This window comes from Gallibacterium genomosp. 1 (assembly GCF_000771875.1).
Classification (GTDB): Bacteria; Pseudomonadota; Gammaproteobacteria; order Enterobacterales; family Pasteurellaceae; genus Gallibacterium.
Genome location: NZ_JPXX01000017.1, coordinates 1 through 55,304 on the forward strand (window position 1 = coordinate 1; position 55,304 = coordinate 55,304).

Sequence of the window (55,304 nt, forward strand, 5' to 3'; positions counted from 1 at the left end):
TACTACTACTACTACTTTTCTATTTTGACAACCTTGTATTTATTAGATAGTATTCGCGCTATTGTGGATAGTTTAATCTATTTTCATTGTAGATAACTATAACGAATAGGGATCATCTTCAATTTTTATAGATTAGATGGCACAAGAAAAACGTTAAATAAATTTATCATCAGCCAAAAAAGGCAAATATGTTGAATTAGCTGTTGCTGGAGAAGAGTATCACGTTATAGACAGTGAAACGGGGAAAACTCCAGAAGATTTACAAGTTTCCCGTTCAGGCAGTGATCTCATCATAAAAAGCAAAAAAGACAAGATTGAAGTTATCATAGATGAATTTTGGGGCGAATGCAGCGCAGAACAGCAATGCTTTGCGGTGTTTGACAGTGCGGCACAAGGCACAGAGCAAGGCAAAGTAATCGTTACCCAAGTTGAAGCGGAAATGAGTGGTTTTAGTAGCAATGACATTGCCAGTGGAACGTTAACTACCAGCTTAGAAAATGGACAAAGTTTTAGCCCTTGGGCATATGCAGCCGGTGCAGCAGCATTGCTCGGTGGTATTGCATTAGCCGCAGGCGGTGGAAGCAGTGGCGGCAAGGGATCATCCCATACTGGGGGGGGGTAGAAAGCACTCAGATTACCGCCGCCAAAGACGCAGTTAAAGCCGCCGAAGAAGCCTACCAAAAAGCCAAAAATCTTCTAGATAAAGCAAAAGAAGATAACCAAATCACAGCCGAAGAAGAGTTAGCCCTTAAAGAAGCAAATAAAGCAATAGAAGACGCAAAAACAAAGGCAGAAGAAGCACTAAACAACCTACCTAAAGATAAAGAACAAGAAGCACTGAAAGAAAGATTAGATGCAGTTAATCCCATTGAAATTCCAAAAAATAGTGGGGGTTCGTCAACAGATCCAGAACAACCAACTCCAACAGACCCTACAGACAATCAAGGCAACACAGGAAAAGACAAACCGGATGTTAGCGAACAGACTAAAAACGCTGAAAAATTAGTCAAGGCAGCAGAAGACGCAGAAAAAAAAGCGGAAGAAGCATTAAAAGAGGCTAATAAAGACGGCGTGATTTCTCAAGAAGAGAAAGATAAATTAGATAGTCTAAATGAAGAAATCACTAAAGCGAAAGAAGATGCATTAAAAGATCTACCTAATGGTAAAGACAAAGATGATTTAAAAGAGCGTTTAGATAATGTTGATAATGTTAACGTGCCGACCGACAACGACAAGACCCCAGAGAATGGCGTACAAGATGATATTGATGCCAAAATCCAAGCCGCGGTCGAAGCGAAACGTCTTGCAGATGCAGAAGCTGCGAAAGCGGATGCGGATGGTGATGGCGTGGTCAATCAAGCGGATGCCGATAGGGTAGCGAGTGCGGTAGCAGAGGCAAACCAAGCGTTAGCAGAGGCGAAAGAGGCCGCAGAGAAAGCGATTGAGCAGGCGCCGGAAGCAAAACGCGAAGCATTAAACAAACAGCTAGCAGGCTTAACGCCGGCAGAAGTTGTGGTAAACGAACCACTTGCCTTTGATAGCGAATCGAAGACACCGGCTGTGTCTGTAGCAAACGGAGATAAAGTTATCCTTAATTTAAATGGTAAGGCAGAGTCTGATCATCCAGCGGATACTTTTGATGGTAATAAAGCTACTTTGATCTTTGGTGATGCCACTTCACCTACTAAGAAAGTACATACTCTGACTGGCGCAGGAAACGGTCGAATTGCGGTATATAATCCAAAACTTGACTGGGATATGCGTACTAGTGATGATGGTACTGGAGCGCAACAGGATCACGCACCGGGTTGGGGTTATGATGAAGAAGCACTCCAACGGGATGCAAGCTATAATGGCTATAATCCTAATGACAATAGAGCTTATTTTTATAAATGGACGGGCGCTAGTGATGCTGCGGATATCATTCTTGTAGAGAATGTACAAACTGACCCTGATAATGGCGATACGAAAGTACAAGGTATGATTGCTTCGGAAGCAAAAGGTTCGGAAACAAAACAAGTTCGTTTTGCTCTTGATACGCTTGCTGGTGGCAATGATTATATTAAAGCCAAAGGTGTGGGCGGACACGTGAAAATTAAAACTAACGAGGGTGACGATGTCATTGAGTTAGGTTATATGAATGGACGTAAAGGCGTTGGTGTGCCGTACTATGATGGTTCTAACCAAATTGATATGGGTGAAGGCAATGATAAATTGTTAGTAACGAGCCATTCCGCAGACCTAGGTGTTTGGCAGAATCTTTATGATAATGGTTCATTGTATTACACCAATGCGAAAATCGATATGGGCGAAGGCGATAATGAAGTGAGTATTTCTCATAATATGATTGCTGGAGCTGAAGACGGTTCGGGGAACTATATTCGCTTTGGTGGCGGTAATGATAAGCTTACCGTAGGTGGATATATAGGTGGTGAATCAGCATCCATCTATACTGGTTATAAATCTTCGAATATTATTGATTTAGGTGGCGGACATAATACGGTTCAAGTGAAAGGCGGTCTTTATCAGCAAGATACAACTAAATTCCTAATGGTGTCCGATGGTTCAAGTGAAGTGACTTTTGACAAAGGAATTGGTGGACGTTCCTCAATGATGATGGGGGATGGAGCTGATACGGTTGTTGTTAGAGGTAATGCTGAGTTTAATTCAGAGCCTTATTATTGGTTAGATGGTGCTTTTATTAAAAACATGGAAATAGGTGCAAAAAATGATATGTACAAAGGTTTTTATGAAACAGCATTTAAACAAAAAGTAAGTGATAAATTGGTTTCTGCTATTGATCGTGCCGGAGCAGGCAGTGAATCTGTATTAGGTGCAAAAGGTTTGAATCCAAATGAAACGAATATAGATAATGCAAAAGAAATTGGCACACGTATTGACTTAGGCAATGGTGAAAATACATTATCAATTTCTGGTTCAGTATCGAAATTGAATTATATTGGTGGTGTTGATAGTGACGCTGTTACTCTTGGCGCAACATCAGAGTCTCGTTTCTGGATGGGAGATGGAACTAATATGCTTTCATTAGGATCAAGCAGTAATGTTGGTTATTCCGGTGGTACTGGTACAGATACAATTACGATTAAGGGTAATGTTAATAATAGTACCTTTAATATTGGTTCCGGTGATAACAGCATAACGATTACAGGTAATGCTGAACAAACTTGGATCGGTGTGAGCAACACTGCTCAAGGTTTTGACCAAAGTGGAAATGATACAGTAACGATTAGTGGTAGCCTCATTGGAAAAGGAATAGATAAGGAGGTTATCAATTTAGGCGCTGGTCAAGATAGGGTAACCATCTCAGGTAGGCTCCAAGACTCACTTATCCAAATGGGTGATGAGAATGATAGCATTACCATAAATGGTATTATCGATGGCTCAAATCGTATTGAAGCTGGTAGTGGTGATGATGTGATTACTGTGACCAATCAAATTACTAGTAGGAATACTCAACTTATTGGTGGAGAAGGTAATGATACTTTCACTGTGCAGTACTTTAGAGGCGATAATCAGAATGCAGTATCAGGGGGAACGGGTACGGATACCTTAAATATTACAGGAAATAATAACCAGTTTATCGTAGGATATAGCAGTGGATGGACTAATTTATGGTCGATTGAAGAAATTGTCTTTAAAGGTACTTCAGGAAGAAATACTATTCGTATTGATGACATGAGATTAACTGAAGACAATGGTAAATCGCTATATATTAAAAACCAATCTAGTTCAACAAATACTGTAGATATTAATGTAAGCGGAAGACAATCTAAAACAACGCAGTATGAAGATAGAGATGGAGATGGTCACTCTGAGTCCTATAGTTATAAGGTTTATTCATTTAGCGGAGGATACACACTTTATATTGAAGATAGTAATAATATTAAGGTCATTTAATGTTTGATCACATTCAGGTTTGAATGTATTAAGTTTGAAAATACTTTTGTATAAATAAACTGATAATGAACCCATCAAGCTGAGCTTGGTGGGTTTTTTTTAAGATTTTGTTAGGTAGAAGGTAGTTCCTTTAAATTTAAGATGGCGACAAGTGGGGAAAGCTTCCTGTTGTGTTTGTGAAATTTGAGAATAATTGGAGGTTAAATGGTGTTATTGATATTAGCGGTTAAACGCTGTAATAATCGATCCATAGCACGATAACCTAGTGCTTCAGCTAGATGAATGCGTTGGATTTGTTCTTCACCTGCCAGATCGGCGATAGTGCGAGAAACTCGTAAAATACGATGATAGGCTCTAACAGAAAGCCCAAGTTTATTTAATGCATTTTCAAGAAAAATCGCATCATCTTGGTTTAATTTGCAATATTGTTCGATCTCTTTGCCAGATAAATGGGCATTAATTTTTCCGCAACGAGAGAGTTGTTTTTTCCTCGCCTGTATCACGATATGTTTTAATTTTTCACTGTTGTTTTCGTCTTTAGGCAATTGTTGTAACGTGCCTTGAGGCAATAAAGGCACTTCAATTGAGAGATCAAATCGATCTAAAAAAGGGCCAGAAAGACGGTTGAGATAACGCATAATTTGTTGAGGAGATGTGCGGTTATGTGTGCCTTGGTAATGCCCTGTCGGGCTTGGGTTCATTGCGGCAATGAGTTGAAATTTTGCTGGAAAGGTAACTTTAGCTGCCGTACGAGAGATAATAATTTCGCCACTCTCTAATGGCTCTCGCAAGGCATCAAGCACTTTTCGATCAAATTCCGGTAATTCATCTAAAAAAAGTACACCATTATGAGCAAGGGAAATTTCTCCCGGTTTAGGAATAGTGCCGCCACCAACTAATGCTGTCATTGAGGCACTGTGATGGGGTGAGCGAAAAGGGCGTTGTTTCCAATGCTGATAATCCACACAACGTTGTACTAAGCTATTAATGGCAGCCGTTTCAATCGCTTCTTGTTCTGTCATCTCTGGCAATAGTGTTGTTAATCGACTTGCCAACATAGTTTTGCCTGTACCGGGTGGCCCTAAAAAGAGGAGATTATGCTGTCCGGCAGCAGCAATGAGTAAAGCTCGTTTAGCGTGTTGTTGTCCGATAATATCTGTCATATCCAGTAAATGGGGGTTTTTAGAATGGGAAACTGGCGGTAATTGTTGTGCTATCGGCAATTTTTGTTGCTGATTCAAAAAACTGACAACATCTAATAGCGAGTCGGCAAAATAGGTTTGTGTGTTGGCAACTAAGGTTGCTTCTTGAGCATTTTGTTTGGCGATAATTAATTCACGTTTAGCATTATTTGCGGCTAAGATAGCTGGAATAACGCCTTGAACACTACGTAACTTGCCTGTTAGTGCTAGTTCTCCAATAAATTCAAAGGATTGTAACTTTTGAGCATCGATTTGCCCTGAAGCTGCTAAGATACCTAATGCAATTGGTAAATCAAATCTTCCTCCTTCTTTCGGTAGATCTGCCGGTGCAAGATTAACGGTGATTCGTTGAGTCGGATAGATAAAATTAGCATTCATTAATGCACTACGAACACGATCTCGGGCTTCTTTTACTGTTGTTTCTGGTAGCCCAACCAAAGTTAATCCTGGTGCGCCGTTACTCATATGGACTTCAATTGTGATTAATGGTGCCTGCACTCCGATAGAGGCACGGCTGTAAACAACTGCTAATGACATAAAATTCCTCAATGCAAAATAAGGGCAAGCATAGAGAAAAAGTGCAAATATAGAAAAGCGTTGTGAGTAGTTTTGTGATGATGATCGAAAAAAGAAAATTTTGTGATAATGATGGGCGCTATTTTCTACCCATCATTAATGAAATTATTTAACTTCTACGCCTTTTGCTTGTAAGTCGGCGTGGTAGGAGGAACGAACGAAAGGCCCGCAAGCAGCGTGTTCAAAGCCCATCGCTTTTGCTTTGCTTCTGAATTGGTCAAATTCACTTGGTGGCACATAACGTGCTACCGGTAAGTGGTGGCGACTTGGTTGTAAATATTGACCTAACGTCAACATAGTGACGCCGTTATCGCGTAAATCTTGCATTACTTGCAAAATTTCTTCGTTGGTTTCACCTAAGCCAACCATTAAGCCTGATTTAGTTGGAATGTTCGGGAACATTTGTTTAAATTCGCGCAATAAGCGTAAAGACCATTGGTAATCTGCACCCGGACGAACTTCTTTATATAAGCGAGGAATATTTTCAAGGTTATGATTAAAAACATCCGGTGGATTTTGAGCTAATTTTTCAAGTGCAACCTCGATACGTCCACGGAAATCCGGCACCAAAATTTCAATTTTAATGTTTGGATTTAAGGCGCGGATTTCTTTCACACATTCGGCAAAATGACCGGCTCCACCGTCACGAAGATCATCACGATCGACAGACGTGATAACCACATAGCGTAATCCCATATCGTGAATAGTCTCTGCCAATTTTTTTGGTTCTTCCGGATCAGGCGGTAACGGTTTGCCGTGTGCTACATCACAGAATGGGCAACGGCGTGTACAGATAGCACCTAAAATCATAAAAGTTGCGGTTCCGTGATGGAAGCATTCAGCAAGGTTTGGGCAAGAGGCTTCTTCACATACAGAGTTCAAGCCGTTCTTACGCATTGCCTTTTTGATATTTAAGATTTTTTCAGTATTCGCTGGAAGTTTAATTTTCATCCATTCTGGCTTGGGTAATAGCTCTTGGTGCGGATCAATATTTTTTACTGGAATAATTGAAGTCTTAGCGGCATCACGATATTTAACGCCACGTTCCATTTTAAACGGAGTGCCCATATTTTTTCCTTATTGTGTGTTGTCCAGACCATCAACAAAGGTGAGTTGTTGATAGCCGATTAAGCGGGTGAAATGTTCGATTAATTTAGGTGCGACATCGGCACAGGTAATAGGTTCTTTAACAAAATCTTGTAGTTGACACATTTCCAAGCCGGCATAACCACAAGGATTAATGTTATGAAACGGCGAGAGATCCATATGAATATTGAATGCTAACCCGTGGAATGAACAGCCTTTACGGATACGCAAACCAAGAGAACAGATTTTTTTGCCGTTAATATAAACACCGGGTGCATCCGGTTTTGGATAGCCTTCAATGCCGTAATCAGCTAAGGTTTTAACTACACATTGTTCCAAGTCAGTAACAAGATCTCTTACTGAAAGTGGTGATTCTTTGCCGGATAATTTGTCGATTGCTTTGCGACGTTTAATATCGACTAAAATGTACATAACTTGTTGACCCGGCCCGTGGTAGGTAACTTGACCTCCTCGGTCGGATTTAACAATAGGAATGTCGGTTTTGGTTAGAATGTGTTCCGGTTTACCTGCCTGACCTTGGGTAAACACCGGCGGATGTTGCACTAACCAAATTTCATCAATGGTGTCGGCAGTACGCTGATCAGTGAACTGTTGCATACGGTGCCAAATCGTATCGTAAGGTTGTACGCCAAGCTGACGAATAATCACTTTTTGTTCAATCTGTTCTATTGTACTTCCCATAATGCAACCTTGGTTATAGCACCATTTTGACCAATTCAATTTCAGCCAATTCTTTATATAAACGTTCCACCTGTTCAATATTTTGTGCGTTGATGGTGATCGAAACCGAGTGATATTTACCATTACGGCTTGGCTTTACAGACGGACTGTAATCGCCCGGTGCGTGCTGTTGTACGACGGCAAGGACACGATCGGTAAGTTCCGGATGTGCAAGCCCAACAACTTTATATGGGAAATCACACGGGAATTCGAGTAAATCTTTAAGTTTTGGTTGTTCTTGTTGTTGCATAATTTCCTCTCTTAACATTGATTTTATCTTTGGATGCCGATTAATCTTGCCATTCACGACAGTAGAAGATTATTTTACAAATGGTAGTACAACGCTCTGAGCGTTATTCTGCAAATTAAAACATCCAACAGATAATGGCATTTAACCCACCCTAAATAAGGTGGGTTAGCAAAATTTCAAGTCGTGGTGTTAAAAAAGTGTTAAGGAAGACTTATCTAACTAAACATACTTTTTACTGTAAGCACCAGCCAGTCCCACGCTTTGCCAAAGAAACCGGCTTCTTCAACATTGTTCATTACTTGAAGATCGGCTTTTTGAATATCTTTACCATCAAGTTGATAAACGATAGAACCAACAACTTGCCCCTGTTTTAACGGTGCTTCAAGGAATTTTTGATTGAGTTGGTAGCGTGCTTTAATGGCTTGACTTTTGCCTTTTGGAATAACTAAATAAACATCGGAAAGTGTGCCGAGTTTGATTTTGCTTTCTTTACCGTAATAAACCGGCTGTTCGGAAACAACTTGATTGGCAGCGAGCGGTTTGACATTCTCAAAATTCGCAAAGCCCCATTGCAATAGTTTTTTGCTTTCAATTTCACGGCCTTTAAACGAGTTGACACCCATCACCACCGAGATTAAACGCATATTATTGTTAACTGCGGAAGCGACTAAATTATAACCTGCTTCATCGGTATGTCCGGTTTTTAAGCCATCAACGGTGAGATTTTTGTCCCATAATAAGCCGTTACGGTTAGGTTGTTTAATGTTGTTGAAGGTGAACTCTTTTTCGGCATAAATATGATACTCTTCCGGCAAATCACGAATAATTCGTGCGCCGATAAGTGCCATATCACGTGAGGTGGAGTATTGGTTTTCGTGATCAAGACCGTGTACGGTTTCAAAGTGTGTATTCTTTAAGCCGAATTGGTCAACATATTGGTTCATCATATTGATGAAGTTTGCTTGCGATCCTGCCAAATATTTTGCCATTGCCACGCAAGCATCATTTCCTGAAGCAATAATAATGCCACGATTTAAGTCGGCAACGGAAACTTGTTGATTGACATTCAAAAACATTTTGGATGATCCCGGAAAATTTTTCCCCCAAGATTCTTCGTCAATCGTTACCATATCGGTATTATGGATTCTTCCCTCTTTCAAGGCTTGACCGATAACATAACTTGTCATCATTTTGGTTAATGATGCCGGATAATGTTTCTGATCTGGGTTGAGTGCCGCCAACACGGCACCGCTATTGTAATCCATCAAGATATAGGTTTGTGCGTTAATTTGCGGTGGAGCAATATCATAAAGACCTTCCGCAAAAGCAACAGAGATACTGGAAAAACCGAGCAAACCGGCAAAGGCGAGTTTTTTCAGTTTTTTAGAATACAACGACATTTTTTCTTCCTTACAAAACGTTAATTAATAGCGATAAGTATAGAGCTGACTATCATCCGTTTGTAAACGAGAAAAAGCGAGTTTGATGCTGTTTACTTTATTGGGGTCGAGAACAGGCCCAATATGAATGTTATATTTATCCCCTTCTTGGGTAATTTCTGTTTTTATATCATCAATAGCTAATGCAGAAATTAGCTGTTCCGCTTTCTCTTTGCTTACAATGTTATTGGCAGTCAATCTAAATTGTTTGCTTACCCTTTGGTTATTAACAATAACGTTGTTCTCTTTCTGTGTATTAAGGCGAGAGGCAATGAGTGTTTTTCCGCCTTTACCAGAGAGATTACCGTTACGGTCAATAATCACCATATCAAGTTTTACATTAGCAACGCCGTGACTGGTCATTCCCAGTTCTTTGGCTGCTGCTTTTGATAGATCAATAATCCTATTTGAATGGAATGGACCTCGATCGTTAATTCTGACAACCACTTTTTTGTGATTGCGTAAGTTTGTTACCAGCACGTAACTGTTTAAAGGCAATGTTTTATGTGCGGCAGTAAACAGCTTTTCATTATAGACTTCACCGCTGGAGGTTTTTTGCCCCACAAATTTAGGATGATAAAAGCTAGCTTTTCCTTGTTTGGCATAAGTTTTAGCCTCTTTTGTGGAAACTGTGCGATAACGTACTCCTTTGACGGTGTAAGTTTTACTTTTTGTTTTTTTAGGATGATATTGCAGTTTCGGCCCTGCAATACCATAAATTTTTTTTGTTTCGTTATGTGTTCCTGTTTTGGCTATTGCAAAAGAACTTTGAAAAAGAAAAAGCAAAATAGCCAACATAGCAAAATGTTTCTTTAGTTTCATATTAAATATGTTCCCTAACTTTCTTTGATTGCTCAAATGGAAATTAGCTTCCATGAGAAAGCATTCGTCGATGTGTATGAATTGACATAATTAAGCCGAAACTAGCCATTAATGTCACAAACGATGTTCCACCATAGCTGACTAGCGGTAATGGAACACCAACAACAGGCAAAATACCACTCACCATACCAATATTAACAAAGACATAAACAAAGAATATCAATGTTAAAGCGCCGGTCAAAATTCGACCGAAGGCGTCTTGTGCTTTCGCACCAATGATTAATCCTCTCCCGATAATAAATAAGTAAATGATTAATAAAACGATAATCCCAATTAATCCGTACTCTTCACTTAATACTGCAAAAATAAAGTCAGTATGAGGCTCAGGTAGAAATTCTAACTGAGATTGTGTTCCCATCATCCAACCTTTACCGAACAAACCTCCTGAACCGATAGCGATTTTTGATTGAATAATGTGATACCCTGCACCTAAAGGATCTTTTTCAGGATCAAGCAGGGTTAATACCCGTGTTTTTTGGTAATCGTGCATTAAGTAAAACCATAACACGGGAATAAAACCAGCAACGCCAATAACAGCTGTCGCTATTAACTTCCAACTCATTCCAGCAAGAAACACCACAAAAATGCCAGATGCCGCAACAAGAATAGAGGTTCCTAAATCAGGTTGTATTGCTACCAATAAAGTAGGCGCAATAATTAAGGCTAAGGCAATGATAGTATTGCCGAAGCTGGGCGGTAATTGCCGTTTACCTAAAAAAGTCGCCACCATTAACGGCACCGACAATTTTATCAGTTCTGATGGCTGGAAGCGAAATAGCCCTAAATCCAACCAACGTTGTGCGCCTTTACTGGTTGTACCGATTAAATCTACCAAAATCAACAAGATAATACCGACTAAATATAAGTACGGTGCTAATTTTTGATAGAAGCGAGGCGGCAGTTGTGCAAAAACAAATAGCACGGTAAACCCCATTGCTACCTGCATTATTCGATTATCGAACATTTTTTCACTGCCACCTGAAGCACTGTAAAGCACAATTAAACCATAAATTACCACGATTATTAAGCCTAAAAGTAGCTTTAAATCAATGTGCAATCTCTGCCACAGAGTAGTTATTGTATGCTTTTCTGTCATTGTGTCGATACTCCGCTTGGATTAACTGGGGATGTTTGTGGTTGATGCGCAAAATAATAATCAAAAATTTGTCTGACGATAGGTGCGGCATTTCCTGAGCCTCCGCCAGCGTTTTCCATAATAATGGTTACAATTACCTCTGGATCATTAAATGGTGCATAAGCATTAAACCAAGCGTGATCGTGCAGGTGTTTAGACAAGTTTTTTGAGTTATAAGTTTCATTCTCTTTTAGACTGAATACTTGCGCTGTTCCCGATTTACCAGCCACTTTGTAAGGGGTACCGGCAAAAGCTTTACGAGCTGTGCCATTTGGGCTGTTGACTACGCCGTACATTCCCTGTTTTGCAATATTCCAATAAATATCATTTGGTTCGGTAATATCAGGATATTGATGTTTATCTTGATAATATTCGACCTGATTGCCGATAATTTCTTGCATTAAATGCGGAGTATTAACTTTGCCGTTATTAATCAGAATAGATAATGCTTTTGCTAACTGTAACGGTGTTGCTGTCCAATAACCTTGCCCAATACCAACTGGAATGGTATCCCCTTGGAACCAAGGCTTTTTATAGCGTTTTTGTTTCCAAGCTCTGGTTGGCATAACACCGTTCGTTTCTTCTAAAATATCGATTCCAGTGAGTTGACCGAAGCCGAATTTCATCATCCAATCCGACAGACGATCAATTCCCATTTGGTAGGCAACATTATAGAAAAAGGTATCTGATGATTCGGTAATGCCTTTGATAACATTAGTAGCACCGTGACCTGTTTTTAGCCAATCACGGAAACGCTTATTAGTGTTTGGGATCATAAAGTAACCGGGATCATAGAAAGTGGTATTGGGTGTAATAACACCTTCGGTTAATGCGGCAACCGCAATAAAAGGTTTTACTGTTGATGCTGGTGGATAAGCACCTTGTAATGCACGACTGTATAATGGACGCTCTGGATCATTCAATAATCTTTGATAATTTTGATAGGAAATACCGTCCACGAATAGATTATTGTCATAGCTTGGTGTTGAAACCATCGCTAAAATGCTGCTGTCTTTTGGGTTCATTACCACGACCGCTGCTTTTTGATTGCCGAGAAGATTAAAAATATAACGTTGTAAATCAACATCTAAGGTTAAACGAATATTTTTACCAGCAACAGCAGGTTGTTCACGTAATTTACGAATAACTTTGCCTTGGCTGTTCACTTCCACCTCTTCAAAACCGACTTGACCGTGTAGTTCATCTTCATAATAACGTTCAATACCGAGTTTGCCGATGTCGTGTGTGCCAGAATAATTGGCTTCTTTTTCTTCTTGTTTCAAGCGTTCAACATCACGGTCATTAATTCGTGCAACATAACCGAGAATATGTGTGAGTGGCTCGCCATATAGATAATGTCTTTTAAAATAAGGCTTTACTTCTAAACTTGGAAATGCATATTGATTAACGGAAAAACGTGCAATTTGATCTTCGCTTAAATCAGCTTTTAATAAAATCGGTGTATAACGTTGTGAACGGCGACGTTCTTTTTTAAAAGCATCAATATCGTCATCAGTCAAGCCAACAATTTGCCGTAATTGATTGAATGTTTGTTCTAAATTATCCACTTTTTCCGGTATGATGTATAAACCGAAAAACGTGAGGTTTTCCGCTAAGATTTTGTTATTTCTATCATAAATAATGCCACGAGTTGGGGCAATAGGTAGCAGTTTAATACGGTTACCGTTGGAACGTGTTTGGTAGGTGTCGTAATTAACAACCTGTAAATTGTATAAATTCGTTAAAAGTACTCCGGTGAGAATGAGTACACCGATAAATGAAATTAATGCACGACGAGCAAACAGATTGCTTTCTGCTTGATTGTCACGAATAGTCTCTTTTTCTTGCAAAAATTTCATTAATTTCATCTGGATTATTCTCGATGATAGGGGTGATTGGCAGTTAAACTCCAAGCGCGATATAAACTTTCTGCAACTACAATGCGTACTAAAGGGTGCGGCATAGTGAGTGCAGAAAGTGACCAACTGCGTTCAGCAGCCTGTTTGCACTCAGGAGATAAACCTTCAGGTCCACCGATTAATAAACAGACATCACGCCCGTCCTGTTTCCAACTTTCAAGTTGTTGTGCTAATTGAGGTGTTGTCCAAGTCTTACCGGGAATATCAAGGGTTACAATTAAGCTATTTTTAGGGCAAGCTGCTAGCATTGCCTCACCTTCTTTCTCTAAAATGCGTTTTATATCTGCGTTTTTTCCGCGTTTACCGGCAGGAATTTCAATTAACTCTAAGGGTAAATCTTTCGGGAAGCGGCGTTGATATTCAATAAAACCTTCATTAACCCAAGTAGGCATTTTTGTACCTACGGCAATTAACTGTAATTTCATTTTTATGCCCACAGTTTTTCTAATTGGTAAAGAGAACGAGCCTCTTCTTGCATAATATGTACCATCACTTGCCCAAAATCGACCACAATCCAGTCGCTAGTATTAAAGCCTTCTGCACCGAAACTCTCAATTTGATGTTTTTTACAATAAGCAATCAAATTTTCAGCTAGAGAGGCGACGTGGCGACTCGAATTACCAGTACAGATTATAAGATCATCGGTGATCGGAGATTTTCCTTTTACATTAAGTACTAAAATATCTTTTGCTTTTAGATTGTCCAGTTGTTCGACAATAGTTTCTAACACGTAAAAACCCTTTTTTGGTTAAAAAATAGTCCTAATTAAAATTTTAAGGCGCGAATTGTATCACGATCTTGCTTTGCGTGGAAATTTCCGTTTAGGAAGTGGCAAGAGTGCGGATGAATCGTAATGGCTTACTGGAATGGAATGTCCAATGTATTGTTCAATCGCTGGCAGATTAACCGCATAATCTTCACAAGCAAAACTGATTGAAATTCCGTTTTCTCCGGCACGTCCAGTTCGACCGATACGGTGTACATAATCTTCATAGTCATCGGGTAAATCATAATTGAAAACGTGCGTTACTTGCGGAATGTGTAATCCTCTAGCAGCAACATCCGTAGCAACAAGAATATCTAGTTGTCCATTAGCAAATTGTTCTAGTAAGTCAAAACGTTTTTTCTGAGGAACATCGCCAGTTAATAAGCCGACCCTTAGTTGATCAGCAACTAAATATTGCCAAATTTTTTCACATTGATGCTTGGTATTAGCAAAAATGATGCAACGTTCTGGCCATTCTTCTTCTATAAGCGTTAATAGTAATCTCATTTTGTCTTGATTAGATGGATAAAACAGTTCTTCTTTTATTGTATCCGCTGTTTTATACATCGATTCAATTTCAATGTAATGTGGATCATTCATATCTTCAAATGCTAACTCGCGAACTTTAAATGAGAGTGTGGCGGAAAATAACATTGTTAGGCGTTCACTTGGTGGTGGGCAATGGCGTAAAATGTATCGAATGTCGCGGATAAAGCCGAGGTCAAACATTCTATCTGCTTCATCAAGCACGATACATTGAATGTGGTTAAGAGAAATAATACGCTGTTTTATATAATCAATTACACGACCGGTTGTACCGATCAGAATATTGACACCTTGTTGTAAAACTTGAAGTTGTTTGTCGTAACCATCGCCGCCATAAGCTAAACCAAGTTTTAATCCTGTTGTTTGCGCAAAATGTTGAGCATCATGATAAATTTGTACGGCAAGCTCACGTGTCGGTGCGAGGATAATGGCAGCTAATGTATGGTGTGATGATGGTTCTTGAATGAGTTTCTGAAAAAGTGCAGTTAAAAAGGCAACAGTTTTCCCTGTTCCTGTTTGTGCTTGTCCAGCAATATCTCTGCCTGCTAATGAGTAAGGCAAGGAATTGGCTTGAATCGGTGTGCAATACTCCATTCCCATTTTTTGCAAGGCTGAGAGGATGTTTGGATGAAGATTAAAATCACTGAATTTTGTTGAAGTTAAATATTGATGTTCCATAATAAATTAAAAAATCTCTGCTAAATAGGCTGAATTCGGTGAGAAATTCTACTCTAAAACTGGACATTAGTCTTATTTAATGGTAACTTTGCGCCATTAAATTTTTCTCATATCCAACTTTACAATTCGTTTTTTAATCTAATCTAACAACATTTCAGTCATTATGAATTTAACAGAATTAAAAAATATGCCCGTTTCTGAGCTAGTTAAATTAGGCGAAGAACAAATGGGGCTAGAAAATTTAGCACGTCTAAGAAAACAGGACATTATTTTTGCTATTTTAAAGCAGCATTCAAAGAGCGGAGAAGACATCTTTGGAGATGGTGTTTTGGAAATTTTGCCAGACGGTTTCGGTTTTTTGCGTTCCGCAGATAGTTCTTATTTGGCTGGACCAGATGATATTTATGTTTCGCCGAGTCAGATTCGCCGTTTTAATTTACGTACTGGGGATATGATTGAGGGTAAAATCAGACCGCCCAAAGAAGGTGAACGTTATTTTGCTTTATTGAAAGTGAATCAAGTCAATGACGACCGTCCTGAAATTTCTCGTAATAAAATCCTATTTGAAAATTTAACTCCGCTTCACGCTAATTACCGTTTAAGAATGGAACGCGGTAATGGTTCAACCGAAGATTTAACCGCACGTATTCTTGATTTGGCAGCACCAATTGGTAAAGGTCAACGTGCGTTAATCGTTGCACCACCAAAAGCAGGTAAAACAATGTTTTTGCAAAACATTGCACAAAGCATCACTTATAACTATCCGGAATGTATTTTAATGGTGTTGTTGATTGACGAACGTCCAGAAGAAGTGACTGAAATGCAACGTTTAGTGAAGGGTGAAGTGGTAGCTTCTACTTTTGATGAACCAGCAGCACGCCACGTTCAAGTGGCTGAAATGGTGATTGAAAAAGCAAAACGTTTGGTTGAGCATAAAAAAGATGTGGTAATTTTGTTAGATTCCATAACACGTTTGGCGCGTGCTTACAACACGGTAACACCGGCTTCGGGCAAAGTATTGTCTGGCGGGGTGGATGCAAATGCCTTGCATCGCCCTAAACGTTTCTTTGGTGCTGCGCGTAATGTTGAAGAAGGTGGTAGTTTAACAATTATTGCTACCGCATTGGTCGATACCGGTTCTAAGATGGATGAAGTGATTTACGAGGAGTTTAAAGGCACGGGTAATATGGAGCTTCATCTTTCTCGTAAAATTGCAGAAAAACGCGTCTTCCCAGCAATTGATTTCAATAGTTCTGGTACACGTAAAGAAGAGTTGCTTACTACTCCAGATGAATTACAAAAAATGTGGATTTTACGCAAAATTGTGCATCCTATGGGTGAAATTGAAGCGATGGAATTCTTAATTGATAAATTATCAATGACTAAAACCAATGAAGAATTTTTTGAAGCGATGAAACGCTCTTAGTTAAAAAATATTTTGATAAAAACCACCTTATTTTGTTTTGAACATAGAGATAAATAGGGTGGTTTTTTTATGAATAAATTACTATGTAACATTTTTTCTATTTATCAGAATAATCTATAAATCCCCGCCCTTTAAGGCGGGGGATGTTAAGCTCTGGTGGCGTAATCGCCTTGGCAGATCCATTTGTAGGTGGTGAGTGCTTCCAATCCCATCGGGCCTCGAGCGTGCAGTTTTTGAGTGCTGACCGCAACTTCTGCACCTAAGCCGAACTCGCCTCCGTCAGTGAAGCGTGTACTTGCATTGAGATAAACAGCAGCTGAGTCAACCTGTTGGACGAATTGCATTAATCGTTGTGGATTTTGACTTAAAATGCCGTCAGAGTGTTGACTTCCATAGCGGCGGATATGAGCGATTGCTTGATTAATATCTTTCACGATCACTACATTCAAATCGTAAGATAACCACTCTTCAGAGAGAGAGTTTTCTTGCAAAGTATGTACGCGATCACAATGTTGTTGCAGAATTGCTTTAGCTGTCGCATCAGCGTGGAAGTTGATGTTCGGCGTTTTAGCATAAGCAGCAAGTTTAGGTAAGAAAGTTTCAGCAATACTTTCTTGAACCAATAAAGTTTCTAACGTATTACAGGTGCTAGGGCGTTGCGTTTTAGCGTTATGAATAACTGCTAATGCTTTTTCAAGATTAGCGCTTTCTTCAACAAAAAGATGGCAAACGCCAATACCGCCGACTATTACAGGAATAGTGGATTGTTCTTTGCATAGTTTGTGTAAACCAGCACCACCACGAGGAATAATCATATCGATATAACGATCAAGTTTTAATAATTGTGTGATTAAGTTTCGATCCGGATTAGTAATTACTTGTACTGTAGTTGCTGGTAGTTGAGCTTGAATCAATGCCTGTTGAATGATCTCAACTAAAATCTTATTGCTGTGAGTAGTTTCTTTACCGCCACGCAAAATAACAGCATTTCCAGTTTTTAAGCATAAGCAGGCAACATCTACGGTAACATTTGGTCTGGCCTCATAAATTACACCGATAACGCCTATCGGCACACGTTTACGCTGAATGTGAATACCACTATCCAACTCAGCACCGTCAATAATATTTCCAATTGGATCAGTGAGAGAAATAATATGTTTTACTTCATGAATAATATTGTCCAAGCGACTTTCTGTAAGGAGTAGTCGATCGATTAATGCTTCGCTAAGCCCTTGTTGGCGCGCATTTTCAATATCTTTAGCATTGGCGGCAAGAATATCACTCTGACGATCTTTTAATTGTTCGGCAATTTTTGCCAAAGCACTGTTTTTTTGTTGATGAGAGAGCGTTGCAAGCTGATAAGAAGCCTGTTTGGCTTGTTGCCCTATTTGTTGTAAATCTATCATTTCCATTCCTTATAATAAAACGAGATCGTCACAATGCACTACTACCGATCCATATTCATAACCTAGAATATCGTTAATTTTGCTTGATTGTTGCCCTTTAATACGTTGCAGTGCATCGCTGTTATAGCGCACCATTGCTCTGGCTAAAGCTTTACCCTGCTGGTTTTGTAACAGTACCACTTCTCCGCGAGAAAAAGTACCTTCAACAATACGAATCCCAGCCGGTAGTAATGATTTATGTTGTATCGTCAATGCCTGCTCTGCACCATTATCGACCGTTATATAACCGGTAATCGGTGCGGCAAATAACCACTGTTTACGGCTTTCGACACCATGTGACGCTACTGTAAATTTTGTGCCGATTTCTAAATTATGGGCTAAATCAATAATCACATTCTTACGTCCGCCAGGTGCGATAATGGTTTCGATACCGGAACGAGTAGCAATATCGGCAGCGGTAATTTTTGTAGACATTCCTCCGGTGCCTAAGCCGGACACGCTTCCGCCGGCAATTGCTTTGGTATCTTCAGTAATTTTCTCTACAACAGGAATCAGTTTTGCATTTGGGTTATTGCGTGGGTCGCAATTGAATAAACCTTGTTGGTCGGTTAATAAATAGAGCTGATCAGCGTGTGCTAAAATTGCAGTTAATGCTGAGAGATTGTCATTATCACCGACTTTAATTTCTGCTGTTGCCACGGCATCATTTTCATTGATTACAGGGATAATCTGATTTTCTAACATTGCCATTAGTGTGTCGCGTGCATTAAGAAAACGTTCTCGATCTTCAAAGTCAGCACGAGTTAATAGAACTTGCCCGATTTTAATATCATAAATTTGGAATAGCTGCTCCCAAGTTTGAATGAGCTGGCTTTGACCAACGGCAGCTAATAACTGTTTAGAGGCAATTGTTGCCGGTAATTGCGGATTGTTCAGATAATAACGACCGGCAGCAACTGCACCGGAAGTGACAATAATAAGACGATAGCCTTGCTGATGTAGCGTGGCACATTGACGTACGATTTCAAGCATATGTGGTCGATTCAGTTTTGATGAGCCCTGAGTCAGTACGCTGGTACCGAATTTTAAGACAATAGTTTTCATAATAACGAGTGATTGATTTGAAAGCGATTAAGTTAGCATTAAATACTTTAAAAAGCGAATAAAAGTCAACGTGTTTAAGATATAGGAGGTACGTTTTCGGACACGCTAATTTTTATGCGGTATTTTTACTAACGTATGTGCAAATTTGAGCTGTATAAAGATAAACCAGAGTACTGCAATAATGGCTAGGAGTGCACCGATTGAACCAATATAACTCAGTCCTAAATAGTGCATTACCTGATTGCCTATCAACGCACCTGCACCAATACCAACATTATAGATACCGGAAAAAATAGATGTTGCTACATCAGTTGCATCGGGAGACAGTTGTAGAACACGCATTTGCATACCTAAACCGAGAGCTGAGATGCCGATCCCCCATATAAATACTAATAAAAATATCGCTGTTGAATGTGTTCCGATTTGGTTTAATAGTGCGAGAGACAGCAGTAATATCAGCATCGAACTGAGTAGAAATTTATTTGGGTTAAGATGATAAAAAAGGTTAAACAATAGACTGGCGACTAAGCCAGATAACCCAAAAATTAATAATGCTGCTGTTGCTACATTGTCAGAGATATGACTGATTTGTATCATAAACGGTTCAATGTAGCTGTAAGCCGTGAAGTGGGCGGCAATCACAATGGCAGTGAGTAGATAAATACCCATTAACATTGGACGGCGAGCTAATATTGGCAAACTTTCGATTGAACCCGCGTTTTTACTTGGCAGGTGAGGAAGTAATTTAGCAATAGTGATCATAATGATTATCGCAGCGATGGCTATAATGGCGAAGGTAGTGCGCCAGCTTAACCATTGCCCTATCACTCTGCCCAGTGGTAAACCAAGAACCATTGCTAATGCTGTACCCATTTCCAATAAACCTAATGCCTGAGTGCGCTTATCTCGTGGTGCAACACGCATTACTAAGGAAGCTGTGATTGACCAAAATATTGAATGAGTTAGGGCGATACCGGCTCGGGACAATAATAAAATCCAATAGTTCCAAGCACAGGCGGATATGATATGACAAGCAATAAAAACAATAAAGAGCTTAACCAGTAAACTACGTCGCTCCAATGCTGAAGTCATTAACATACAAGGCAATGACATTAATGCAACAATCCAAGCATATACAGTGATCATCAAGCCTACTTCGGAAATCGGCATATGAAAGCTGCCAGCAATATCGCTTAAGAGCGCGACAGGAATATATTCTGTGGTATTGAATACAAAAGCAGCAAATGCCATTACAATGACACGAGTATATTCAATACGGCGAACAACATTTTTGGCTAACATCTAAATTAACTGTTCCTATTTTTTATTTATTGTATTTCTGAGCGTCGGCTAATAGTAGTACTTAATGAAAACTTCGTATACTGATTTTTCATTTATTCAGAGTAGAAAAATGTAGCTTTAAAAAGGTTTGATCTGGGTTAAGTGTTGTTAAGGAAAGTTTCTTTTATAATAGCGACTCAAAATTTATAGGGTAAAAAGTATGGCTAAATTATCACAAGAAGATCAGCAAGAGATAACGCGACTTTGCGCTAAAGCGGCATTGTTAATGTTGCAGTATGGCGCAGAAAGTATTTTAGTCGATCAGGCTGCGACTAGATTAGGAATGGCTTTGGGAATGGATAGCGTTGAATGTGCTTTAACACCGAATGCAATTGTTGTCACTACACGTTATCAGGATCATTGTATTACCACTACTAGAAGAAATTATGATAGCGGAATTAATATGGCGGTAGTGACACAGGTTCAGCGCATAATAATTGCGGCTGAACATAAAATTTATGGTATATATCAAGTACATAAAAAGTTAGAGCAAGTGAAACCGTTGAAATATAATCGCTGGTTTGTCGTGTTAATGGTGGGATTGTCCTGTGCCAGTTTTGCTAGATTGGCTGGAGGTGATGTAATGATCTCTTTTATTACTTTTTGGGCTTCTGCAGTGGCAATGTTTGTCAGACAGGAGATTGGTAAACGTCATTATAATCCGTTAATTAACTTCTCGGTAACCGCTTTTGTGGCTTCCTGTATTTCCGGTCAAGCATTACTTCATCATCTAGGAAACGCTCCTGAAATTGCTTTAGCATCGAGCGTATTATTATTGGTTCCCGGTTTTCCATTAATTAATTCACTTTCAGATGTATTAAAAGGATATGTCAGTATGGGAATCAGTCGTTGGGCAGTTGCGACAGTACTGACATTCGGAGCTTGTATTGGTATCGTGTTTGCATTAGCGTTTCTGCATATTAATGCTTGGGGGTAAAATGGATATTTTATTAACATTGCTAGATGATCTTTTTTTTGCTGCGATACCGGCGGTCGGTTTTGCTTTAATTTTTAATGTACCTCCTAAGGCTTTGAAATATTGTGCTACTCTAGGTGCATTGGGGCATTGTTTTAGAACTGTTTTGGTGAATTATTGTGATGTTCCAGTAGTTTTCAGCACATTTTTTGCGGCAGCATTGATCGGTTTTATTGGAGTTTATCTTTCACAACGTTTTTTGGCTCATCCGAAAGTGTTTACTGTTGCTGCTATTATTCCGATGATTCCCGGTGTTTATGCTTATAAAGCAATGATTGCGATTGTACAAATTCACCATTACAGCTATAGCGAAGCGTTATTGGCACAGGCATTGGAATATTTCATTAAAACCGGTTTTATTCTTGCAGCGTTGGTATTTGGTTTGGCACTGCCAGGACAACTCTTCTACCGCAGAAAACCTGTGGTTTAAAGATAGAATGCGCTTTTATGGTGTGATTGAGCAAAAATTAAAACAACAAATAATTTTTGTATGAAAACTGGCAATAAAATGCTAGAATTGCGAGCTTAAAAAATCTCCCTATAAGTTAGTTATTAGGTTTTAGTGGGTTTAGAATGAGTGTAGAAATCGAGAAAAAGAAAGCATCTGCATCCTCGGTAGAGGATGGAGTGAAAAGCAAAGGGCTTAATAGCACATTATGGATTGGCTGTGTGATATTAGTTCTTATTGCAGCGGTCGGTAATATCTATTTTGGTGATCAATTCTCTTCTGTTGTGCGTGTTCCAGCAATGGTTGTGCTATTGTTGTTGGCATTATTTGTTGCGGCAATCACTAATCAGGGAACTATTGCAAGAACATTTTTAAAAGAATCTCGCATTGAGTTAAGAAAAATTATTTGGCCTACTCGCCAAGAAGCAACACAAACTACGTTAATCGTAATGGGAGTAACAGTAGTCGTTTCTTTAATTTTGTGGGGATTAGATTCGATCATTGTTTCTTTGATTAACTTTATCACCAACTTGAGGTTCTAATTATGAGTGAAAATACAACACAAAAACGTTGGTATGTGTTGCAGGCGTTTTCAGGTTTTGAATCACGTGTTGCAACTGTATTGCGTGAATATATTAAGTTGCACAATATGGAAGAGCTGTTCGGTGAAGTGTTAGTTCCAACTGAAGAAGTTGTTGAAAATGTGGGTGGAAAACGCAGAAAGAGTGAAAGAAAATTTTTCCCGGGCTATGTATTGGTTCAAATGGTAATGAATGATGATACTTGGCATTTAGTACGTAGTGTCCCTAGAGTAATGGGATTTATTGGAGGAACACCGGATAATCCAGCACCAATTTCCAACCGTGAAGCAGAAATGATCCTAAATCGTTTAGAGCAGAGCAGCGATAAACCAAGACCAAAAACAATGTTCCAGCCTGGAGAAGAGGTGCGTGTTAAAGAAGGACCATTTGCCGACTTTAATGGAACAGTAGAAGAAGTGGACTATGAAAAGAGCCGCTTGAAAGTGTCCGTTTCTATTTTCGGTCGAGCAACACCTGTCGAATTGGATTTTAGTCAAGTTGAAAAATTGAGCTAATTTTTTAACTGATTTACTTGAAAAACGCTATTTCTTTATTTAGAATAGCGAGCTTTTGAAACAACGGGGAGCTGAAAAGCGTTATCACCCATAACGAGGAAATTAAAATGGCAAAGAAAGTTCAAGCCTACGTTAAGTTGCAAGTTGCAGCAGGTATGGCTAACCCTTCACCACCAGTTGGTCCAGCATTAGGTCAACAAGGTGTGAATATTATGGAATTCTGTAAAGCATTCAACGCACGTACTGAGAGCTTAGAAAAAGGTTTACCGATTCCTGTTGTTATTACTGTTTATGCAGACCGTTCTTTTACTTTTATCACTAAAACTCCTCCGGCAGCAGTATTATTGAAAAAAGCAGCTGGTGTTAAATCTGGTTCAGGTAAACCGAACAAAGATAAAGTGGGTAAAGTAACTCGTCAACAAGTCCGTGAAATTGCAGAACTTAAAGCGGCTGATATGACTGGTGCAACAATTGAAACTAAGATGAAATCTATTGAAGGTACTGCACGTTCAATGGGTTTGGTAGTGGAGGACTAATCAATGGCTAAACTAACCAAACGTATGAAAGCGATCAAAGCAGCAGTAGATTCAACTAAAGCGTACGAAATTAACGAAGCGGTTGCTTTATTAAAACAATTGGCAACAGCTAAATTTGTTGAAAGTGTTGATGTAGCTGTAAATTTAGGTATTGATGCGCGTAAGTCAGATCAAAACGTTCGTGGTGCAACTGTATTGCCACACGGAACAGGTCGTTCTGTGCGTGTTGCAGTATTTACACAGGGTGCAAATGCTGAAGCAGCTAAAGAAGCTGGCGCTGATTTAGTAGGTATGGAAGATTTAGCAGATCAAGTGAAAAAAGGCGAAATGAACTTCGATGTGGTTATTGCTTCTCCGGATGCAATGCGTGTTGTTGGTCAATTAGGTCAGATCCTTGGTCCACGTGGTTTAATGCCAAACCCTAAAGTGGGTACTGTAACCCCTAATGTTGCAGAAGCTGTTAAGAATGCAAAATCAGGTCAGGTTCGTTACCGTAATGATAAAAACGGTATCATCCACACAACTATCGGTAAAGTAAACTTTGAAGTTGATCAAATCAAAGAAAACTTGCAAGCGTTGTTGGCTGCATTAAATAAAGCAAAACCAAGCACAGCGAAAGGTGTTTACATCAAAAAAGTGAGCCTTTCAACTACTATGGGTGCTGGTGTTGAAATCGATCAAAGCAGTTTATAATTTGCTTTACTTTGTCGTAGGTTATATCTATAATCTACGACCTTAACTTTTTAGTAAGATTCTGGTTGGTGCTTGACCTATTCAAGCCTCATCCAAGACCGTAGGGGAAAGAAATTTCTTAATTATCCTACGTAGATGGTGTACAGATAAGAATTTTTCTGCTTCTGGCACCGAAATTCGTCCCTTTCTGCTAAGTTGTCAGATAGGGTTTTTTATGTCTAGGAAACTAGATAGATGTATTTCAGGAGCTAAAAGCCAATGGCATTAAATCTTCAAGATAAACAAGCAGTTGTTGCTGAAGTAAGCGAAGTTGCCAAGGGTGCGTTATCTGCTGTTGTTGCCGATTCTCGCGGTGTAACAGTAGACAAAATGACTGAATTACGTAAATCAGCTCGTGAAGCTGGCGTGTATATGCGTGTTGTACGTAATACTTTATTACGTCGTGCCGTAGAAGGTAGCGCATTTGAATGCATGAAAGATACGTTTAAAGGTCCGACTCTTATCGCATTCTCTAACGAACATCCAGGTGCTGCAGCACGTTTGTTCAAAGAATTTGCTAAAGCAAACGATAAGTTCGAAATTAAAGGCGCAGCCTTTGAAGGTGAGTTCATCGAAGCAAAAGCTATCGATCGTCTAGCAACTCTACCAACATACGAAGAAGCAATTGCACGTTTGATGGGTACAATGAAAGAAGCTGCGGCTGGAAAACTTGTACGTACTATTGCGGCGATTCGCGATCAAAAAGAAGCTGCTTAATATTAGCAGTTTATTGGTTTAAAACTTTTACTTATTTTAGGAAACGATTGTTATGTCATTAACTAACGAACAAATCATTGAAGCAATTGCTGAAAAATCAGTAATGGAAATTGTAGAACTTATTTCTGCAATGGAAGAAAAATTCGGTGTTTCTGCAGCGGCAGCAGCAGTAGCAGTAGCAGCAGGCGGTGATGCAGCGGCAGCAGAAGAAAAAACTGAATTTGATATTGTATTAGCAGAAGCTGGCGCAAATAAAGTTGCAGTAATCAAAGCAGTTCGTAGCGCAACTGGCTTAGGATTAAAAGAAGCTAAAGATTTAGTTGAATCTGCACCAGCAACCTTGAAAGAAGGCATTGCTAAAGCAGAAGCAGAAGCACTTAAGAAAGAATTAGAAGATGCTGGTGCAAAAGTTGAAATTAAATAATTGATATTATTTGATTTTTAGCAAAAATGGCTGGTGATTTTATCATCAGCCATTTTGTGCCTTTCAGAAACTATGAGAAATTACCGTTTAACTCTCGTAGTTTTAGTAAAAATGAAGTCAGTTATGACGGAATTTAAGTTATTGTTTTTATATAAAACAATCCTAACGGTATCAATTTTACACTGCCACCTTGTATAATACAGCGAGAGTGTGTGGATTGTGGGTCTGAACAGCAAGCAGAGGAACCTATGGTTTACTCCTATACCGAGAAAAAACGTATTCGTAAAGACTTCGGCAAACGTCCGCAAGTTCTAAATATCCCTTATTTATTAACTATCCAAATAGATTCTTTCGAGAAGTTTATCCAGAAAGATCCTGAAGGTCAGCAAGGTTTAGAGGCTGCATTCCGTTCAGTATTTCCAATTGTAAGCAATAATGGCAATACTGAGTTGCAATATGTAGATTATAAGTTAGGTGAGCCTGTATTTGATGTTAGAGAATGCCAAATTCGAGGCACAACTTATGCAGCGCCATTACGTGTGAAACTACGCCTTGTCAGCTATGATAAAGATGCCGCACCCGGTACAGTAAAAGATATAAAAGAACAAGATGTGTATATGGGTGAAATTCCATTGATGACCGATAATGGTACATTTGTGATCAATGGAACAGAGCGTGTTATTGTTTCTCAGTTACACCGTAGTCCGGGAGTATTCTTTGATAGCGACAAAGGTAAAACACATTCTTCAGGAAAAATTTTATATAACGCACGAATTATTCCTTATCGTGGTTCGTGGTTAGATTTTGAATTTGATCCAAAAGATAATCTGTTTGCGCGTATTGACCGTCGCCGTAAATTACCGGCAACAATTATCTTGCGTGCATTAGGTTATACAACCGAAGAAATTTTAAATTTATTCTTCGAAAAAATTGTATTTGAAATCAAAGATAATCAATTATTAATGACCTTAGTTCCGGATAGATTGCGTGGTGAAACTGCAACATTTGACATCGAAGCTAATGGTAAAATTTATGTTGAACGTGGTCGTCGTATTACAGCACGCCATATTCGTCAATTAGAAAAAGATGGTGTTACTCAGGTCGTTGTACCAGCAGAATACATTGTTGGTAAAGTTGCTGCCAAAGATTATGTGGATTTAACAACAGGCGATATTATCTGTCCAGCAAATACAGAATTAAGTTTAGAATTATTGGCGAATTTAAGCCAAGCTGGTTATAACACAATTGAAACACTATTCACAAATGATCTTGATTACGGTCCATATATTTCAGAAACATTAAGAGTGGATCCATCTTATGATCGTCTTAGTGCTTTAGTTGAAATTTATCGTATGATGCGTCCGGGCGAGCCACCAACAAAAGAAGCAGCAGAAGGATTATTTGATAATCTATTCTTCTCACCAGATCGCTACGATCTTTCTGCTGTCGGACGTATGAAATTTAATCGTTCTTTAGATATTCCTGAAGGTGAAGGTACAGGTATTCTAAGTAAAGAAGATATTATCCTAGTAATGAAGAAATTAATCGACATTCGTAATGGTCGAGGTGAAGTGGATGATATTGATCATTTAGGAAATCGTCGTATTCGCTCAGTGGGAGAAATGGCGGAAAACCAATTCCGTATTGGCTTAGTTCGTGTTGAACGTGCGGTTAAAGAGCGCCTTTCATTGGGTGATCTTGATTCTGTGACACCACAGGATCTAATCAATGCAAAACCAATTTCAGCTGCAGTTAAAGAATTTTTCGGTTCATCACAACTTTCTCAGTTTATGGATCAAAATAACCCACTTTCAGAAGTAACGCATAAGCGTCGTATTTCTGCATTAGGGCCGGGTGGTTTAACCCGTGAGCGTGCAGGCTTTGAAGTGCGTGATGTTCACGCAACTCATTATGGTCGTGTATGTCCAATTGAAACTCCTGAAGGGCCGAATATCGGGTTGATTAACTCATTATCTGTTTATGCGCGAACCAATGATTACGGTTTCTTAGAAACTCCGTATCGTAAAGTGGTTAATGGTCAGGTAACTGAAGAAATTGAATATTTGTCTGCAATTGAAGAAGGTAATTATGTTATTGCGCAGGCAAACTCTAATTTAGATGAAAATTTCCGCTTTACTGATACTTTCGTTACTGCACGTGGTGAGCATGGTGAATCAGGTTTATATCGTCCGGAAGAAATCCAGTATATGGATATTTCAACTCAACAGATCGTATCCGTTGCGGCTGCGTTAATTCCATTCTTAGAACACGATGATGCGAACCGTGCTTTGATGGGAGCGAACATGCAACGTCAAGCAGTGCCTACGTTAAGATCGGATAAACCGTTAGTTGGTACTGGTATTGAAAAAGCGGTTGCTGTGGATTCAGGGGTAACAGTGGTTGCTAAACGTGGTGGTTATATTCAATACATTGATGCTTCTCGTATCGTGGTTAAAGTGAATGAAGATGAAACCATTCCGGGTGAAGCAGGTATTGATATTTATAATTTAACTAAATATACCCGTTCAAACCAAAATACCTGTATTAACCAAGTGCCTTGTGTCTCTTTAGGTGAACCTATTGGACGCGGCGAGGTGTTAGCAGATGGTCCGTCAACTGACTTAGGTGAATTGGCATTAGGGCAGAATATGCGTGTAGCGTTTATGCCTTGGAACGGTTATAACTTTGAAGATTCAATGTTAGTTTCTGAGCGTGTGGTTCAGGAAGATCGTTTTACTACTATTCATATTCAGGAACTCTCTTGTATTGCTCGTGATACTAAATTAGGTGCGGAAGAAATCACTGCGGATATTCCGAATGTCGGGGAGGCTGCATTAAGTAAGCTAGATGAATCCGGGATCGTTTATATCGGTGCGGAAGTAAAAGGCGGAGATATTCTAGTGGGTAAAGTTACACCAAAAGGTGAAACACAACTTACTCCTGAAGAAAAATTGTTACGTGCTATCTTCGGTGAAAAAGCATCTGATGTAAAAGATTCTTCATTACGTGTACCTAACAGTACAACAGGTACTGTTATTGATGTTCAAGTGTTTACACGCGATGGCGTAGAAAAAGATAAACGTGCGTTAGAAATTGAAGAGATGCAGTTAAAACAAGCGAAGAAAGATTTAACTGCGGAATTGGATATTCTTGAAGCTGGTTTATTTACCCGTGTCCGTAATTTGTTGTTAGCGAACGGATTTAGTGCGGATAAGCTTGAACAGATGAATCGTATGAAATGGCTTGAGCAATCTCTTGCGGATGAAGAGAAACAAGCGCAGTTGGAACAGCTTTCCGAACAGTTGGATGAGTTACGCAAAGAATTTGATCATAAATTAGAGGTTAAACGTAATAAGATTATTCAAGGTGATGATCTTGCACCGGGTGTGTTGAAAGTCGTTAAAGTATATCTTGCGGTGAAACGTCAAATTCAGCCGGGAGATAAAATGGCAGGTCGCCACGGTAATAAAGGGGTTATTTCTAAGATTAATCCAATCGAAGATATGCCATATGATGAGAATGGACAACCAGTGGATATCGTGTTAAACCCATTAGGGGTACCATCTCGTATGAATATCGGTCAGATCTTGGAAACTCACTTAGGATTTGCAGCGAAAGGTATTGGTGATCAAATTAACCGTATGATCAAAGAAAAACAGGAAGTTGCCAAATTACGTGAATATATTCAAAAAGCGTATGACCTAGGTGATGCTTGCCAAAAAGTTGATCTCAGTACCTTTACTGATGAAGAAGTGATGCGTTTGGCACAAAACTTGCGTAAAGGCTTACCTCTTGCAACACCGGTGTTTGATGGTGCAGAAGAGAAAGAAATTAAAGGCTTGTTGGAATTAGCTGGATTACCGACCTCTGGACAAATTACGCTTTATGATGGTCGTACTGGTGAGAAATTTGAACGTCCAGTAACAGTAGGTTATATGTATATGCTCAAATTGAATCACTTAGTTGACGATAAGATGCACGCTCGTTCAACCGGTTCTTATAGTCTTGTTACGCAACAACCTCTTGGAGGTAAGGCACAATTCGGTGGTCAACGTTTCGGGGAAATGGAAGTTTGGGCATTAGAAGCATATGGTGCTGCATACACCTTACAAGAGATGTTAACAGTTAAATCGGATGACGTGAACGGTCGTACCAAGATGTATAAAAATATTGTTGATGGTACTCACCAAATGGATCCGAGTATGCCTGAATCATTTAACGTATTGCTTAAAGAAATTCGTTCTTTGGCAATTAATATTGATTTGGACGACGAACAAACTGAATAATCAAGTTCAAAATTAGCCCAAGTGCGGTATAAGCCGCACTTGAATTAAGTTTAACTCCGATGGGAGCAAATCTGTGAAAGACTTAGTTAAGTTTTTAAAAACACAATCTAAATCAAGAGAAGATTTTGATGTGATCAAAATCGGTTTGGCTTCGCCTGATATGATTCGTTCGTGGTCATATGGAGAAGTAAAAAAACCGGAAACAATCAATTACCGTACTTTTAAACCGGAACGTGACGGTCTATTCTGTGCGCGTATTTTCGGGCCGGTCAAAGACTACGAATGTTTATGTGGAAAATATAAACGTTTAAAACATCGTGGTGTGATTTGTGAAAAATGTGGTGTTGAAGTTACTCAAGCTAAAGTTCGTCGTGAACGTATGGGACATATTGAACTGGCTTCACCTGTCGCACATATTTGGTTCTTGAAATCTTTACCATCCCGTATCGGTTTATTATTGGATATGCCGTTGCGTGATATTGAACGTGTGCTTTATTTTGAATCATATATTGTTATTGAAGCTGGAATGACCGATTTAGAAAAAGGTCAATTGCTTACTGAAGAACAATTTTTAGAAGCTGAAGAGCGTTGGGGCGATGAATTTGAAGCGAAGATGGGTGCGGAAGCTATTCAAGCCTTACTTCGTGATATGGATCTTGAACATCAATGTGAAACATTGCGCGAAGAGTTACAAGAAACCAATTCAGAAACTAAACGTAAAAAAATTACTAAACGCTTGAAATTATTGGAAGCATTTATTCAATCCGGTAACAAACCGGAATGGATGGTGTTGACTGTATTGCCGGTATTGCCACCGGATTTACGTCCATTAGTTCCGCTTGACGGTGGTCGTTTTGCGACATCTGATTTGAACGATTTATATCGTCGCGTGATCAACCGTAACAATCGTTTAAAACGTTTATTAGATCTTATTGCGCCGGATATTATCGTGCGTAATGAAAAACGTATGTTGCAAGAATCTGTTGATGCATTGTTGGATAACGGTCGTCGTGGTCGTGCAATCACAGGTTCAAATAAACGCCCATTAAAATCATTAGCGGATATGATCAAAGGTAAACAAGGTCGTTTCCGTCAGAACTTATTGGGTAAACGTGTTGACTATTCCGGTCGTTCTGTAATTACAGTGGGGCCATACTTACATTTACATCAATGCGGTTTACCGAAAAAAATGGCATTGGAATTATTCCGTCCATTTATTTATTCAAAATTAGAAAGTCGTGGTTTGGCATCAACCATTAAAGCAGCTAAGAAAATGGTTGAACGTGAAGATGCGATTGTTTGGGATATTTTGGCGGAAGTTATTCGCGAACATCCAATCCTTCTTAACCGTGCTCCGACTTTGCACCGTTTAGGTATTCAGGCATTTGAGCCGATTTTGATTGAAGGTAAAGCGATTCAATTACATCCATTAGTATGTGCGGCGTTCAATGCGGACTTCGATGGTGACCAAATGGCAGTGCACGTACCATTAACGTTAGAAGCGCAGTTGGAAGCGCGTGCGTTAATGATGTCTACCAATAATATTTTATCTCCGGCAAACGGTGATCCGATTATCGTTCCATCACAAGACGTGGTGTTGGGGCTTTATTATATGACCCGCGAAAAAGTGAACGGTAAAGGCGAAGGAATGTTGTTGCAAGATCCACGCGAAGCTGAAAAAGCGTATCGTACTGGGCGTGCTGAACTTCACTCTCGTGTAAAAGTTCGTATAACTGAATATGAAAAGAATGAAAACGGTGAATTTGAAGCAAAAACCACATTGACAGATACCACAGTCGGTCGAGCTATTTTATGGATGATTGCTCCGAAAGGTATGCCATTTAGCTTATTTAATCAAACATTAGGTAAGAAACAAATTTCTAAATTGATCAACGAAAGTTATCGCCGTTTGGGAATGAAAGACAGTGTGATCTTTGCAGACCAAATTATGTATACTGGTTTTGCTTATGCGGCACGCTCAGGTTCATCAGTTGGTATTGACGATATGGTTATTCCGGAGAAGAAATATGAAATTATCTCTTCTGCCGAAGAAGAAGTTGCTGAAATTCAAGAACAATTTAACTCAGGTTTGGTAACTGCCGGTGAACGTTACAACAAAGTGATTGATATTTGGGCGGCAGCTAACGAACGTGTTGCGAAAGCGATGATGGAAAACCTTTCAACAGAAGAAGTAGTCAATCGTCAAGGAGAGTTAGAAAAACAAGCATCATTTAACAGTATCTTTATGATGGCTGATTCGGGTGCTCGTGGTTCTGCGGCTCAGATTCGTCAGCTTGCCGGTATGCGTGGTTTGATGGCTCGTCCGGACGGCTCGATCATTGAAACACCGATTACGGCAAACTTCCGTGAAGGTTTGAACGTATTGCAGTACTTTATTTCAACACACGGTGCGCGTAAAGGTTTGGCAGATACTGCATTAAAAACAGCAAACTCAGGTTATTTGACTCGTCGTTTGGTTGATGTGGCACAAGATTTAGTCGTTGTTGAAGATGATTGTGGTACTCACGAAGGTATCGTGATGACCCCATTAATTGAAGGTGGTGATGAAAAAGTCAGTTTGAAAGAGTTAGTATTGGGACGTGTAACAGCAGAAGATGTGTTGCAACCGGGTACAGAAGAAGTATTAATCCCTCGTAATACACTATTAGATGAAAAATGGTGTGAAGTGATTGATAAATACTCTGTGGATAGTATTAAAGTGCGTTCTGTTGTAACTTGTGATACTGATTTTGGTGTTTGTGCGAAATGTTATGGACGCGATCTTGCGCGTGGTCACTTAATTAACCAAGGTGAAGCAATCGGTGTTATTGCGGCACAATCTATCGGTGAGCCAGGTACACAGTTGACAATGCGTACTTTCCATATTGGTGGTGCGGCATCTGCGGCAGCTAAAGAATCAAGTATCCAAGTTAAAAATACCGGTACTATCCGTTTAACCAATGCGAAATTCGTGACTAATCACGAAGGTAAATTGGTGATTACTTCACGTAATACCGAATTAACCGTGGTTGATACTTTCGGACGTACTAAAGAGCATTATAAATTGCCATACGGCTCAGTTTTAAGTAAAGCGAATGGTGATGAAGTAACTGCCGGTGAAACTGTAGCTAACTGGGATCCACACACTATGCCGGTTGTTTCGGAAGCACAAGGTTTCGTGAAGTTTGTTGATATCATTGATGGTCTAACCGTAACTCGTCAAACTGATGAATTGACCGGTTTGTCTTCTATTGTCGTTCAAGATGTAGGTGAACGTGCGACAGCAGGTAAGGACCTTCGTCCGGCATTAAAATTAGTGGATGCTCAAGGCAATGATGTCTTAATTCCGGGAACGGAAGTGGCTGCACAATACTTCCTACCGGGTAAAGCCATTGTGACATTAGATGACAATGCTGAAGTGAATATCGGGGATTCTTTAGCACGTATTCCACAAGAATCATCAGGTACTAAAGATATTACAGGTGGTCTTCCACGTGTTGCAGATTTGTTTGAAGCACGTAAACCTAAAGAGCCGGCAATCCTTGCAGAAATTTCTGGGGTTGTTTCATTCGGTAAAGAAACCAAAGGTAAACGCCGTTTGGTAATCACACCGAGTGAGGGCGAAGCACACGAAGAGATGATTCCTAAATGGCGTCAACTTAACGTGTTTGAAGGTGAAATGGTTCAACGCGGTGATATTATTTCTGATGGTCCGGAATCTCCACACGATATTCTACGCTTAAGAGGCGTGCGTGCCGTTACTGAATATATCGTTAATGAAGTTCAAGATGTTTACCGCTTACAAGGGGTAAAAATTAACGATAAACATATTGAAGTTATTGTGCGCCAAATGTTACGTAAATGCATCATCACAAATCCATATGATTCTGAATTCCTTGAAGGAGAACAGGTTGAAGTGGCTCGTGTGAAAGTGGTGAACCGTAAACGTGCGGAAGAAGGTAAACCGTTAGTAGAATTCCAACGTGAATTGCTTGGTATCACTAAAGCATCATTGGCAACAGAATCCTTTATTTCTGCGGCATCATTCCAAGAAACGACGCGTGTTCTTACCGAAGCAGCGGTTGCCGGTAAACGTGATGAGCTACGTGGCTTAAAAGAAAACGTGATTGTTGGACGTTTAATTCCTGCTGGAACAGGTTTTGCTTATCACCAAAGCAAAGCGAAAAAACGTGCTGCAACAGCTAATAATAACAATGAATTGGTAATAGAAGAACCTGCTACTATTACTGCGGAAGAAGCAACAGCGAACTTAGCAGAAATGTTAAATATGGTAGAGGATTAATTTAGTATTCTTCTAATACTGATGCAAAAATACCGAATAGAGTAATCTGTTCGGTATTTTTTTATTTTGCTAAGCAGTAAGATAAGAGAGAATTTATTGATTGTAAAATAAACAAACCCCATCAGAATAATCTAATGGGGCAATAAATTTTACATCTTATCCAGGTTATGCATTGATCAAACGATAAATTTCAGGATCTTTGCGATCTAAATAATGGAATGATTGAATGCGGCGGATCGTACGTGAATGTCCACGAATAAGCAAAGTTTCAGTAGTAGCAACATCACCTTTACGATGAACCCCTTTTAATAAGTCGCCGTGTGTAATACCGGTGGCAGAGAGAATCAAATTATCGTCACGAACGAGCTGATCCAATGTGAGAACTTTATTTACTTCTACGCCCATTTCTTGACAACGACGACGTTCACTTTCTGCAAAAGCTCGATTTTCTTCGCTGTCACCTTTCACTACTTCCCTTGTTAATAGACGTGCTTGAATATCACCCCCTAATGCGCGGATGCCGGCAGCAGCCACCACCCCTTCCGGCGCTCCGCCGATACAATACATCATATCTACACCAGTATCCGGCAAACAGCATAAGAGTGCAGCGGCAACATCACCATCAGGAATAGCTAATACTTTCACGCCAAGTTGTTGCATTTTATAAATTACGGTTTGATGGCGAGGTTTATCAAGCGTTACAACGGTAAGTTGAGAAAGTAGTTTCCCCATTTTAGACGCAACACGTCGTAGATTTTGTTCTAATGGAAGATTGAGATCAATCATTCCTTTCACTTCAGGACCAACTACCAATTTTTCCATATACATATCTGGAGCGCGTAAAAAAGTCTCTTTACCACCGGCAGCCAACACAGAAATAGCATTTGCTTGTCCCATTGCCACCATACGAGTTCCCTCAATAGGATCGACTGCAATCGCAATTTCTTCTTCATTACCTCCTTTGCCTAATTTTTCACCGATATAGAGCATAGGGGCTTCATCAATTTCACCTTCACCAATTACGATCTCGCCGTTCATCTCAATTTGATTCAACATTGTGCGCATTGCTTTTACTGCGGCTGCATCAGCTGCATTTTTATCACCACGCCCTAACCAGGCAAAGCCTGCAAGTGCAGCTGCTTCTGTAACACGAGAAAATTCGATAGCCAATGCTCTTTTCATATACTTTCCTTATTGAGTTAACTAAAAAATTGCCTAATTCTAGCACCTAGCAAACGTTTGCTTAAATAATTTATTGAAGTTTTTTTAATTTAGATGAAATGCGGTGCTATCTAGGATAGAATGTTATCCATTCTGATGGATTGGATAACAAATGAGGAATAATAATTATGTCTTTAGAAATTTTAGATCAACTTGAATCCAAAATTAAACAAGCAGTTGAAACTATTCAACTACTGCAAATGGAAATTGAAGAATTGAAAGAGCAAAAGGCAAATGTCGAACAAGCGAATCAAACTCTTCAATCTGAAAAAGATCAACTTAATGCTGAAAATCAGCAATTAAAAGAAGAGCAACAACGTTGGCAAGAACGTTTACGCTCATTAATTGGTCAAATTGAGAATGTTTAATTTATTCTGCTAATTATTCATTTTCGTCGCCCCACAATCTGATTTGGCTTGTGGGGTTTTTAGTATGTAGGGGAATGAAACTTTTAAGTTTTTGAATAACTATATTGAATTTTACTTTGTATTCCATTAATTGTAGATGAAAACATTAAATCGTCTTAAGTTCTATTATTTTCCAACCAATTTATTTTGTAGATGAGCAATTTGATTACGTTGATTATCTTGAATTAATTCGATTTTTTTTCGCAATGCATCTATAGTCTCTTTAGTTCTAAAATCCTCTTCAGTGCAATTGTTTCTAAGAGAGGTATTACTTAAATCAGATGCTGATATTTTGTGTTCTTTAAGCATAATACGCTGATTATTAGCTAAATTTATTACTATATTTTTACCGGTACAATCTCTAATAAGATCAATTAACTGTTCATTTACTTCCGTGACAATCAATTTATTGGGTTGATTTTCTTCCTCTGCTGGCAGATCAAAGATAGCAAAGCAAGGTTTGCTAGGTACTGCTTTATGCCAAAATTGGTGAATAACTACATCTATATTTTCATTTTTACTACTGATAATCAGATTATTGCCTTGCCTGAATAATATGATATCTTCAGGTGTTTTCTTGGTGATATCATCTATTACAGAATATTCTTCTCCAATAATAGCCATTTCTATATATCTACCATCTTCTATTACTTTTAATAAATTAATCTGTTGTTTGGAATATTTCTTAGCTAATATTAAACTCATTCAGATAATATCCTTTATTCTGAAATTATTGATTAAGTACTTTTTATATAAATATATTGTGCAATTAAGACATTTTTACAAGTGATGGTAGAAAATAAAGAGTTGCTAAAGATGATCTATTAACACTATTAGCAACTCTTTTTGATTTGAAAATGGATAGGTTTTAATAAATTACAAGATCTATTTTTGTTTATCTAAAATAGGTTTTAAAAACCTTGCTGTGTGAGAATGTGTCATTTCCGCGACCTGTTCCGGTGTGCCTTTTGCAATGATCTCGCCACCTCCATTGCCACCTTCTGGCCCTAAATCAACGATCCAATCGGCAGTTTTGATCACATCCAGATTATGTTCAATTACAACAATGGTGTTGCCTTGATCGCGTAAACGATGAAGTACTTCCAATAATTGTTTAATATCGGCAAAATGCAACCCGGTTGTAGGCTCATCAAGAATATAGAGTGTTTTTCCAGTATCACGTTTAGATAGTTCTGATGCCAATTTAACCCGTTGTGCTTCGCCACCTGACAGGGTTGTTGAAGCTTGACCAAGGCGAATATAAGACAAGCCAACATCAATTAATGTTTGTAATTTACGAGCGATCATTGGCACAGCATCAAAAAATTCTCGAGCTTCTTCAACCGTCATTTCCAAAACTTGATGAATAGTTTTACCTTTATAATGGATCTCCAATGTTTCTCGGTTATAACGTTTTCCTTTACATTGATCACACGGCACATAAATATCTGGTAGAAAGTGCATTTCGACTTTAATTACCCCATCGCCCTGACAAGCTTCACAACGACCGCCACGTACATTAAAACTAAAGCGCCCCGGATTATATCCTCTTGCTCGAGCTTCTGGCACACCGGCGAAAAGTTCACGAATAGGCGTGAAAACTCCAGTATAGGTTGCAGGATTAGAACGTGGTGTGCGTCCGATTGGGCTTTGATCAATATTGATTACTTTATCAAAAAATTCTAATCCTTCAATTGCTTTAAAGGGAGCGTGTTGCTGGTTTTCAGCACGATTAAGCGCATTTTGTGCTATTGGGAATAAAGTGTCGTTAATTAAGGTGGATTTCCCCGAACCGGATACACCAGTGATACAGGTAAATAATCCGACAGGAATTTCTAAATCTACATTTTTTAAATTGTTACCGCTTGCTCCAATTAGTCGTAATATTTTTTGTGAATCTATAGCCGTTCTCTCTGCTGGAATTTCGATCTTTTCTTTACCGGAAAGAAAACGACCGGTAAGAGAATTTGGATTTTTCATAATCTGCTGAGCGGTGCCTTGTGCTATCACTTCACCACCGTGTACACCAGCTCCAGGGCCAATATCGATGATATAGTCAGCAGTACGGATTGCATCTTCATCGTGTTCAACCACAATCACAGTATTGCCTAAATTTCTCAAATGAATCAGTGTATTTAACAACCGCTCATTATCGCGTTGATGTAGCCCGATAGAAGGCTCATCCAATACATACATTACTCCGACCAAGCCTGCCCCGATTTGGCTAGCCAAACGGATACGCTGAGCCTCACCGCCAGAGAGTGTTTCAGCAGAACGGGATAAAGATAGATATTCCAAACCAACATTGACTAAAAAATGCAGCCTTTCTTTAATCTCTTTTAAAATTTTTTCAGCGATTTTTGCTTTTTGCCCTTCAAACTGTAATTGTTCAAAATGATGTAATGCCTCACCGATACTCATTTCAGAAATTTGTGGTAACGTGGTTTCGCCGATAAAGACGTGGCGAGCCTCTTCTTTTAGACGAGAGCCGTGGCACGATTTACAAGGGCGAGTACTGATATATTTTGCCAATTCTTCACGTACTGACATTGACTCAGTTTCTTTGTAACGGCGAGCCATATTGTTTAATACGCCTTCAAATGGGTGATGACGCACAATTGTGTCTCCACGATCATTGATATATTGAAATTCAATTTTTTCGTGACCGGAACCGTGAAGTACTAAATGCTGAATTTGTTTCGGTAATTCTTCAAAAGGTGTTTCAATATCAAAATGATAATGACGTGCTAACGACGTTAACATTTGATAGTAGTAGAAGTTGCGACGATCCCAGCCGCGAATTGCTCCACTGGCAAGTGATAAACTTGGATTTTGGACTACACGATGTTCATCAAAATATTGTTGAATGCCTAATCCATCACAACTAGGGCAAGCGCCTGCCGGATTATTAAATGAAAACATTCGTGGTTCTAATTCTGGTAAAGAATACCCACAATGTGGGCAAGCAAAATTGGCAGAGAAAACCAACTCTTCCGCATCACTGTTATCCATATTAGCAACAACAACAATACCACCAGAAAGTTCTAAGGCAGTTTCTAGTGATTCAGCTAAACGTGTTGATAATTCAGGGCGGATTTTGAAACGGTCGACAATCACTTCGATAGTATGTTTCTTTTGCAGTTCCAGTTGTGGAGGATCGGAAAGATCGCAGATTTCACCGTCAATTCTTGCACGAATATAGCCTTGCGCAGAAATGCTATCTAGCAGTTTAGTGTGTTCACCTTTGCGAGCTTTCACCACCGGTGCAAGTAGCATCATTCTGCTGCCTTCTGGCAAGGAAAGAATTTTATCCACCATTTGACTGATAGTTTGAGCTGCCAATGGAATGTTATGCGTTGGACAGCGAGGTTCTCCGACTCGAGCGAATAACAGTCTTAAATAATCATAAACTTCGGTAATAGTGCCGACAGTAGATCGAGGGTTATGTGAAGTGGATTTCTGTTCAATTGAGATTGCCGGAGATAAACCTTCAATATGATCCACATCCGGTTTTTCCATCAAAGAAAGGAATTGTCGAGCATAAGCGGAAAGTGATTCCACATAACGACGCTGCCCTTCGGCATAAAGCGTATCAAATGCCAACGAAGACTTTCCCGAACCGGATAAACCAGTGATAACGACCAATTTGTTACGAGGAATAGTTAAATTAATATTTTTTAAATTATGGGTTCTTGCGCCCCGAATTTCGATATTGTTCATAATAGCTGATCAAAAAATAAAAACGTCGATGATTATCGCAAAATCGAAAAAACTGTGCAAATATCCAGTATTATTTTATTTTTTTCATAGGGGATTTACGGTAAGATAGCGAAGTTTTAATTTAATTTAAGAGGAAAAATTATGGCAGGCGTTAATAAAGTAATTATTGTGGGAAATTTGGGAAATGATCCTGAATTAAGAACCTTTGCAAATGGTGATGCAGTTGCCAATATCAGCGTAGCAACTAGTGAACGTTGGCAGGATAAACAGAGTGGAGAATGGCGTGAAATTACTGAATGGCATCGTATTGTTTTATTCCGCCGTTTAGCAGAGATTGCCGGACAATATTTGCGTAAAGGATCAAAAGTTTATGTAGAAGGGAAATTACGTACTCGAAAATGGCAGGATCAAAACGGTCAGGATCGTTATACTACTGAAATTCAGGCGGATACGTTACAGATGTTGGATAGTCGCAGTGATCGTATGGGGGCTGATATGTCAGCACCAATGGCTCAACCACAAAATCAGTTTGCACAACCGTCTTATAATCAGCCGGCACAACCTAACCAATTTGCACAACCGACAGTAGCGAAAGCACCTCAAGCGGCAGTAAATCCGGATACTGCTGATTTTGATGATGATATGCCATTCTAAGCATTCTTATATTATCAAAATAAATTATAAAACATTAGGAGAAACCTTTATAAAAAAGAGGTTTCTCTTTTTAATATTTGTTTGGATATATTGCTTTATTTTATACATTCCACCAAAGCCTTAAACAACGGAGAATCCTGTCTCCGATTAGGATAATAAAGATAATAGCCTTCGTAACGCATCGCATAATTTTGTAACACCTCGACTATCTCACCAGATTTAAGCTCTTTTAGTACTCTGTCTTTCGGCATTAATGCCAACCCCAAATGAGATAAGCAGGCTTTTTTCGCAAGAAAATTATTATTCACCACGAATCGACCCGATGGCATAAATTTAACCACTTCTTTACCTTTTGGCATACAAAATTCCCAAGAAAAAATACCTTCAGAAGTTGGCATTCGTACACACAAACATTGATGTGAAGTTAAATCATCAATTGTTTTTGGAATTCCGTATTGTTCTAAATATTGTGGCGTTGCAATTAATGCCATTTGCATATCATCTGAAATTCTGATGGCGATCATATCTTTATCTACTTCTTTGCCTAAACGAATCCCCGCATCAAAACGCCCAGCTACGATATCAGTAAATTTCATATCGCTGATTAGCTCTAATTTTACTTCGGGATATTTTTCCATAAATCTTAATAACTTATCCCAAATAACATAGAGAAAAACGTGATCAGCCCCATTAATACGTAATGTTCCATTTAGCGTGTTACGAAAATGACTTAATGCATTAACATTATCTTCAATACTCTCAAATAATGGAAAAAGTTGTTTAAAAAGTTGTTCACCTGCTTCGGTAGTGGCAACACTGCGAGTTGTTCGATGAAACAATTTTATTTTCAGCTGTTCTTCCAATTTCCGCATAGAATGGCTTAACGCTGAGGTCGATACGCCTAAATATGCAGCCGCTTTAGTAAAACTGGCAGTTTGTGCAACAATAATAAAATTGCGTAATTCATTCATATTTTCAATCATCTTGGCTCTCTTTGATTGTTGAAAAATATTCAACAGGCTATCAAAAAATACCCCACTAATCAAAACAATATTTTCTCCCTATAATGTCATCATTCAAAGCACATAGGAGTAAAAAATGAAAACAGCAACATTAAACAACGGTATTGAAATACCAATGATCGGCTTTGGCGTGTATCAAGTGAGCGATGAAGAAACGGAACAAGTCGTCTTATCCGCCCTTGAACAAGGCTATCGCCTGCTCGACACCGCTGCCATTTACGGTAACGAAGCGGGCGTAGGGCGTGCGATTAAAGCCAGCGGTATCCCTCGCGAAGAGATTTTCGTTACCACCAAACTTTGGATTCAACGCCAAGATGCCTTCAACGGCACGCAAAAAGCCCTTGACGAATCCTTGCGCCGTTTGGGCTTGGATTATGTGGATCTCTATTTAATGCACCAACCTTTCGGCGATGTACACGAAGAATGGCGCGCAATGGAAACCGCGTTGAAAGCAGGCAAAACCCGCGCCATTGGCGTGAGCAATTTCCATATGGATCGCCTCGCCGACCTCATCACCTGCCACGACACCGTGCCAGCCGTGAACCAAATCGAAACCCACCCGTTCTACCAACGTGAAGCGGAATTAGCGTTCCATAAAGAACTGGGGATTCTGCAACAAGCTTGGGGGCCGCTTGCAGAGGGCAAATTCGACATTTTCCATAACACCGTGCTAAGCGAAATCGCCGCCAAATACGGCAAATCGGTCGCCCAAGTGGTGTTACGCTGGCTCAACCAACGTGGCATCGCCATCATTCCAAAATCGGTGAAAGTAGAAAGAATGCGTGAAAACCGTGATATTTTGGATTTCACCCTTGACGCACAAGACCTCGCCACCATCGCCACCCTCAATCGTGATGAAATCATCTTCGATCATCGCGATCCAAAAATGGTGCAATGGCTGGCACAAGCGAGAGGGTAAGCCAAGATTGAAAAACGCCGTGTGGAGTATGGAATATCGCACGGCGTTCTCATAACTACTATAAAAAAACAGCTTGAAAAATGCACCGCACTTTTCAGGCAGCCTGAATAAACAATGGGATAGCTAAAGCAAACAATGGCTAATTGCTAAACCCATTGCCGATTTAATGATGCGTCATCGCCGTGAACTAGACGTAATGCCATCTGAAAAAGTGTGGTGCAAAACGACCGCACTTTTTCGTGCGTTGATAAACCCTATACGAGCCGTATAGGGTTACTTAATTTAAGTCGCTCTGCGACTTTTCTATTCAGCCCCAGTGGGGCTACCTAGTACGGCTCGCGCTAGGCGATGAGCTTTGTCAGCAATCTAGAAAAGTACGGTGAAAAATGATCGCACTTTTTCCCATCATAACAAAAAGAAATGTTTAACAATTTAAGGAGTATTTAAATGAAACCAACAGGCTTCCCCCTTACTTTACTTTCAGCGGTGCTATTCAGCACTGCGTCATTTAGCCACGCCGCCGATCCCGTGCAGGCTGGGGCGGGCATTGCGGTGGTGCAGACCCAAGCGGGCGAGTTGCAAGGCTATGTGCAAGACGGCATTTACACTTACAAAGGCGTGCCTTATGCCCGTGCTGAACGCTTTATGCCGCCGCACGCCGTTACTTGGCAAGGCACAAAACTCGCCCTCACCTATGGCGATGTCTGCCTGCAAGTGCCGATGGGCGGGCGTTCGTTTTTCTTCACTGGCCCCGAAATGCACGAAAGTGAGCAATGCCAAAACCTCAATATTTGGACACCCTCGCTTTCAGACGGCAATAAACGGGCGGTGATGGTGTGGATTCACGGCGGCGGTTTTCAATCGGGTGCGTCTAACGATTTAGACAGCTATGACGGCGAAAACCTCGCACGCACGGGCGATGTGGTTGTGGTGTCGCTCAATCACCGCCTCAATGCAATGGGACATTTGGATCTCTCCGCTTACGGCGAAGCCTACAAACACTCCGCCAATCTCGGCATTCAAGATTTAGTCGCCGCCTTGCAATGGGTTAAACAAAACATCGCCCAGTTCGGCGGCGATCCTGACAACATCACCATTTTTGGCGAAAGCGGCGGTGGGGCGAAAGTTCTCACCCTAATGGCAACCCCTGCGGCGAAAGGCTTGTTCCAAAAAGCCATTGTGGAAAGCGGTGCGGTGGGCGAAATGGGTATGAGAGCAAACGATCCAAAAATCGGTCAGCAAGTGGCAGCGGAAACCCTCGCCATTTTGGGGGTAAACGAAAAAGAATTGAGCAAATTACAACAATTTAGCCCCGAACAAATCAACCAAGCCGCCAGCTAAGCGATGAAAAAAATCGCCGAGCAACGCAAAATCCCTGCTATTCGTGGCAACGGCTATGGGCTTTCTTGGCGACCAACAATGGGCAGCGACTATATCCCAACGCAACCTGTGGGCGAAAAATACCCCGACATAAGCAAAGATATTCTACTCCTCATCGGCTCAAATTTATAGTCGTTTGATTTCAAAATAATACTGCGTTACTTCGCCTTGCCGTACTATTTGTACTGTCTGCGGCTCGTTGCCTTGTCTTATTTTGAACTTAAACGACTATAATTGAGTGAAGCTTCCCCTTGCAACTTAACCTTGCGGAAAGCGAAAAAAGCAACCGCTTCACTTGGCGCGAAACCGAAGTGCAACAACGACTGAATGCCAAATATGGCGACAAAACCGCCGCCGTGATCGCAGCCTTCAAACAGGCCTACCCACAACGCCGCCTCGCCGATGCCCTGTATGTGGACAGCTTCTTACGCGCCCCAGCCCTAAAAACCGCTAGCCTCAAAGCCGACCAAGGCGGTGCGCCTGTGTATCAATACCTCTTCACTTGGGACACGCCCGTGTTTAACAGCGTGCCAATGAGCTACCACACTGCCGAAATTGCCTTTGTTTTCAATAACATCGACCGAATGAAACAAGCCACAGGCGGCGGAGCAGCCGCCCACGCCCTAGCCGCAAAAATGAGCCGTGCGTGGACAAACTTCGCCAAAACAGGCAACCCCAACGCCGCAGGCTTACCCCAATGGCAGCCCTACACCCGCGAAAACGGCAACGTGATGATTTTCGACAACCAACCCGAAGTCAAACAACATCACGACAAAGCCCTAATGCACCTACTCGCCCCGAATATGAAGTATTAACCGAATAACGCCATTTGGCGCAAAGGGAATAGCATAAAGTGCGGTGAGATTGGAGTGTGTTTTTATCACTAAATTGATTTCACTTTTATAAAAGTCCTTAAAGTTACTCATTTTTGAGCAGTTTAGTCAATTTAAGGCTTGTTTTGAGTGGGGGAATAGAAAAGAAAGCAGTGGGGTTTCTGAATTTTTGCAATCGCAAAATCCCCAAAATCCCACTGCTCTTTCACTCTCCTCCTTTCAACAAACGGTCAAAATCGCTTTCAAAATGCTGGTCTTGAATAACACGATATTTTTCAAACTCGCTTAAAGCGTGGGCTTTGGCGATTTCGGCGGTAACTTTGCCGGCGTCTTGCAACACGGCCCGGTCGGTGGCGTCTAAAAAGCGATTGAGCCTTGTTTCCCAATCTTGCATTGTCATCGGAATTTGGCGTAATGCCATATCTTCTGCCATATCCAAATAAGCGGACACCAGCCGTTGCAGTTGAGCTAATTCATTGTCGGATAAATAATTTTTCGCCACCACCACATCAAAAGGATAAATTTTGCCCTGTGGTGCGTCTTTCCAAGTGGTCAAGCCCATATTCGGCTTGCTGGCGTTTGCTCGTTCTACAATCAATTCTGAGGCGGTATGACCGTGAATCGCCCAATGCAATTTGTTTTGCACGGTGGCAAAAAAGCGTTTAGTCGCTGTGGAGGTGCGGTCGTAATCAATGGAAGTCGCATAAATATCGGTGATTTTTTGGTAAAACTTGCGTTCTGACAGGCGAATTTCTCGGATACGGGCAAGTTGTTCTTCAAAATACTTTTTGCCTAAACGGGTGCCGTCATTTTTCAACCGCTCATCGTCCATCGCAAAACCTTTGATGGTGTAGGTTTGAATAATCTCAGTCGCCCATTTGCGAAACTGCACCGCTCGCTCGGAATTGACTTTATAGCCGACGGCAATAATCGCTGAAAGATTGTAGTGTTTGGTCTGGTAATTTTTACCGTCATCGGCAGTTATCCAAAAATTTTGGATAACTGAATTTTCAGATAACTCATTGTCATTAAAGATTTTTTTAAGATGATAGCTGATTGTTCTTACATCAACATCATAAAGCTGCCCCATCATTTTTTGACTCAACCAAACATTTTCGTCCGCATAAATGGCATTAACTTGGCTCTCGCCTGTAGCGGTCATAAAGGTGAGATATTCCGCCACTGAAGAAACAATTTCCGATTTGGTCATACAAACTCCTTAACTGAAATTCTGTTTAGTCTAATGCCATTTGCAAAGCTGGCAAGGGGAAAAAGGCATTTTTTCGATGCAGATCGCAAAAAATAGTGAAAATCCGACCGCACTTTGATCGTGGTGTGTTTTGCGTTCTCTTAACAAGCGAGGTCTATTTTAACCGCTGGCGTGAACTTGCTTTCATTCCCTAAACGCTGGTGAAATCATCACCCACAACCGATTGCTGTCGCCCTCACGGAAAGGATAACCCGACACGCCCACCCGTAATAGGCTCGAATAGACGAAGCGTATTTAAAAAAAACAATGCGAAGAAACCATTTATTCCGTGCTTCACCCATTCGTTAGGCGTAAGCAATCCACCACCACTCTTAGGGCGGGGGAGATGTGGCGGCTGGGGTAGTAGAGGTAAAACGCAGGCAGGATTGAGGGTTGGTTGGGGAACAGGACGATGAGGTCGCCGCGTGCGATGTCTTGTTCCACCATACTTTCGGGCAGGTATGCCAGCCCTAGCCCCATTTTGGCGGCGGTGCGAGCGGGGTAATCATCGCTGAAAATCCATTTTGCTTGTGGGGTGAGTTGGTGGGTTTCGCCGTTGTGTTGGAATGTCCAAGGGTAAAGCGTGCCGCTGCTGAGCATACGGTAGCCGATGCACGAATGTTGTGCCAGTTCGCTGGGGTGTTGCGGTATGCCGTGCTGTGCCAGATAGCCTGGGCTGGCGACTACAGCCATTTTTAGCGGTTCGCTGATTTTCACGGCGATCATATCTTCTACCACATCGTCGCCAAGCCGTATGCCTGCGTCAAAGCCATCTTTGACGATGTCGATAAAACGGCTGTCGCTAATGGCTTCGATGATGATGTCGGGGTAAAGCCGTTGCAGTGGGGCGAGTTTGGGGAGCAAGAGCCATTCGATGGGGAGCATAGCACAATTAATCCGCACCACGCCGCGGGGTGATTGGCGGTAGTGTTCGAGCTGGGCTAGGCCTTGGTTGAGGCGGTTGAAACTGCGTTCGGCTTGTTGATAAAACTGTTGCCCTGCTTGGGTGAGGGATACGCTGCGAGTGGTGCGGTGCAGCAGTTGCACACCTAATCGAGCTTCGAGCTGTCGTATGGTCTTGCTTAAGGCAGGGGCGGAAATGCCGAGTTTGTTGGCGGCTTGACTGAAGCTTTGGTGCTGGGCGCTTTGATCTGCACCTTAATTGCTGGTTTTTACGTCCAAGTTTAGGGTGCAGATTAAAGCATAATGTATTTTTTTACTATTAAATATATTTATGAAATTTCAGGGCTAACCCAGTCAAATAGTTTTTTACTTCTAGGGCAAGTCATAAGATTTTCTAGTTCTTTCACACAATGCTGATAGTGTGGCGTTTTTCTATGCTCATTTAGAGCTTCTTCACTCGCGTAAACTTCATAAGCATAAAAACGTGTTTTGATTTCAGGGTCGCGTAAAACATCGAAACGAATATTCCCTTTTTCAGCACTTGTGCAAGCCTGATGATGTTTAAAAAGGGTTAAGAATTCTTCTTCTTTTCCTTCTTTCACATTAATTTCAACTAACATTGTAAGCATAATTGCTCCTTAATGAATTTGTGGTTAACTATTTTTTTCGTGAAGATAGAGTTGATAAGCTTTTTCCGAATTTTCACCGCCATGAACAACGGCATTCACGGCTTTTAACATCGCAATAGGTGAATCTGATTGGAAAATATTTCTTCCCATATCTACCCCTAAAGCGCCTTGATCTATAGCTTGATAGCACATTTCTAATGCATCGCGTTCTGGGAGCTTTTTCCCGCCAGCAATAACAATGGGAACAGGGCATCCAGCTGTAACACGCTCAAAGCCTTTATCAACATAATAGGTTTTGATTATATTTGCGCCCATTTCTGCAGCAATACGCGTAGAAAGTGAAAAATAGCGTTGATCTCTAGCCATATCTTTACCAACACCAGTTACAGCCATAATTGGCATTCCATAGCGATAACCTTGATCAACCAATTTGATAATATTTTTAATTGATTGATGTTCGTATTCTGAGCCAATATAAACTTGCGCCGCCATAGCCGATACGTTTAGTCTTAATGCATCTTCAATATCAACTGCAACGGCTTCATTCGATAATTCAGTTAGAATTGAATTTGCTCCTGATGCACGTAATGCAATAGGCTTATTAGTATCTGGAGGAACAACGCTACGTAAGATCCCTCTTGTACACATTAAAACATCAGTATATTCAAATAATGGTGCAATATTGAGATCTATGCGTTCTAATCCTGTCGTTGGGCCTTGAAAATAACCGTGATCAAAAGCTAACATAATTGTTTTACCTGTTTTAGGATTAAATATGTTAGCCAGTCTAGATTGCATTCCCCAGTCTAACGCTGCACATCCTTTTAAATAAAATGCTTTATGTGTTTGGGGCTTATCTAATCCGAAGTCTTTTCCATCTTTGATATCATCTAAATCTGCCATTTTATTCACCTACCTGATTTTAAAAATTATAGTTGTCAATATTATCTTTGGTAAAAACAACACGTTCAGGAAGGAGTACAATTCCATTTCCTTTCGCTTCATATTGATAACCTTGAACACTATTTGGTGATACCTCAACTTCACCAATATCAGGAACGTTAACTTTATCTCCTACGTTTAGTGTTCGGCCTTTTAAAAGTTCATTTGTTACAGCAATAGAAATTTCACCCTGTTTTACTACATCCCATAGACCAAATTGTTTTACTGTGCCGCGTTTTACATAAGGTCGCATGACATTTGGTGTACTAAAACCAACAATCGTAATTTTGTCATTTTTTAAGTTTTCCGCAGCTTGGGCGGCAGCAGGTAAGGCATTTGCATCAGGCGCAATAATAATATCTAAGTCTGGATAGGCCTTGATAATACCTTCTGCTGTTTGCAAAGATTTAATTGCATCATTATAACCAAACTGAGTCGTTACAATTTCCCATTCTGGATGTTCTTTACTGATTTTTGCTTTAGCAGCGTTCACCCATTGGTTTTGATCTGTTACTGTTGGACTAGAATAGAAAAAGGCAACTTTAGCTTTAGGTTTAGTGACTTGATTAGCGGCCATTTCAACTAGCATTGAACCAAGTTGTTCAGGTGTGCCTTGGTTGATATAGTAGCTTCGACATTCAGGTTTTACATCAGAGTCCCACGTAAGAATTTTTACACCTCTTTTCATTGCACGTTGTAATGTAGAACAAAGACCTTCAGGGGAAACCGCAGAAACGACAATTGCGTTATAGCCTTGATTCACAAAGTTATTAATTAATTGTACTTGGTTTGATACGCTTGGTTCTGTTGGGCCATCGTAGGTAACATTTACACCTAGTTTTTTACCCATTTCAGTCGCACCTTGGCCACCACTTGTAAAAAAGCCAACGCCAACGAGTTTAGGAATGAATGCGATTCTATCGGCAGCTTGTACAAAAGTAGCTGTTAAACCTAACATAATAGCCAGTGCGGTTGTTTTTAATTGCATTTTCATAGTGAGTCTCCTATTTTATAGTTGAACATTAATGAGATACTGCATAAATAAAAGTTAAAGATTAATTATAAAAGTCCTCCTTTATTTATTTTTGTTTTAAATAAAAAACATTCTTCTTAAGCCAATTCATAATAAAACTTCGATATATGCTGAATGATTTTCCAATTAGTACGATAATTAATAATGCTCCTGATAAAGCACTAGAAATTTCATTAGAGACACCAACCATTTGTAAGCCCTGCTGTAAATAACCAATTAATAGTGCCGCGATGGCTGTGCCAAGAACAGAACCCGCTCCACCATAGATATTTGCACCGCCTAATACAACAGCTGTAAGGACAGGCATTAATAATGAACTACCTAAGTCAGAACGAGCCGAGCCAAAATAGGATACTAGTAATATTCCAACAAATGCTGCAACAGCACCTAATAAACCGTAAATAATAAATAAGGTTTGTTTGATAGGTACGGCATTATAAATAGAAGTACGTTCATTTTGGCCAATTAAAAATATACTTCTGCCAATGACTGTTTTATGCATTAATAACCAGAATATTATAGCTATAATAATGAAGTAAATAATTGAAGTTGGAATGTTGAAAATACTTTGATTAGCGAAGTTTAATAAACTATCTGGAAAACCACCGATACCTTCATAACCAGTAGCACCAGCAAATCCAGATAGTAATAAAGCTCCACCACCGTAAAGATACATTGTTCCTAGTGTAATGACGAGAGGATTAACTTTGGTGTACAAAATAAGACTTGCATTAAGTAACCCACATAAAATTCCAATGATAAAAGTAAGAAAAATAGCAATACTTAGAGGATAACCTAATTGAAATAAAACACCTAAAGATATAGCACAAAGACCGACAGTAGAACCAAAAGAAATATCCATACCGCCACTAACAATAATCAGTGTCAGTGGTAATGCCAACATTCCAATATAAATAAAGTCACTTGTGCTATATAACAAAATATTGATATCTAGCATTCTAGGGTTAAATAAACCAAATCCAATTATTTCTAAAATAACAAGAAAGAATAATGTTATTTCCCAGCTATATTTCTTTATCTGTAACATAATTTCTCCTTAATTTATTTAGTGTTAAGGAATCTGGAGTAACGTTGTAGTTTTAAGTTTTCACTAATCATTACTCTTATTCTTCCATCAAAAATTAATACACATAGTAAAACGAGTCCTGCAATAAAATTATTCCAATAAGCAGGAACTTTAAGTAAAACCAAGATCGTATCAATTTGTATCAGGAAGTAAGCGCCTAATACGGCACCGAGAATATTTCCTGTTCCACCAAGCAAACTAATTCCACCTAATACACAAGCAGCAATAGCTTTCATTTCTAAACCACTGCCAGTTGAGTTCGGAACAAAACCAATTTGTGAAGTGAATACTATTCCAGCGATAGCCGCCATTAATCCATTAATTGTAAATGCAAGGATTCGAATCTGATTTGTTTTCACACCAAGTTGTAATGCACCTTGTAGATTATCGCCTACGGCATAGAAATTGCGTCCATTTTGAGTACGAGTAAGAATGAAGTAAGAAATTAAAATAAGTATTAGTGTCATCCATCCAATGGGAGAGATAGATAACAAGTTAGGGGATGCAAGTAATTTTAAATCTTGTGGTAATCCTTCGATCCATTTACCACCAGTGATTAATAGCATTATTCCTTTGTACAAACCTAATGTACCTAGTGTGGCAACAATAGCAGGTATCTTTAATAAAGTAACAAGTATTCCATTAAATATTCCCGCTGCGATTCCACATAATAAAGTCATAAAAAATGCAGTAACCAGATTAAATTCAGCGTTAAGAAGACTACCCATAATTACAGCACATAGCCCCATTATTGAACCGATGGAAACATCAATGTTACGCGTTAAAATAACGAACGTTGTACCTAGTGCTAATAGGATAACAATAAGAGATGAATTAAAAATCATTGTTATTGTTTGCAAATGAAATCCATTACCTTCAAATCCAAGTAATAGAAAAAGAAATAAAATAGCAATTAGAATGGTTATTTCTCTATTGTTTTGAATGAATTTCCACATAGTTTGGTGTCTCCTTTGAAATTTATCCGCCAAATGCAAATTGCATAATCTTATCGCTATTTATTTGATCACCTTGCAAACTACAGTTAATTTCTCCATCATGCATAACAAGAACACGATCAGACATTTTCTCGATTTCTTCTAAGTCAGAAGAAATGAAAAGCACGGCAACATTTTGTTTAGCGACTGATTTGATAAGTTGATAGATATCAGCTCTTGCGCCAACATCAACACCGCGAGTAGGTTCATCAACGATCAGTAAACGTGGATTGGCTTCTAAACATTTAGCAATTAAGACTTTTTGCTGATTTCCACCAGATAGGGTGCGAATAGGTTGTTGTGGCATTGCATATTTTATACCCATCGCTCTTTTATAACGTTCTAAAGTAGCATTTTCTCTATTTTCATCTAGCCAGAATCCTTGATTGTAATAAGTGAGCGCACAGACATTCCAAGTAAGTGCCGCATCTAAATATAATCCTGAAGATTGCCGGTCTTCGGGAAGATAAACAATACCTTTTTGTAAACGCTGTTTTAATGAGAGAGAAGTAATATTTTCATTTTTAAATAAAATTTCACCGCACTTTGCTTTTCTTAAACCATATAAGGTTTCTGCAAGTTCTGTTCTACCAGCTCCTACAACACCAGCTAATCCAAGTATTTCACCAGGATAAAGATCAAAGGTGATATTTTTAAAACCTTCACCAGTTAAATGATTTACTTCAAGGATAGGAGAGTTAGTATCTTTAGTACGTAGATGACCAGGTAATTCTAACCAAAATTTTTGTGTTTCATTAAGCTGAGCATTTTTCAAGCTAGGCTTAATTGCGTTGATAATTTTTTCTTGAGTTAGGTCATTGGTTTTTCCTGTTAAAGCGATATATCCATCTCGCATAATACTAATGCGATGAGAGATCTGACATACTTCATTTAATTTATGGGAAATAAAAATGATACCTACACCTTTATCTAATAATGAATTAATTTTATTAAATAGATTTTCAGTTTCAGCAGGTGTTAAAGAAGCTGTGGGCTCATCAAGAATAAGCAAACTTGCGTTACGCATTAGTCCGCGCATAATTTCCACAAGTTGTTGATCTGCAACTTCTAAAGATCCTGCTTGCATATCAAGAGACAAATGAGAGTTTAGCTCTTTCAGCAATTCATTTAATTTCTCTTCATTTTCTTTATGACGAGGTAAACCAAAAAGAATATTTTCTTTTACGGTTAAATTTGGAAAGAGCAGAGGTTCTTGTGGAACAAGATAGATACCAAGACGATGTGCTTTTTGTGGGGAAAGTCTAGTCTGAATTTCACCACCAATTTTTACTGTGCCACTATCAGCAGATTGGATACCAGCGATAATTTTCATTAATGTTGATTTTCCAGCGCCATTCCCACCTAATAGAGAGTGAATTTCACCAGCATATACAGAAAAATCTATATCTTTAAGAACTTCTACGCCTGAAAAGGATTTGCTGATATTATGTACATCTAATAAACATTTTTTCATTGAAGATTCATTATGCATAAGATGTTACCTTTAACGATTGAACAAATGTAAAATCTGAAATTCAATTTATCATAATGTTAGTTCCAAATATAAAATAAATCTGTGATCAAGATCTCATATTCAGATTATTTACCCTATAAATGGAAGTTTTTATCTAAAAAGTGATCTTTGTCACAGTATTTGAAAAAATTGAAAATGAACAATTGATATTTTTATGATTCATATGAATAATATTTGTGAGTAGAAAATGAATGAAAAAAGACAAGAAATGAACGCATTATCTCATTCAATGACAGAAGAAGAGCTTTTAGCTCGTATTGCTTGGTTTTATTACCACGATAATTTAACACAAGGTGAAATTGGAGAAAGACTAGGATTGCCTAGGCTAAAAGTTTCTCGACTGTTAGAGAGAGGGCGTCAGCATGGAATTATTAAAGTTCAGATTAACTCTCGGTTTACGGGATGCTTAGAATTAGAACAGGCTTTACAACAACGTTTTGATTTGAAATATATTCGAATTTTACCAGAGCTAGAACAACATGATCTGAATGAACGCTTAGGAATTGGAGCTGCGCAATTATTAATGTCCTTACTCAAGCCTAATCAACTTTTATCCATTGGGTTTGGGGAAACCATTATGCAGACTATCAAATATAGCAATGATTTTATTACTCAGAATCAAATTAAACTGATTACCTTATCTGGTGGGGTTGGTCCCTATATGAAAGGTATTGGCCAATTGGATGGCTCTTGTTCCGTGAGTATTATCCCAGCTCCGTTAAGGGCTTCATCAATAGAAGCGGCTAAATTATTTAAAAAAGAAGCTTGTGTTAGGGATATTATGCTTGCAGCTTGTAGTGCTGATGTCGCAATCGTTGGTATTGGAGCAACGCGGCAGCGAGGACAAGCAACATTATTGCGTTCAGGTTATATAACAGAAGAAAAGCAGCAAACAATTAGAGCAAAAGGTGCTGTAGGAGATATTCTTGGTTATTTTATGCAAAAAGATGGCACATTACAGCCTGATATGCCATTGCATGAAGAGTTAATCAGTGTTTCTTTAGATAACTTGCAAAAAATTCCTAATGTAATTGGTATTGCAGGTGGAGAAAATAAGGTCGAAGCTATCCTAAGTGCATTATATGGGAAGCATATCAATTCATTGGTAACAGAAGAAAAAACGGCTCGTATGATCCTTGCACACCTTGTCTAGATGTTATAAGTGCGGTTGATTTTTTAGCGTTTTTTCAAGATTATTCAGGAGGGAACATGGAAAAGAAATCAGCCTATTTAATGGCATTAGATGCAGGAACAGGGAGTATTAGAGCGGTTATTTTTGATTTAGAAGGAAATCAAATTGGTGCAGCACAATACGAATGGAGTCATTTAAGCGATCCAAATATCCCAGGATCAATGGAGTTTGATTTAGAACATAATTGGGATTTAGCTTGTAAAAGTATTTCGACAGTATTAGATAAAACGAAAATAAGTCCCGATCAGATTTTAGCAATTTCGACCTGTTCAATGCGTGAAGGTATTGTCTTATATGATGAAAAACAGCAACCAATTTGGGCTTGTGGCAATGTAGATGCTAGAGCAACCCAAGAGGTGAATGAATTAAAAGAGCTTTATACTCATACGTTTGAAGAAACACTTTATCATATTTCAGGCCAAACTTTGGCATTAAGTGCCGTACCAAGATTATTATGGCTTGCCCATCACCGTAGTGATATTTATCGAAAAACTAAAGCGATAACCATGATTAGTGATTGGCTCGGATTTATGCTAAGTGGGCAACTTGCGGTAGAACCTTCTAATGCGGGAACTACGGGGATGTTGGATTTGCACACTCGCCAATGGTCTCCAATGCTGTTAGATATGGCGGGATTAAACTCTACTATTTTGCCTCCAGTTAAGGAAACAGGTGAAGTCTTAGGGCAGGTTACAAAGCAAGTAGCGGAAATAACAGGATTGAAAGAGGGAACACCAGTCATTGTAGGTGGCGGAGATGTTCAGCTGGGGTGTTTAGGGTTAGGTATTACAGAGCCTTCACAGGCGGCGATTATTGGGGGGACTTTTTGGCAACAAGTGGTAAATCTGCCAGCCCCACAGACAGATCCTGAAATGAATATTCGTATAAATCCTTATGTCATTTCTCCCTTAGTTCAAGCTGAATCTATTAGTTTTTTCACTGGATTAACGATGCGTTGGTTTAGAGATGTTTTTTGTGAAGAAGAAAAACATTTAGCTGAAAAACTTGGCGTTGATGCTTATAGCTTACTCGAACAAATGGCCGAAAAGGTACCAGCTGGAGCAAATGATGTTATACCTATTTTTTCTGATGCGATGCATTTTAAATCTTGGTATCACGCAGCACCATCATTTATTAATCTTTCGATTGATCCAGAAAAATGCAATAAACCTGTTTTATTTAGAGCATTAGAAGAAAACGCAGCAGTAGTCTCTTCTTATAATTTAGATCAGGTAGAAAAATTTTCTAAAGTTAAACTAAAAGAAATTGTTTTTGCTGGTGGCGGAGCTAAAGGAAAATTATGGAGTCAAATCCTTGCTGATGTTACAGGACTGATTGTAAATATTCCTGTAGTAAAAGAGGCAACTGCATTAGGTTGTGCGATTGCAGCAGGTGTTGGCGTTGGGGTTTATTCTTCTTTGGCCGAAGCAGGAAAAAAACTTGTCAGATTTGAACGAAAACATATACCAAACCCTAAAAATTATGAGCTTTATCAGCAGCACAAACAACAATGGGCTGAAGTTTATCAGAAACAATTACAGCTTGTAGATGAAGGATTAACCACATCACTGTGGAAAGCACCAGGTGTAAAATAATCATTCAACTCATAAAAACAAACCTAGCCCATGATTTGCCCCCGAAAAGTTAGACT

Annotated in this window: 43 protein-coding genes and 2 pseudogenes; 19 read left to right on the forward strand and 26 right to left on the reverse strand. The window is 39.5% G+C overall.

What is annotated here, in order from left to right; translation table 11 throughout:
* Positions 1-373: 373 nt before the first annotated feature.
* Both JP36_RS11765 and JP36_RS05500 read left to right on the forward strand, forming a co-directional pair.
* Positions 374-622: a hypothetical protein gene (locus JP36_RS11765; protein ID WP_234702155.1), complete on the forward strand. Its 249-nt coding sequence runs from the start codon at positions 374-376 to the stop codon at positions 620-622.
* Positions 517-3,918, forward strand: coding sequence for a calcium-binding protein (locus tag JP36_RS05500; protein WP_039172802.1), 3,402 nt, complete (start codon positions 517-519; stop codon positions 3,916-3,918). The genes JP36_RS11765 and JP36_RS05500 overlap by 106 nt, the downstream gene beginning before the upstream one ends.
* 200 nt (positions 3,919-4,118) lie before the next feature.
* Here the strand turns inward: JP36_RS05500 and JP36_RS05505 are convergent, their stop codons facing one another.
* The 11 genes from JP36_RS05505 to rhlB form a co-directional block, all read right to left on the reverse strand.
* Positions 4,119-5,657 carry a YifB family Mg chelatase-like AAA ATPase gene (locus JP36_RS05505; RefSeq protein WP_039142519.1) on the reverse strand — a complete coding sequence of 513 codons (1,539 nt, stop codon included), beginning with the start codon at positions 5,655-5,657 and terminating at the stop codon, positions 4,119-4,121.
* A 144-nt stretch (positions 5,658-5,801) separates the two neighbouring features.
* The gene (lipA, locus tag JP36_RS05510; protein ID WP_039172805.1) at positions 5,802-6,764 is read right to left on the reverse strand and encodes a lipoyl synthase; all 963 of its coding nucleotides are present in this window, start codon (positions 6,762-6,764) and stop codon (positions 5,802-5,804) included.
* A 9-nt stretch (positions 6,765-6,773) separates the two neighbouring features.
* A complete protein-coding gene (gene lipB, locus JP36_RS05515) occupies positions 6,774-7,484 on the reverse strand; it encodes a lipoyl(octanoyl) transferase LipB (RefSeq protein WP_039172808.1) in 711 nt (236 codons plus the stop codon).
* A 13-nt stretch (positions 7,485-7,497) separates the two neighbouring features.
* Positions 7,498-7,773: a DUF493 family protein YbeD gene (ybeD, locus tag JP36_RS05520; RefSeq protein ID WP_026211015.1), complete on the reverse strand. Its 276-nt coding sequence runs from the start codon at positions 7,771-7,773 to the stop codon at positions 7,498-7,500.
* A gap of 215 nt (positions 7,774-7,988) precedes the next feature.
* The gene (locus JP36_RS05525; RefSeq protein WP_039163617.1) at positions 7,989-9,173 is read right to left on the reverse strand and encodes a serine hydrolase; all 1,185 of its coding nucleotides are present in this window, start codon (positions 9,171-9,173) and stop codon (positions 7,989-7,991) included.
* 24 nt (positions 9,174-9,197) lie between these two features.
* On the reverse strand, positions 9,198-10,034 hold the full coding sequence (locus tag JP36_RS05530; RefSeq protein WP_039172811.1) for a septal ring lytic transglycosylase RlpA family protein: 837 nt from the start codon (positions 10,032-10,034) through the stop codon (positions 9,198-9,200).
* A gap of 43 nt (positions 10,035-10,077) precedes the next feature.
* A complete protein-coding gene (gene rodA, locus JP36_RS05535) occupies positions 10,078-11,190 on the reverse strand; it encodes a rod shape-determining protein RodA (protein ID WP_013746146.1) in 1,113 nt (370 codons plus the stop codon).
* On the reverse strand, positions 11,187-13,097 hold the full coding sequence (gene mrdA / locus JP36_RS05540) for a penicillin-binding protein 2 (protein ID WP_039172813.1): 1,911 nt from the start codon (positions 13,095-13,097) through the stop codon (positions 11,187-11,189). The genes rodA and mrdA overlap by 4 nt, the downstream gene beginning before the upstream one ends.
* A gap of 5 nt (positions 13,098-13,102) precedes the next feature.
* Complete coding sequence (gene rlmH / locus JP36_RS05545) at positions 13,103-13,573, reverse strand: 23S rRNA (pseudouridine(1915)-N(3))-methyltransferase RlmH (RefSeq protein WP_039133725.1); 471 nt, start codon at positions 13,571-13,573, stop codon at positions 13,103-13,105.
* A 2-nt stretch (positions 13,574-13,575) separates the two neighbouring features.
* Positions 13,576-13,878, reverse strand: coding sequence for a ribosome silencing factor (gene rsfS, locus JP36_RS05550; protein WP_039133722.1), 303 nt, complete (start codon positions 13,876-13,878; stop codon positions 13,576-13,578).
* 60 nt (positions 13,879-13,938) lie between these two features.
* The gene (rhlB, locus tag JP36_RS05555; RefSeq protein WP_039133719.1) at positions 13,939-15,138 is read right to left on the reverse strand and encodes an ATP-dependent RNA helicase RhlB; all 1,200 of its coding nucleotides are present in this window, start codon (positions 15,136-15,138) and stop codon (positions 13,939-13,941) included.
* A gap of 163 nt (positions 15,139-15,301) precedes the next feature.
* Between rhlB and rho the strand changes: the two genes are divergently transcribed.
* Complete coding sequence (gene rho, locus JP36_RS05560) at positions 15,302-16,564, forward strand: transcription termination factor Rho (protein WP_013746151.1); 1,263 nt, start codon at positions 15,302-15,304, stop codon at positions 16,562-16,564.
* 146 nt (positions 16,565-16,710) lie between these two features.
* On the opposite strand, the gene proA is transcribed toward rho, so the two are convergent.
* From proA to JP36_RS05575, 3 genes are all read right to left on the reverse strand, one after another.
* Positions 16,711-17,970, reverse strand: a complete 1,260-nt coding sequence (proA, locus tag JP36_RS05565) for a glutamate-5-semialdehyde dehydrogenase (protein WP_039133716.1) — start codon at positions 17,968-17,970, stop codon at positions 16,711-16,713.
* A gap of 9 nt (positions 17,971-17,979) precedes the next feature.
* A complete protein-coding gene (proB, locus tag JP36_RS05570; protein WP_039133713.1) occupies positions 17,980-19,074 on the reverse strand; it encodes a glutamate 5-kinase in 1,095 nt (364 codons plus the stop codon).
* Positions 19,075-19,179: 105 nt separating this feature from the next.
* A complete protein-coding gene (locus JP36_RS05575; RefSeq protein WP_039133710.1) occupies positions 19,180-20,376 on the reverse strand; it encodes a sugar transporter in 1,197 nt (398 codons plus the stop codon).
* Positions 20,377-20,575: 199 nt separating this feature from the next.
* Here JP36_RS05575 and JP36_RS05580 point away from each other — a divergent pair, with 199 nt between their 5' ends.
* The 10 genes from JP36_RS05580 to rpoC all read left to right on the forward strand — a co-directional run bounded on the left by JP36_RS05580 (position 20,576) and on the right by rpoC (position 33,933).
* Positions 20,576-21,352: a threonine/serine ThrE exporter family protein gene (locus tag JP36_RS05580; protein ID WP_039133707.1), complete on the forward strand. Its 777-nt coding sequence runs from the start codon at positions 20,576-20,578 to the stop codon at positions 21,350-21,352.
* Between the two features lies 1 nt (position 21,353).
* The gene (locus JP36_RS05585) at positions 21,354-21,821 is read left to right on the forward strand and encodes a threonine/serine exporter family protein (protein ID WP_039133705.1); all 468 of its coding nucleotides are present in this window, start codon (positions 21,354-21,356) and stop codon (positions 21,819-21,821) included.
* A gap of 143 nt (positions 21,822-21,964) precedes the next feature.
* Positions 21,965-22,381: a preprotein translocase subunit SecE gene (secE, locus tag JP36_RS05590; protein ID WP_039133702.1), complete on the forward strand. Its 417-nt coding sequence runs from the start codon at positions 21,965-21,967 to the stop codon at positions 22,379-22,381.
* A gap of 2 nt (positions 22,382-22,383) precedes the next feature.
* Positions 22,384-22,935 carry a transcription termination/antitermination protein NusG gene (nusG, locus tag JP36_RS05595; protein ID WP_039133699.1) on the forward strand — a complete coding sequence of 184 codons (552 nt, stop codon included), beginning with the start codon at positions 22,384-22,386 and terminating at the stop codon, positions 22,933-22,935.
* 107 nt (positions 22,936-23,042) lie between these two features.
* Positions 23,043-23,471: a 50S ribosomal protein L11 gene (rplK, locus tag JP36_RS05600; protein ID WP_039172816.1), complete on the forward strand. Its 429-nt coding sequence runs from the start codon at positions 23,043-23,045 to the stop codon at positions 23,469-23,471.
* Positions 23,472-23,474: 3 nt separating this feature from the next.
* Positions 23,475-24,164 (forward strand): 50S ribosomal protein L1, encoded by a 690-nt coding sequence (gene rplA, locus JP36_RS05605; protein WP_013746163.1) that lies wholly within the window; start codon positions 23,475-23,477, stop codon positions 24,162-24,164.
* A 258-nt stretch (positions 24,165-24,422) separates the two neighbouring features.
* Positions 24,423-24,920, forward strand: coding sequence for a 50S ribosomal protein L10 (rplJ, locus tag JP36_RS05610; RefSeq protein ID WP_013746164.1), 498 nt, complete (start codon positions 24,423-24,425; stop codon positions 24,918-24,920).
* Between the two features lie 52 nt (positions 24,921-24,972).
* Entirely contained in the window at positions 24,973-25,344 is a 372-nt protein-coding gene (gene rplL / locus JP36_RS05615) for a 50S ribosomal protein L7/L12 (protein ID WP_039172820.1), read from the forward strand.
* A 248-nt stretch (positions 25,345-25,592) separates the two neighbouring features.
* The gene (rpoB, locus tag JP36_RS05620) at positions 25,593-29,630 is read left to right on the forward strand and encodes a DNA-directed RNA polymerase subunit beta (RefSeq protein ID WP_039172822.1); all 4,038 of its coding nucleotides are present in this window, start codon (positions 25,593-25,595) and stop codon (positions 29,628-29,630) included.
* Between the two features lie 73 nt (positions 29,631-29,703).
* On the forward strand, positions 29,704-33,933 hold the full coding sequence (rpoC, locus tag JP36_RS05625; protein ID WP_039172825.1) for a DNA-directed RNA polymerase subunit beta': 4,230 nt from the start codon (positions 29,704-29,706) through the stop codon (positions 33,931-33,933).
* A gap of 165 nt (positions 33,934-34,098) precedes the next feature.
* Here rpoC and glpX read toward each other — a convergent pair whose 3' ends face one another.
* Positions 34,099-35,115 (reverse strand): class II fructose-bisphosphatase, encoded by a 1,017-nt coding sequence (glpX, locus tag JP36_RS05630; protein ID WP_039172826.1) that lies wholly within the window; start codon positions 35,113-35,115, stop codon positions 34,099-34,101.
* 167 nt (positions 35,116-35,282) lie between these two features.
* On the opposite strand from glpX, the gene zapB reads away from it, so the two are divergent.
* On the forward strand, positions 35,283-35,522 hold the full coding sequence (gene zapB, locus JP36_RS05635) for a cell division protein ZapB (RefSeq protein WP_039172829.1): 240 nt from the start codon (positions 35,283-35,285) through the stop codon (positions 35,520-35,522).
* A 165-nt stretch (positions 35,523-35,687) separates the two neighbouring features.
* On the opposite strand, the gene JP36_RS11170 is transcribed toward zapB, so the two are convergent.
* Entirely contained in the window at positions 35,688-36,266 is a 579-nt protein-coding gene (locus JP36_RS11170) for a hypothetical protein (protein ID WP_052119453.1), read from the reverse strand.
* A 180-nt stretch (positions 36,267-36,446) separates the two neighbouring features.
* The gene (gene uvrA / locus JP36_RS05645) at positions 36,447-39,281 is read right to left on the reverse strand and encodes an excinuclease ABC subunit UvrA (RefSeq protein WP_039172831.1); all 2,835 of its coding nucleotides are present in this window, start codon (positions 39,279-39,281) and stop codon (positions 36,447-36,449) included.
* A 141-nt stretch (positions 39,282-39,422) separates the two neighbouring features.
* Here uvrA and ssb point away from each other — a divergent pair, with 141 nt between their 5' ends.
* A complete protein-coding gene (gene ssb / locus JP36_RS05650; RefSeq protein ID WP_039133681.1) occupies positions 39,423-39,935 on the forward strand; it encodes a single-stranded DNA-binding protein in 513 nt (170 codons plus the stop codon).
* Between the two features lie 95 nt (positions 39,936-40,030).
* Here ssb and JP36_RS05655 read toward each other — a convergent pair whose 3' ends face one another.
* Entirely contained in the window at positions 40,031-40,918 is an 888-nt protein-coding gene (locus JP36_RS05655; RefSeq protein WP_039172834.1) for a LysR family transcriptional regulator, read from the reverse strand.
* Positions 40,919-41,033: 115 nt separating this feature from the next.
* Between JP36_RS05655 and JP36_RS05660 the strand changes: the two genes are divergently transcribed.
* Both JP36_RS05660 and JP36_RS11965 read left to right on the forward strand, forming a co-directional pair.
* Positions 41,034-41,876: an aldo/keto reductase gene (locus JP36_RS05660; protein WP_039172837.1), complete on the forward strand. Its 843-nt coding sequence runs from the start codon at positions 41,034-41,036 to the stop codon at positions 41,874-41,876.
* Between the two features lie 447 nt (positions 41,877-42,323).
* A pseudogene (locus JP36_RS11965) lies at positions 42,324-44,071 on the forward strand (carboxylesterase/lipase family protein).
* 223 nt (positions 44,072-44,294) lie between these two features.
* Here JP36_RS11965 and JP36_RS05675 read toward each other — a convergent pair.
* The 8 genes and pseudogenes from JP36_RS05675 to lsrA form a co-directional block, all read right to left on the reverse strand.
* Positions 44,295-45,299, reverse strand: a complete 1,005-nt coding sequence (locus JP36_RS05675; RefSeq protein ID WP_039172839.1) for a virulence RhuM family protein — start codon at positions 45,297-45,299, stop codon at positions 44,295-44,297.
* A 333-nt stretch (positions 45,300-45,632) separates the two neighbouring features.
* A pseudogene (locus tag JP36_RS05680) lies at positions 45,633-46,472 on the reverse strand (LysR family transcriptional regulator); the annotation flags it as partial.
* Between the two features lie 98 nt (positions 46,473-46,570).
* Positions 46,571-46,870: a (4S)-4-hydroxy-5-phosphonooxypentane-2,3-dione isomerase gene (gene lsrG, locus JP36_RS05685; RefSeq protein WP_039090075.1), complete on the reverse strand. Its 300-nt coding sequence runs from the start codon at positions 46,868-46,870 to the stop codon at positions 46,571-46,573.
* Positions 46,871-46,894: 24 nt separating this feature from the next.
* Entirely contained in the window at positions 46,895-47,773 is an 879-nt protein-coding gene (lsrF, locus tag JP36_RS05690) for a 3-hydroxy-5-phosphonooxypentane-2,4-dione thiolase (protein WP_039136767.1), read from the reverse strand.
* Positions 47,774-47,792: 19 nt separating this feature from the next.
* The gene (gene lsrB / locus JP36_RS05695) at positions 47,793-48,806 is read right to left on the reverse strand and encodes an autoinducer 2 ABC transporter substrate-binding protein LsrB (protein WP_039136764.1); all 1,014 of its coding nucleotides are present in this window, start codon (positions 48,804-48,806) and stop codon (positions 47,793-47,795) included.
* 85 nt (positions 48,807-48,891) lie between these two features.
* Positions 48,892-49,893, reverse strand: a complete 1,002-nt coding sequence (lsrD, locus tag JP36_RS05700; RefSeq protein ID WP_039136762.1) for an autoinducer 2 ABC transporter permease LsrD — start codon at positions 49,891-49,893, stop codon at positions 48,892-48,894.
* Positions 49,894-49,907: 14 nt separating this feature from the next.
* The gene (gene lsrC / locus JP36_RS05705) at positions 49,908-50,888 is read right to left on the reverse strand and encodes an autoinducer 2 ABC transporter permease LsrC (RefSeq protein ID WP_039172842.1); all 981 of its coding nucleotides are present in this window, start codon (positions 50,886-50,888) and stop codon (positions 49,908-49,910) included.
* A gap of 22 nt (positions 50,889-50,910) precedes the next feature.
* Positions 50,911-52,419, reverse strand: coding sequence for an autoinducer 2 ABC transporter ATP-binding protein LsrA (gene lsrA, locus JP36_RS05710; RefSeq protein WP_039172845.1), 1,509 nt, complete (start codon positions 52,417-52,419; stop codon positions 50,911-50,913).
* Positions 52,420-52,669: 250 nt separating this feature from the next.
* Here lsrA and lsrR point away from each other — a divergent pair, with 250 nt between their 5' ends.
* Together lsrR and lsrK are read left to right on the forward strand one after the other, a co-directional pair.
* Positions 52,670-53,614, forward strand: a complete 945-nt coding sequence (lsrR, locus tag JP36_RS05715; protein WP_234702156.1) for a transcriptional regulator LsrR — start codon at positions 52,670-52,672, stop codon at positions 53,612-53,614.
* An 80-nt stretch (positions 53,615-53,694) separates the two neighbouring features.
* Positions 53,695-55,248, forward strand: a complete 1,554-nt coding sequence (lsrK, locus tag JP36_RS05720) for an autoinducer-2 kinase (RefSeq protein WP_418904663.1) — start codon at positions 53,695-53,697, stop codon at positions 55,246-55,248.
* The last annotated feature ends 56 nt before the right edge of the window (positions 55,249-55,304 follow it).

Coding starts and splice junctions, on each gene's coding strand:
- nusG (WP_039133699.1), top strand. CDS start 22,384: ATGAGTGAAAATACAACACAAAAACGTTGGTATGTGTTGCAGGCGTTT.
- rplK (WP_039172816.1), top strand. CDS start 23,043: ATGGCAAAGAAAGTTCAAGCCTACGTTAAGTTGCAAGTTGCAGCAGGT.
- JP36_RS05585 (WP_039133705.1), top strand. CDS start 21,354: ATGGATATTTTATTAACATTGCTAGATGATCTTTTTTTTGCTGCGATA.
- rplL (WP_039172820.1), top strand. CDS start 24,973: ATGTCATTAACTAACGAACAAATCATTGAAGCAATTGCTGAAAAATCA.
- JP36_RS05525 (WP_039163617.1), bottom strand. CDS start 9,173: ATGTCGTTGTATTCTAAAAAACTGAAAAAACTCGCCTTTGCCGGTTTG.
- JP36_RS05575 (WP_039133710.1), bottom strand. CDS start 20,376: ATGTTAGCCAAAAATGTTGTTCGCCGTATTGAATATACTCGTGTCATT.
- rhlB (WP_039133719.1), bottom strand. CDS start 15,138: ATGGAACATCAATATTTAACTTCAACAAAATTCAGTGATTTTAATCTT.
- lsrG (WP_039090075.1), bottom strand. CDS start 46,870: ATGCTTACAATGTTAGTTGAAATTAATGTGAAAGAAGGAAAAGAAGAA.
- rpoB (WP_039172822.1), top strand. CDS start 25,593: ATGGTTTACTCCTATACCGAGAAAAAACGTATTCGTAAAGACTTCGGC.
- ssb (WP_039133681.1), top strand. CDS start 39,423: ATGGCAGGCGTTAATAAAGTAATTATTGTGGGAAATTTGGGAAATGAT.
- rplJ (WP_013746164.1), top strand. CDS start 24,423: ATGGCATTAAATCTTCAAGATAAACAAGCAGTTGTTGCTGAAGTAAGC.
- zapB (WP_039172829.1), top strand. CDS start 35,283: ATGTCTTTAGAAATTTTAGATCAACTTGAATCCAAAATTAAACAAGCA.
- rho (WP_013746151.1), top strand. CDS start 15,302: ATGAATTTAACAGAATTAAAAAATATGCCCGTTTCTGAGCTAGTTAAA.
- glpX (WP_039172826.1), bottom strand. CDS start 35,115: ATGAAAAGAGCATTGGCTATCGAATTTTCTCGTGTTACAGAAGCAGCT.
- lsrF (WP_039136767.1), bottom strand. CDS start 47,773: ATGGCAGATTTAGATGATATCAAAGATGGAAAAGACTTCGGATTAGAT.
- mrdA (WP_039172813.1), bottom strand. CDS start 13,097: ATGAAATTAATGAAATTTTTGCAAGAAAAAGAGACTATTCGTGACAAT.
- ybeD (WP_026211015.1), bottom strand. CDS start 7,773: ATGCAACAACAAGAACAACCAAAACTTAAAGATTTACTCGAATTCCCG.
- rodA (WP_013746146.1), bottom strand. CDS start 11,190: ATGACAGAAAAGCATACAATAACTACTCTGTGGCAGAGATTGCACATT.
- secE (WP_039133702.1), top strand. CDS start 21,965: ATGAGTGTAGAAATCGAGAAAAAGAAAGCATCTGCATCCTCGGTAGAG.
- rlmH (WP_039133725.1), bottom strand. CDS start 13,573: ATGAAATTACAGTTAATTGCCGTAGGTACAAAAATGCCTACTTGGGTT.
- lsrA (WP_039172845.1), bottom strand. CDS start 52,419: ATGCATAATGAATCTTCAATGAAAAAATGTTTATTAGATGTACATAAT.
- JP36_RS05660 (WP_039172837.1), top strand. CDS start 41,034: ATGAAAACAGCAACATTAAACAACGGTATTGAAATACCAATGATCGGC.
- JP36_RS11170 (WP_052119453.1), bottom strand. CDS start 36,266: ATGAGTTTAATATTAGCTAAGAAATATTCCAAACAACAGATTAATTTA.
- lsrR (WP_234702156.1), top strand. CDS start 52,670: ATGAACGCATTATCTCATTCAATGACAGAAGAAGAGCTTTTAGCTCGT.
- lsrB (WP_039136764.1), bottom strand. CDS start 48,806: ATGAAAATGCAATTAAAAACAACCGCACTGGCTATTATGTTAGGTTTA.
- lsrC (WP_039172842.1), bottom strand. CDS start 50,888: ATGTGGAAATTCATTCAAAACAATAGAGAAATAACCATTCTAATTGCT.
- lipA (WP_039172805.1), bottom strand. CDS start 6,764: ATGGGCACTCCGTTTAAAATGGAACGTGGCGTTAAATATCGTGATGCC.
- uvrA (WP_039172831.1), bottom strand. CDS start 39,281: ATGAACAATATCGAAATTCGGGGCGCAAGAACCCATAATTTAAAAAAT.
- rplA (WP_013746163.1), top strand. CDS start 23,475: ATGGCTAAACTAACCAAACGTATGAAAGCGATCAAAGCAGCAGTAGAT.
- proA (WP_039133716.1), bottom strand. CDS start 17,970: ATGATAGATTTACAACAAATAGGGCAACAAGCCAAACAGGCTTCTTAT.
- lsrK (WP_418904663.1), top strand. CDS start 53,695: ATGGCATTAGATGCAGGAACAGGGAGTATTAGAGCGGTTATTTTTGAT.
- lipB (WP_039172808.1), bottom strand. CDS start 7,484: ATGGGAAGTACAATAGAACAGATTGAACAAAAAGTGATTATTCGTCAG.
- proB (WP_039133713.1), bottom strand. CDS start 19,074: ATGAAAACTATTGTCTTAAAATTCGGTACCAGCGTACTGACTCAGGGC.
- JP36_RS05505 (WP_039142519.1), bottom strand. CDS start 5,657: ATGTCATTAGCAGTTGTTTACAGCCGTGCCTCTATCGGAGTGCAGGCA.
- JP36_RS05655 (WP_039172834.1), bottom strand. CDS start 40,918: ATGATTGAAAATATGAATGAATTACGCAATTTTATTATTGTTGCACAA.
- lsrD (WP_039136762.1), bottom strand. CDS start 49,893: ATGTTACAGATAAAGAAATATAGCTGGGAAATAACATTATTCTTTCTT.
- JP36_RS05580 (WP_039133707.1), top strand. CDS start 20,576: ATGGCTAAATTATCACAAGAAGATCAGCAAGAGATAACGCGACTTTGC.
- JP36_RS05530 (WP_039172811.1), bottom strand. CDS start 10,034: ATGAAACTAAAGAAACATTTTGCTATGTTGGCTATTTTGCTTTTTCTT.
- JP36_RS05675 (WP_039172839.1), bottom strand. CDS start 45,299: ATGACCAAATCGGAAATTGTTTCTTCAGTGGCGGAATATCTCACCTTT.